Consider the following 57,512-nt stretch of genomic DNA (forward strand, 5'->3'; position numbering starts at 1 on the left):
GGACATGCTTCGCCGGCCACCAGTGCGGGCAGGATGCTGCCGGCCTTGTCCTGGTCGCCGCTGGCGACGATCGTCTGTGCGGCCAGCACCGCCACTGCCCAATACGGTTCAATGCACAGCACGCGGCCGAATTCTTCCATCAGCAGCGCCGTTTCGATCGCGGAACCACCGAGTCCGCCGTATTCTTCCGGCAAGGACATGCCCAGCCAACCCAGTTCGGCAAACGTATTCCAGTGGCCGACATCGAATCCGCCGTTCCCGATCACCGAACCGCGCGCCTCGAATGCGCAATTGTCTTCCAGGAAGCGGCGCGCGCTATCCTTGAGCATCTGCTGCTCTTGCGTCAGTTGAAAATCCATGCTCAGAGCTCCAGGAATGAACGTGCAATGATCGTGCGCTGCACCTCGTTGGCACCGCCGTAGACTGTCGTGGCCCGACGGTACATGTAATCTGCCACCACGCCAGGCGCATAATCGGGGCCAGGCGGCCAGTTCATGTCGCCGGCCGGCGTCGCATGCGGATCGTCATAGAAGTAGGCGCCATAATCGCCCAGCGCCTCGACCTGCATCTCACCGATCTTTTGCAGCAGTTCGGAACCACGCACCTTGAGCAGCGAACCGACCGGCAGCGTGTTGCCGCCCTTGCGCTCGTACAGCGCGCGCAAGGTCAGCCATTCCAGCGCCTGCAGGTCAACGTCCAGCTGCGCCAGTCGAGCGGCAAAGCCAGGTGAATCGATCAGGCGCTCGCCGCCGGCACGGGCGCGGCCGGCCATGGCGCGCAACTGTTCCAGATTGCGTTTGTTGCGCGGCCATTCGGCGCTGAAGGCGCGCTCCAGGTCGAGCAGATGCTTCGCATAGCTCCAGCCCTTGCCTTCTTCCCCGACCAGGTATTTGACCGGCGTGCGCACATCGTCGAAGAACACTTCATTCAGGCTGTAGCCCTCGCCGATATCGATAATCGGGCGGATCGTAATGCCGGGTGCGTTCTTGTCGACCAACAGCATCGAAATGCCGCGCTGCTTCGCTTCCGGATCGGTCTTGACCAGCATGAAAATCACGTCGGCCGATTCGACATAGGAAGTCCAGATCTTGCGGCCGTTGATCACATATTCGTCGCCTTCGCGCACCGCACGCGTGGTCAGCGAACCGAGGTCGGAACCGGCGTTCGGCTCGGAAAAGCCCTGTCCCCAGAACACATCGCCGTTGAGGATGCGCGGCCCGAATTCGCGTTTCATTTCCTCGCTGCCGAAGCTCATGATCACCGGCCCGATCATTTTGAAGCCGGCGGTATCGATCCACGGTGCCCCCGCCATGAAGCATTCATCCTCAAAGATGAACTGACGCACCGGCGACCACCCCGGGCCGCCCCATTCGCTCGGCCAGTTCGGGCCGGACCAGCCCTTGCGATTAAGGATCTTGGTCCACTCGCGCATGTCGTCGCGCAGAAAATGAAAGCCGCGCTTGTTGCGCTCGGCTATGTCGGCCGGCAGGCTCTCCCGCAGGAAGGCTCTCACCTCTTCGCGAAAGGCAACATCCGCCGGATCGATGTCAAAGTTCATGAAACACTCCAGAACACTAATAAGAAATTCTTGGCGCCTTGTACTAGCCCCGGCCGTCAACTCTGGTTGAACGGCAATCCCTTGTCGGGCCGGTAATCCTGAGGCAGGCCGAGAATGCGTTCAGCCAGCGTGTTCACCAGCACCTCGTCAGTCCCGCCCGCGATGCGCAGGATGGGATCCATGTACGACCGGGTGAAGTCGCGGAGCGAGGATGCGTGTTCATCCATGCGCACGCCGTCGGCGCCGAGCAGGTCGACCGCAAGCGCACCGAGGCGCTGGCGGGTGCGCCCAAGCAGCAGCTTGCGGATCGCGCCTTCCGGTCCGGGCATCTTGCCGGCGGCCATTGCCGTGATTGCGCGGCGGTGAATGGAGCGCAATCCTTGCCGTTCGATAAAGGCTTGTGCGATCGCGGCGCGCACTTCACCATCCTGCAGCGCCGGTACGCCATTGATGCGCGTATTGCGCGCCAGGTCGATGAAGGCTTCCAGTGTCGGGCCGTATCCGGATTCGTCAGTCACTGCATAGCGCTCGATCATCAGCGTCTCGACCGCCACCTTGAAGCCTTCGCCGACACCACCCAGGCGCTGTACATCCGGCACAAAGACATTGTCAAAAAACACTTCGTTGAGGTCCGGATCGTTGACGAGACGCCGGATCGGGCGCACGGTGATCCCGGGCGACTTCATGTCAAGGAAAAAATAGGTCAGGCCGGCATGCTTGGGGACAGTCGGATCAGTACGCGCAACCACCACGCCCCAGTCCGCCAATTGCGCCCAGCTGGTCCAGACCTTTTGTCCGTTCAATACCCAGCCGTCTTCCTTGCGCTCCGCCTTCAGACGCAGTGCGGCAAGATCAGAACCTGCGGACGGTTCGGAAAACAATTGACACCAGATCTGCTCGCCGCGGATCGCCGGCGGGGCAAGCCGACGCCGGTATTCCTCCGGCGCGTAACGCAGCATGATCGGCACCGGATTGCCAAGGCTGATCCCGAAGTAGGCCAGCGGCAGGTCATAGCGCATCTCTTCTTCGCAGAAGATGATTTTCTCAAGTTCGCTGCAGCCGGCGCCACCGTATTCCTTGGGCAGCGTGATCGCCGCATAACCGTGCTCGGCCTTGAGCGCCTGCCATTTGCGGCCCAGCGCCACATCCTCCTCGAAGCTCAAGCCCTGGCGCGCTGCTCCCGAATAGCGCGACGCATGCTCGGCGAGCCAGGCCACGGCGCGTGCGCGATACTCCTGCAGCTGCTGGTTGTCCGGTATGTTCATGTTGACTCCTTCAATGAGCAGCACGGTCGCAGCCGATTTCGGCCATCAAACGTTCGCGCCAGGCTGCGGCGCTGCCCAGTTCGACTGCCAATGCGCGCGAGCGGCGGTAGTGGTGATGCGGCAGCGCTTCCCAGGTCACGCCGATGGCGCCGTGGGTCTGGACATTTTCGCGGGCGGCGATCTCGTAGGCGTCGGTTGCGCCGACACGCGCTGCGGCGGCCAGTCCAAACCACTCCGGCTCGCCTCGTTCGAGCGCTCCAAGCGCGTCTAGCGCACAACCACGGGAGATCTCAATGCGCGTATACATATCGGCCAGCTTTGCCTTGATCGACTGAAAGCGTCCGATCGGCTGTCCGAACGCTTTGCGTTCCAATGCATAATCGCGTGCCATGTCAAGACAGGCTTGCGCGCCGCCAAGTTGTTCAAAGGCTGTGACGAGCGCAGCGGCGCTCGAAAGCTGCCGCAACCGCTGCGTGGCATACGTGCCAGTTGCCAGCGAATAGGCTTCGGCGCCGTCGAAGCGCAGGACCGCCCCCGCGCGGCTGTTATCGATGGTCGGCACGATGTCGCGTGTAACGGCTTTCTGTTCCAGCGCGACCAGGACCAGTTGTGTCACGCCCGAAGATTGCGCAGTAACGAGCGCGTAATCGGCGCTGGCGCCAAAAGGCACGACCGCAGTACGGCCATGCAGCTTGCCTCCTTTCATGTCGATCACGCCGGATTGGGGATTGCCCGCTTCGCCATCGGTCACGAGCGCCAGACAGGCGTGCCGCTCTCCGCTGATCAACTGCTTGCCAAGGTCTTGCGCGAATACGGCGCCTCCGGCCGACAGCACGAGATACGCGGCAACGGCCGAAGACATCAAGGGCAACGACACCGTCTTGCGCCCCATTTCCTCAGCCAGCACGCACAGTCCGCTCCATCCAAGGCCGAGGCCGCCGTTTTCCTCGGCATGCAGCGTCGCGGGCCAGCCGAGATCGACCGCACTATTCCAGATTTGCCGGTCGAAGCTGCCAGGGACTTCCAATAGCGCCTTCAAATGCTCGGGCAACGCCACGTCGCCGAGAAAGCGACGCGCCTCATGCCGAATCATCTCCAGATCGTCGTTCTGTTCGTTCATTGCGAATCCATCAATTTGTTATCGGTGTAAACAGCGGAAGGTAGACATCCTCGACCTGCTCGAACACGACGCGCACGCGTTGGCCGATGCGGACCGACTCGGGTGGCACACCGACGATATTCGTAGTCAGGTTCAGCGCCGTTTGCTCATCAAGGTTGACGATCGCAATCGCATAAGGCACCTCGACGCCGGGAAACCAGGGCTGATAGTTGAGCGTTAGTGCAGCGATCGTACCGACGCCGGAAAGCTCTTGCGGCGCTATATTGCGACTCATGCACTCGGGGCAATTCACTCCCGGGGGATGCAGCCAGTGGCCGCAGTCCTGGCAGCGCTGCATGCGCAGCTTGCCGTCTGCGCCGCCGGTCCAGAAAAAACGGTTCAGTTCGTTCAGCTGAGGAAGAGGCCGTGGAGAAGTCATCGCTCGATAATCGCTTATTCGGTGGAAATCATCAGGCCTTGCACCGCATCGAAGCAAAAGCAAGGCACGCCATTTTTGCTAAAAACTGTTAAACCGTCAGTTTTAATCATATCATGGATATCCGGAATTGCAGTTGTTAATGTGCGCCCTTCCCGTGTGTTTTCGCATAGTCGGCCAGATCCGGATTCGCCGGAATATGCGACAGCATGCCGCCGTCGATCACATAAGTCTGGCCATTGATGTAGCGCGCCTCGTTGGAGGCAAGAAAACATACGAGGTTGGCAATATCATCCGGTTCACCGAACTGTTGCGTAAGAATGTACCTTCCCATGACTTCGATCACATCCGCCGCAACGGCGCGCGCCGCCGGCGTCAGCACCAGACCGGGCGCGATCGCATTGCAGCGTATGCCCTGCAAGCCATGCTGCGCTGCAATTTGCCTGGTCAGGCCGATAATGGCGGTTTTCGAGACGTTGTAGGCGATGCGCGAAATATCGCCGGAGAATCCGCCGGCGGATGCGGAATTCACGATAGCGCCCTGCCCACGCTCAATCATGTGCGGCAATGCATACTTGCACGCAGCCAGGTAGGCGCGCAGGTTGACCGCCATCACCAGGTCCCAGGTATCGAAATCGATGTCGATCGCATTGGTGTCGCGCGCGTGCACTTCCGGCGAGCCGATCGCGGCATTGTTGTGCAAGACGTCGAGCCGGCCATGGCGCTCGATGGTGCCGTGAACCAGGCTCCTGATGGAGCCGACGTCGCCCGCGTCGAACTCCACCGCATGGGCCTGCTCGCCCAGTTCCGCGGCGACGCTTGTCGCCAGCGCCATGTTACGGTCGGCGATGATGACGCTTGCGCCTTCGGCGATCAGGCGGCGGCAGGTTGCCGCGCCGATTCCCGACGCACCGCCGGTGACGATCGCTACTTGTCCTTCAAATCGTTTCATTCCATATCTCCTTCTGTACGACGTCAGTGCAAGCTCGAACGCGGAGCCTGCTTTGCGCGGAATGCGCGCAGCGACTCCTGCGTATCATCGGAACCCAGCAGACGTGTTGCGGCATCCATCATCATCGTGCGCAAGGTATCTTCATCCTGGTCAGCGGCGCAACGCGCGATACGCAGGCTTTCGCCGACCGCTGCAGGCGGATTTGCAGCGATGCTATCGGCCAGCCTGAGCGCGCACGCAACCACATCATCGTCGCCCACGACATGGTTGACCATGCCGTGCGCATGCGCGCGCTGCGCCGAGATCGGCAGGCCCGTGGTCAGCATTTCGATGGCAAGCGCCTTGGGCAGACTGCGCACGGCGCGGTACACGCCGCCCGCGGCGGCGATCAACCCATGCCTGACTTCGGGCAAACCAAATGCTGCGCCCTGACCGGCGACAATCATGTCACAGGCCAGTGCGAGTTCCATGCCTCCGCCAAGGGCGTTGCCGCGCACTGCAGCAATCCAGGGCTTGTTGCGGTGCACGAACATCAGGCCACCCATACCGGCATCGCCAATCGCAATTTCATGCCCGCGTCCAGCCGCAATGTCTTCAAGATCCGCCCCGGCGGAAAAGCACTTGCCTCCCGCCCCCGTCAGCACGACGACCCGAACCGAATCGTCCTGCTCGGCACGTTGCACGATATCGGCCAATGCCTGCGAAGCCGCGATGTTGATGGCATTGCGCTTTTCGGGACGATTGAGGATGACAACAAGGATATGCTTGTCGACACGCTGAGTCAGGACCAATTCGTCTTGCATGTCATCCCTTGGACATTACGTTCGACAAGCCTACCAGCGGCACCATGCTGGCGCCGCCGTCGACCAGCAGCGACGACCCTGTGATATAGGACGCTTCCTTGGAAGCCATGAACAGCACGGCTGCGGCAATCTCTTCCGATTCGCCGGGACGCGGCACCGGGAAATTAGCCGAGATCGCGCTCGCCTGGGCATCATTCAACTCCCCCTTCATGCGATCGGAGGCGATCATGCCCGGCTCGATGACATTGACCAGGATATTGAGCGGTCCGAACTCCACCGCGAGACCGCGTGCAAAGGCATTCATATATGCCTTGGTAGCTGCATACGGAATCAGTCCGGGAATAAAGGTGCGGTTGGCCGATCCGGAGGAAATGTAGATCAGACGACCTTTGCCCTCGGCGCGGGAAAGATGCGGTGCTGCATCTTTAGCGATCCAGAACAGCGAGTGGATATTGCTCTTGATCAAATAGTCATAAGCTTCATCTTCCATCTCCGTCACGCGGCCATGTGCATTGTCGGCCGCGCAATGGACGACCACATCGAGTTGCCCGTGCGCCTGGACCGCATCGTCGAACATTGCCTTGACTGCGGCGCGGTCGGATATATCGCCGTTGACCAGACTCGCCTTGCCGCCGCGCTCGCGGATTTGCTGCACTGCGGCTTCACCATAACTTAGCGTTCTGGCGGAAATGACGACAGTGGCCCCTTCAGACGCAAAAGCGTCGGCAATCGCCTTACCCATTCCACGTCCCGCACCGGTAACCAGCACAACTTTGCCGGCATATCGACCTTGCATATCTGTCTCCTTGATTTTGACTCAGGCGCGCTTTTTAGTTGACGGGCGCACCGATTTATATAAAACTGACACTTCGTCATTTATCTTGAGCCTGTTTTCGGATGGTGTCAAGCGGCGGCGCCGTTGGGCCGCGAGAAATATAAAGAAGGAGATCACATGATTTGCAGCACAACGCAGCCCGGCGCCGGAACCCGGCAGGCTCGCACCGTTTAGGACACCTCCGATGCCACAATCCACTTATCCCAATCTGTTCAGCCAATTTCAAATTGGCAAGCTGGCATTACGCAATCGCGTCGTCATGGCGCCGATGTCGACCAACCTAAGCGCCCCCGATGGCTCGGTAACGCCGGCGCAAGTCGCCTTTTATCGCGCCCGCGCCGAGGGCGGCACCGGTATGATCATTGTCGAATTCTGCTGCGTCGACGCCGCGACCGGCCGCTCGGAACACCGCCAGCTGAGCCTGGAAAAACCCACCCACCTCGACGGCCACCAGCGGCTGGTGGAAGCCATTAAGAGCGCGGGCGCCGCCGCCTGTCTGCAACTGCAGCATGGCGGACAGGGGGCGAAGCGCGAACTGGTCACAGGTGGCGTAGCGGTCGCGCCGAGCGATGTCCCGTCACGCAAGGATCCGTCCAAGCTAAGCGCGCGCGCACTCACCGAAGCCGAAATCGAATACCTGATCGAGTGCTTCGGCCGCACCGCGGAACTTGGCGTGAAGGCGGGATACGATGCCTTCGAATTGCACGGCGCCCATGGTTATTTGCTGACTTCCTTCATTTCGCCGATGACCAATCATCGTACCGATGCATGGGGCGGCGACGAAGACAGGCGACTCAATTTTTCGCGGCGCGTGATCCAGCGCGTCAAGCAGGCCATTGGCGACCGTCCGCTGATCTACCGCTTCTCGGCTGATGAATTTCATCCCAAGGGCTTGAGCATCGATGACATGGAACGCATCGCACCGAAGCTTGTAGCCTTTGGCGCCGATGCACTGCACGTCTCCATCGGCACCGGCTGGACCAGTTTCGACAAGGTGGTTGAACCCATGTCGATGCCGGAAGGCTGGCGACTGCCGTACGCACGGCGCATACGCAAGGTGGTCGACGTTCCGGTGATCGGCGTCGGCCAGATCCGCTGGCCGGCTACCGCCGAACGAGCGGTGGCATCCGGCGATGCCGACCTGATCGCACTCGGCCGCACATTGCTGGCCGATCCGGAATGGGCTAACAAGGCGCAGCGTGGCGACGATGCAGGCATACGCCCCTGCACTTCCTGCAACTACTGCGTGACGATCAGTTCCGGCGAACACGGCTACATCGGCTGCGCGGAAAACCCGCGCACCGGCCACGAACTGGACGCCATTCCGGACGCCGGGCGGCTGCGCGGATCGCGCGCAGTAATTATCGGCGGCGGTCCGGGCGGCATGGCAGCTGCGCTTATGCTGGACCAGGCCGGATTCAAACCGGAACTGTACGAGACGCGGGCCACACTTGGCGGCGGCCTCATCGCTTCAGCCGCCCCGCCATTCAAGGAAAAGCTGACCTGGTACCAGCACTATCTCGAAAGCCGGCTCGCCAAGAGCAGCGTCAAGGTAATGCTCAATACCCGTGCCGACATGGATTCGCTGGCCGGAGAAAAACCGTCCATCGTCGTGATGGCCGTCGGCGGCCGCGCCAACCGCTTGCCGATCGAAGGCATCGACGTGCCGATCGTTCATGACGCTTATGAGGTGCTGATGGGCGACAGTTCCTGGCTCCCCCCCGTCAGCGACACGCCGGTTGTTGTTTACGGCGGCGGCGAAACCGGCTGCGAAACGGCCGAATTCCTGAGCGAGCGCGGCTACCCGGTCATTCTGGTGTCGCGTTCGCCGGCCGGTCAGCTTGCCCGCGCGGCAGAGGTCGTATACCGCAGCGTGTTGCGCAAGCGGCTTGCAGAAAACCGGCTCATCCGCATCGTCGACAGCACCAGCATAGTCGCCATCGAAGAAAACGGCGCCGTGCATCTGCAGCACAACGACGGCAGCCGATCCATCGTCAAGGCAAGCCGCGTGCTGGTGGCCCAGGGGCGCAGTCCCGACACGCGCATGACACAGGCCTTGCTCGACGCGGGCATACCGGTGGTTGCCATCGGCGATGCGCGCACCGGCGGACGCATCGGAGACGCGGTGCATCAGGCTTACGCCGCCGTCAATGCAATCTGCGCCACGCAGGCTCCCGTAAAACAACTCGCTTGCTGAAGTTGATGCCATGCGCCTGCAACACCCACTTTGACATTAAGGAAAATTGTTATGAACCTGAAGTACGGTAAAGAGGATGAGGCGTTTCGCGAGGAGGTAAGAGCCTTCTTGCGCGACAAGCTGCCACATGACGTGGCTCGGCGTACGAAAACCGGGATGCATCCTCCCAACGAGGATGACCGGCGCTGGTGGAACCGGGTTCTGTTCGAGAAGGGCTGGTCGGCGCCGCTATGGCCCAAGGAGTATGGCGGTCCGGGCTGGACGCATCTGCAGGCGCATATCTTTGAATACGAATGCCGGATGGCTGGTGCGCCGGAACTGCGCTGGCAGGGTCTGCGCCTGATCGGACCGGTACTCTATACCTTCGGCACGCCGGAACAAAAAGCGCGCTACCTGCCTGCGATCCTGAAGGGCGACGAAATGTGGGCGCAAGGATTTTCCGAGCCCGGAGCCGGATCCGATCTCGCATCGCTGAAAACCAGTGCGGTGCTCGACGGCGATCACTACGTCATCAACGGGCAAAAATTGTGGACCACGGAAGGCCATTATTCCGAACAGGGATTCTTTCTGGTGCGAACCGACAATACAGGAAAGTCACAACGCGGTATTTCCATGATTGTGTTCCCGATGGATACGCCGGGTGTCACCGTACGCCAGATCCCGATGATCAACGGCGAAGGCTCGACCTGCGAGGTCTTTCTCGATAACGTCCGCGTTCCGCGTGAAAACCTGATTGGCGCAGTAAATGCCGGCTGGGATCAGGCCAAGTTTCTGCTCTCGAATGAACGCACATCGAGCGCGGAAATCTACAAGGCCTTCAGCGATCTCGCGCGCATCCGCCATATCGCCGAACACGAACTCAAGAATGGCAGGCCGATCATTCAGGATCCGGTATTCGCACGCAAGCTGGCGGAGCTGGAAATCGATGTCAATGCACTGGAGTGGTCGGTATTGCGCGTGCTGTGCGAGGCGCCGAGCAATTATCCGATCGCCGCCAACGCTTCCGTGCTGAAGGTGCGTGGATCGGAGCTGCAGCAGCGCCTGACCGAACTTGCCGTCGAAGCGCTTGGACAGCGCAGCCTGCGCATGTATCGGCGTGACGAAGCCTATGCGCCGCCTGCCGTCAATCCGCTCTGGCCCGACTATACGCCGGGCGTCGCCACCGACCTCTTGTACTTGCGCGCCTGCACCATCTTTGGCGGCGCGAAGGAAGTACAAAAGAACATTATCGCCAAACTCGCATTCGGACTATAAGCATGGACTTTAATCTTTCAGATGAACAAAGGATGCTGGTCGACGGCGCGCAGCGTTATATCCGCGAACGTTACAGTCTTGACGCAAAACGTGCGGCCGCCAAGACCGAGGAAGGTTTCTCCCGCGAACATTGGGAAAAATTTGCCGAACTCGGCTGGTTGGCCATGGGCATACCCGAAGACTGCGGTGGCATGGGCGGTAGCCCGGTCGATATTGCCTTGCTGATGGAACAACTCGGTGCTGGCCTCGTGGCCGAGCCAGTGCTTGATACTGCCATTCTTGCCGGCACACTGCTTGCTCAGGCAAGCGGGTCGCAGCGCGCCATCGATCTGCTCGGTGATATCGCGGCCGGCGAGAAGATTGTCGTACTCGCGCATATGGAACGGGCGGGTCGCAGCGAATATGACACTCCGGTCAGCGCCCGCGCCAAACGCAGCGGTGAAGGATGGCAGTTGTCCGGCATCAAGCATCGGGTCTGGCATGGTGCATCCGCCGACTGCCTGCTGATCACCGTGCGACTGGGCGAAACCAATGAAATCGGCGTGCTGGCAGTCGACCGCAATGCACCCGGCGTTGACCTGACCGTCTATGAAATGCTGGACGGCACACATGCTGCCGACATCCGCTTCGATGCGGTGGAACTGGATAGCAGCGCACTGATACTGCGTGGACCCGCCGTCGACGACGCCCTTGCCGTCGCTTTTGACCATACCGTACTGGCAATGACTTCATCCGCGATTGGTTCAATGGATGCCGTCATGGCAATGACAGGCGAATACCTGAAAACGCGTGTGCAGTACGGACAGCCTCTGGCGAAGTTCCAGGCCCTGCAGCATCGCATGTCGGAAATGTTTGTCGAGACGGATCAGGCCCGCTCTATTGTCTATCGTGCTCTCGCAGCGCTTGAATCGGGCGATGCGCAGGAGCGTGCGACCGCAGTCTCGTCCGCCAAGTCTCTCGTGGCGCGTGCATGCCGTTTCGTCACCGGACATGGCATCCAATTGCATGGCGCTATCGGCACCACCGAGGAATATGCAGTCGGACATCACTACCGCGCGATGCTGATGTATGACTATCGCTTCGGCGACGCGACGTATCACCTCGAACGCAGCGCCGGCCTGCTTCCCCGCATCGCTTAACTTTTTCGACAGGACATCATGCATTCGTATCTTCCGCTGTCATTTGCCGACGACCTCGAACATAACGCACGCTGGTATGGCAAGCTGCCGGCCTATATACAAGACGACCGCCAGATTACCCACGCCGGCCTGCTGGCGCGTGCCAAATTGCTTGGCTCTGCGCTGTACAAGGCGGGTGCGCGGCGCCAGGACCGCGTCGGTATGCTGTCGATGAATTCCATCGAATACGGCGAAGTCATGGCCGCGACCCAGTGGTCGGGTTTTATTCTATCTACAGTCAACTTCCGCTTGGCCGCGCCGGAGATGGATTTCATCATCAATGATGGCGCACCGCGCATCATGATTTTCGAGGCACAATACTTGTCGCTGATGGAAGAGCTGCGGCCCAGGCTGCGCAGCGTCAGGAAGTATGTCTGCATCGGCGGACAAACGGAATGGGCGCAAAGCTACGATGACTTTATTGCTACCGGCGACGCCGAAGGTCCGCCGCTGCGCGCGCGCGAAGAAGATATTGCCTGCCTGATCTATACCAGCGGCACCACCGGCCGGCCCAAGGGCTGCATCTGGGGACACCGCGAATTGCGTCAGCTGGCGCAAGTCGACAACTGGTTGTCGAACATGGAACAAACCGAACGCGGCCTTATCGTCATGCCCATGTTCCACATCGGCGGGCTGATCATCAGCCTGTCGCTGCACTTCAGAGGGGCAAGCGTTTATCTGCATCGCCAGTTCGATCCGGCGGAAGTACTCAAGGCCATCGAGCGCGACCGCCTTACCTTCCTGCTGCTTGCACCGACCATGGTGCAGATGGTGCTGGACGAACCGGCTGTTGTCACGACGGACACGTCGAGCGTGCGCATGATCATGTATTCCGCCGCGCCCATGCCCTTGCCGGTATTGAAAAAGGCAATCGAGGTGTTCGACTGCCGTTTCGTGAACCTGTATGGTCAGACCGAGATCTGCATGTTCTGCCTGTCGCCGACGCAGCACCTGCCCAACGGCACGGAGAAAGAACGTCAGCGTCTGACCTCGGTCGGAAATCCTTATCCGAACCTGCGCGCCAAGGTTGTGGATGACGACGACAATGAATGCCCGCCTAACGTTTCGGGTGAGATCGTCGCGCAAAGCGGCGCCATGTTTCGCGGCTACTGGAACAATCATGTGGCGACCATCGAGACGTTGCGCAACGGCTGGGTGCATACCGGCGATGTCGGCAAGATCGATGAAGACGGTTTCCTGTTCCTGGTCGACCGCAAGAAGGATATGATCATCTCAGGCGGTGAGAATATTTACTCGCGCGAGGTTGAAGAAGCGGTGCTGCGCCATCCATTCGTTTCTGAATGTGCCGTGATCGGCATCCCCGATCCCAAGTGGGGTGAATCGGTATGTGCCGTCATTACCCTTAAAAATGGGCAGACCGTGACGGAAGCCGAGGTCATCGAACATGCCCGCACACAGATCGCCAGCTACAAGAAGCCCAAAAAAGTGATCGTCGTGGAAGCCTTGCCAAAGCTGGTGACAGGCAAGGTCAACAAAATAGCATTGCGAGAACAGTACGACGTTTCGGCCTGACATGGCTGCCTCACAGGATCGCCGACCTGCTTCTTCACATGAACGGAGCGGCATCCGTAATTTGCATTCATTGCCTTCGGTGTGACCTCGATGCCCGCCGAAGGAATTATCAAACGTCTACAGCGGCAACGCCGCGATGGGAACCGTGCCTCCCGTTTTCGAAACAGACACGCTGCCATAAATGCCTCGTCAGGTTTACGGAAGCAGCGCCTGCCTTTTCGTATACGAATGTCGTACTCGGCTCGATCTACCCAGCAAACTAAAAAGATAAAAATATGAACAAAAACAAGCCCCTGATTCTTTACCGTCACATCCTGCTATGCATTCTGCTCGCCGCCAGTTCGACTGCCATAGCGTCAGCAACCCGCATTGTTGCAGCAGGAAGCGAATATCTGAATATTGTGTTCTCCAGGCTGGGAAACGCCGACTTATCCGTCGTGCTGGAATATACCAACGCACAAACGGACAATGCTTTATCTGCTGTCGAAAAAGGCCATGCTGATTTTGCGGTGATCGATACTGCAATGACCCGGCAAAGCCTGGAGGAAAAGAAATTACTTCAATTCCCGATCATGTCCACCGCTGTCGTGCCCATATTCAACTTGTCGAACCTTCAGACAAATGCTCTCACGCTCAATGCACCAGTGCTTGCCGACATAATGGCCGGTAATATAACAAGCTGGAGTTCACCTGCGATTCGCAAGTTAAATCCGCAGGTGGAGTTGCCCGCGCTTCCGATTACTCGCGTCATCAGAAAAGAGAATTCTGGCACTACCGCAGCAATGTCCGCTTATCTTTCCAATGGATCGGAATCATTCCGAAAAAATCATGGTGTCTTTCACGACGCCCGCTGGGACGGAGCTGCTATACAAGTGCCAGATGCTGTTGCAGTGGCTAGAAAAGTAAGCGCTACGCCGGGCGCCATCTCCTACATTGAGCTGGACATCGGCAACCAGTCCGGAGCCCGTTTTATCCAGTTAAGGCAACCGGGCGGCTCCACCGTCACGGCGGATTACGGCTATCTCAGGGCGGCCGGCTTTAGCATGCGCGGTGAATATACTACCGAGCGGGATAATTCTCTGCTGGTCATGAACCATGAGGAAAGCTGGCCCATCATGGTTCCCATTTATGTCGTGATACGAGATGGCGATGCGAACGCTGACAAAGTAAAGGCGATACAACAGTTCTTTTTGAACTGCTTTAAGAACGATTGGGTTATCGAGCAATACGGCTTTGTTCCTTTGCCGTCGTCGCTTCAGGCCAGAGCAGTCTCGCTTATTCATCGGATGAATAAGCGGAGTCCGAAAGCTCAGCCGATTAACCGTTAAGCGCCCACCTCCTTTCAGGTGTCTCGGCTATCGCAGGTCAGCCGAGTTCTTTCTCGATTGCGGCAAGCAGAACCGGATCGTCGGGCGCGACATCCGGTGCGAAGCGCCCCACCACGTCGCCATTGCGCCCGATCAGGAATTTTTCAAAGTTCCACAATACGTCTGAAGGATTATTCTGTTTGAATCCATAGCTTGCCAGTTTGTTGCGCATTGCACCGGGTCGGGTTTCGGTCGCCGTCGGCTTCGAACTTACCAGCAGTTGGTAGAGCGGGTGCTGCTGTTCGCCCTTTACTGAAATTTTTTCCGTCATTGGAAATTTGACGCCGAAATTAGCCGCGCAAAATTCCACGATCTCGTCATTGGAGCCCGGCTCCTGAGCTCCAAAATCGTTTGCGGGAAAGCCGACTACAACCAGCCCGGCAGCCTGTTTGTCTTCATACAATTTTTCCAGCCCATTGTATTGCGGCGTCAATCCGCACTTGGAGGCGACATTCACCAGCAGCAAGACCTTGCCCCGGTATTCGCCAAGCGTGATCTGCTCGCCGCTGATGCGACGAAACGGAACGTCATAGAGTTCTGTACTCATGTTTATCCTTGGTATTACTGTTTGTCTTCAGCATGCGCTTCATCAGCTTGCCGGCGGCACTGCGGGGTAACTCATCTAAAAACACGACACTGCGCGGACATTTGAAGTGCGCCATGCGCGAGCGGCAATAGTTGATCAATTCATGTGCCAAGCTTTCGTCGGCCTGCACCTCCGCGGCCGGAACCACGTATGCCCTCACCTCTTCGCCATATTCTTCATGCGGCACGCCGACGACCGCAATGTCGAGTACGGCCGGATGCAGCGCGAGCAGGTTTTCGACTTCCTGCGGGTAGATGTTGACGCCCCCGGAGATAATCATGTTCGACTTGCGGTCGGTCAGATACAGGTAGCCGTCCTCATCCAGATAGCCGATATCACCAACGGTGCTGCGGCCCCGAACATCGTAAGCTTCGCGCGTCTTGGCTTCGTCCTTGTGATACGCAAAGCTGCTGCCTGCAGGCTGGAACCAGATCAGGCCAGCCTCATGCGGGCCGAGAACATTACCGGCCTCATCGATCACTTGCACGCTGCCCGGTTGCGGCCGTCCCACCGAGCCTTTGTGGGCAAGCCATTCTTCCGGTCCGATCATCACGAACCCGTTGGCTTCGGTACTGGAGTAGAACTCGTAAATTATTTTCCCCCACCATGCGATCATGCGTTCCTTGACTTCCACCGGACAGGGCGCCGCCGCGTGAACCACGCAGCGCAGGCTCGTGATGGAATGTCGCGAGCGCTCCTGCTCGGGAAGCTTGAGCAATCGGATGAAGTGGGTCGGCACCATGAGCACATGCGTGACCTGGTGGCGTTCAATCAGCTTCAGGCATTGCAGCGGATCATACTTTTCCAGCGTGACGACGGTTGCGCCGATGCGATGCGCACCGCTCATCCATGCCAGCGGCGCAGCGTGATACAACGGCCCGGCGATCAGCAAGACGCTCGATGCATCCATGCCGAATGCATGACGCAACAGGTTTTCGGCGGCGACAAATTCGCCAAACTGTTGCCGTGGATAATTGTACCGAACGCCTTTCGGCCGGCCGGTAGTACCGGATGAATACAGCATCATCCCGCCTTCGATTTCTGCAGGCGGCTCGATGATTGGCTTGGAGCCGGAAAAGATGGCGCCATACTCTTCGAAGCCGGGCATCTCTCCACCGACGGCAATGCGCAATGGTACGCGTGCTGCATTTTCTCCGGCAGCAAGCGTGGCGCACCGCTGCGATGCGATGAGCGCGGCAGCGTCGCTGTTGCCAATGATATAATCCGCTTCGTCGGGATGGAGGTGATGATTGATCAACGTGTAGCGCAAACCGGAACGCTGCGCCGCCCACACGGCTTCAGCCGCTTCGATCTGATTCTCAAGCAGGATTGCGACGGTATCGCCTTCCTTGAGGGAGCGCGATGCAAGGTAGGCGGCTACCGCGCGGCTGCGCGCGCAAAGCTGCTCGAAATTGAGCACGCTTTCTGTGCCGCTGCCTGCCACAATCAGGGCCGGCTTGCCGGCGGCTTGGGGAAGATGGTCATCTGGGCGCATGGGATCGATCCGTTAGAAGACAAGGAAACTGGCACCGAAAATTGTCCCACAAGTGCCGGGTTCCTGCCCGAAGGCACATAGCCCGCCGGCACCGGACTCAGGCGGCGGCATGCCGCGCCAGCCTGTCCCATAGCATCGCCGAACCGGCGTCAAAGGCCTGCCGTCCCAGGTATTGCGCCCATTCATGCTCGCTTCCGGCTTCCGCTCGCCATTGCCACAGGCGACGCGTGAAGTAGTGAAGCTGGTGTTCATCGGTCACACCGATTGCGCCGAATACCTGGTGCGCGATGGCGGTGGCGCGGGTTGCTGCACTACCAAGACGTGTCTTTGCGATCGCAGCACCGAACTCGGCGTCCGCCGGAATACCGGTGGCGATCTGGCGACATGCGTACAGGCCAGCAACCTGTGCCGCAGCGGTATGACCTGCGAGTTCTGCAATCATGTGCTGAATGGCTTGGAACTTGCCGATCGGCTTTCCGAACTGCACCCGGGTATTCCCGTATTCCACGCACAGAGCGAGGATGCGGTCGAGCGCGCCGGCCATCTGTACCGAACGCAGCGTAGCCAGATGCGGCTTGAGGCCGAGCTTGCCGATGTGCGGCGCATCGCCGATCTGGACCGGCACCACATGCTCGATGTTGAGTTTGGCGGCCGGAATCCGCTCATAAGTCTGCAAGGCGATAGCTTGTATATCGGCGATCCGCAGCAGGCAGATATGCTGCTTCCCCGCACTGCGCGCGACGCCCACCACATATTCGAGTTGCGGCGCCCATGCAATCAAGGGATCGATGCCGGACACTCTGCCTTTGACGTCGAGCTGCCATACGGAAGGCGAGATCGCGAGCGGCACCTCCGGGATCTCCAGTCCGGCGTTCGCCAGATTCCATGCGGCGAGCATCGTCTCGCCAAGCGGTACGGGCGCAGCATGACGACCGCACAGGCGCAGCACCGGTTCCACATCGACCCAGGACAGCCCTGCACCGCCGGCCGATTCGCATACCAATGCGGACGTGACGCCCATCGCGGTGATTTCCTGCCACAGCGCAGTTGCGAAGTTGCCGTCTTCCGCAGCTGCCCATACCTTGGCGGTTATTTCGTTTGAGAACAGCCGGTCGATCTGTTCGGTCAGGATATCGCTGATGTTCATATCTTCGCTCATCGCAGTCCAAGTCCTTTGGCAATAATTCCGCGCAGAATTTCGCGCGTGCCGCCCCGCAACGAAAAGGTCGGCACGGTCTGGGTAAGAAAGCCCAGCAGATCGCTCAGCCTGTCGTCGGGATTGATACGAGCAGGCGCATCGATGAGTTCGCGCACCAGCTCCGGCATGCGTTGTTCATACGTATTGCCGAGATCCTTGACCAGCGCGGCTTCCTGGCCCGGCGAGCGGCCGGCCTCAAGCTGACCGAGAATGGACAGCGACATTTCGCGCATTACCACCATTTCCGCGATCGATTCGCCGAGACGGCGTTCCGCCAGCCTGTCGTCCAGGCGCAACTCTTGCAGCTTGTCCATTGCCGGCGGCAACAACGGGAAACAACTCATGTAACGGTCAGGCTGACTGCGTTCGAACGCGAGTTCGGCGCTCGCTTGCGCCCAGCCTTCGCCTTCTCTGCCCACCAGCATGTCGTCGGGCACGAACACGTCGTCAAAGGTCACTTCATTGAAATGCGCTTCGCCGGTAAGGTCGCGGATCGGACGCACGTCGATGCCCGAGGCGCGCATGTCGATCAGGAATTGCGACAAGCCCTTATGCTTTTCGGTCTCCGCAGGTCCGCCGGTACGGAACAAGCCGATCATGACATCGCATAGATGGGCATTCGTGGTCCAGACCTTGCGTCCATTCAAACGCCAGCCGCCGTCGACCCGCGTTGCGCGCGAACGCAATGAGGCCAAGTCGGATCCGGAATCCGGCTCGCTCAAGCCGATGCAAAACGCGGCCTTACCCTGCGCAATCAGCGGTAGGAATCGCTCGCGCTGCGCTTCGGTACCCATGCGCAGCAGCAACGGACCGCTTTGCCGGTCGCCGAACCAGTGCGCGCCGACGGGCGCGCCGACTGCAAGCATTTCTTCCACGACTACGTAACGCTCCAGCCCGGATCGTTCATGGCCGCCGTAGCGCTTCGGCCAAGTCATGCCGATCCAGCCGCGACGCCCGACTTCGAGGCTGAACTCCCGGTTGAAACCGGTCCAGGAATGACCTACATCCCGGCCGGTCCATTCCGACGATGCATCGGCAAGAAAGGCACGCACCTCACGCCGCAGTGTCAACAGTTCCGCGGGCAGTTCTAGTGGTTGGAAATTGAAGGGAGTTGTCACGTCCGTATCCTCAGATGATGTTGCGATCCCGTAAGCGTGCAATGTCGCCCTGCTCCATGCCCAGCCATGCATGAAGCACCTGGTCGGTATGTTCTCCGACCGCCGGCGGCGCGATGCGGTAACTGACCGGGCTGTCCGACATGCGCAGCGGACTGGCCGCGGTCTTGATCGTGCCATTGACCGGATGCTCCATGGTGACCACGGTACGGCGTTCCTGCGCATGCGGGTCGCGTTCCAGATCGGGCATGCCGTTGATCGGCCCGCACGACACGGTGCCTTCGTTCAGCAACTTTTCCCACTGCGCCTTGCTCTTGCCTTTCAGCGCGTCGGTCAGCAATGCGGCCAGGGCCTGACGGTTGGCGACGCGGGCGCCGTTCTTGGCGAAGCGCGGATCTTCGATCCATTCCGGATGGCCGACCAGCTTGGCGAGGCGTCCGAATTCACGGTCATTGAAGGTGGCGATGAGGATGAAGCCGTCGTCGACTGGATACACACCATAGGGCGACGCGCTCGGATGGTCGTTGCCGGTGCGGCCCAGTTCCTTGCCGCTGTTGAAGTAGGACGAAAAGGTGTTCATCAGCGCCGCGACCTGGGAATCAAACAGCGAGATGTCGATATGCTGTCCGCGTCCGGTGCTGTTGCGGTGATTGAGTGCCGCCAGCACGCCGATGGCTGCATACAGTCCGCCGCAGACATCGGCGATCGGCACGCCGACACGCGTTGGTCCCGCGCCCGGTTCGCCGTCGCGCGGACCGGTCACCGACATCACGCCGGCCATTGCCTGCACCAGGTAATCGTAGCCGGAGCGACCGGAGTATGGCCCAGTCTGACCAAAACCGGTGACCGAGCAATAGATCAATCGCGGATTGATCTTCCTGAGTTCTTCGTAGTCCAGACCATACTTGGCCAGCGTGTCGGTGCGGTAATTTTCAAGCAGCACATCCGCTTTTTCCACCAGGTCGCGAATCAGCTGCGCGCCCTCCGGTTGGGCATAGTCGACGGTGACCGACAGCTTGTTGCGATTCACCGATTGCCCATAGGTGGACTCCTCGCTGTCGCGGCCTTCGCGATCCTTCAGCCACGGCGGGCCAAGGCGCCGGATGTCATCGCCCTCGCCCTGCCGTTCAATCTTGATCACTTCGGCGCCCAGATCCCCGAGGATTTGCCCGGCATACGGTCCGGCGATCACGCGCGTCATGTCCACCACGCGGATACCCGTCAGGGCACCTTTGTTCAGGTTCGTCATCGTCATACCGCGATCGTGTAGCCGCCGTTCACGGAGACCACCTGTCCGGTGATGTAGGAAGCGCCCTCCGACAGGAGAAAGCACACCGGCACGCAGACTTCTTCAGGCGATGCGAATCGCCCGAGCGGAACCTGGGCCATATAGGTTTCGAGAAAGCGCTCATCGCTTCGGACTTTTTCCGTCATTGCGGTTTCCACCATGCCGAAGCAGACTGCGTTGGAACGGATGTTGTACTTCGCCCATTCACGCGATGCCGTCATCGCCATACCAAACATGCCGGACTTGGCCGCTGAATAATTGATTTGGCCAAGGCTGCCGCGACGTCCTGCGTCGGAAGAAATGAAGACGATGGAACCAGGACGCTTGTCGCCTTCCTTGGCGCGCGCAATCATCTGGCGTCCCACCGCCTGGGTGAAATAGAAGGAGCCGTTGAGATGTACATCGATGACTTGCTGCCACTGCTGGGCGGTCATCTTTTCGATCATGGCGGGACGGCCGATGCCCGCATTGTTCACAAGTCCATGCACTGCGCCGAATTTCTCCACGGCCTGCGCAACCGCCCTATGTGCAAACTCTTCGTCCGCGACGCTGCCGGCCAGCGGCAGAAAGCGACCACCCAATCCTTCAGCTGCCTGATTGAGCGCATCGGCGTTCATGTCGACGCCGGCAATGGTCGCGCCGAGGTCGATGGCAAGCTTGCTGATCGCCAGGCCGATTCCCTGGCCGGCGCCGGTAATGAGAATGGTCCGGCCTTCGAGTGACATTGGATTCATGACTTTACTTTCTTCAGATAAAAGGAGGCCCGCAGCCTCGCTTCGCACGGCTGCCCGGCATTAATACTTCGATTACGTGGCCCGAGGGCCCAGTGCCTATGCGGTGACTGCAGCCGGTTCGAATACAACGAAGGGCAGATCGTCTTCCGTGGTGATTTTTGCCTGCACCGCCATGCCGATGCGCACGTCCTCCGGCGCGACATCATCGATGCGCGTCATCATGCGCACGCCTTCTTCCAGATCAACCAGCGCAACGTTGTACGATGGCGAGGGCGGCTTGGCGCGCACGACGGTGACCGAGTACACCTGCCCGCGACCGCTTGCCTCCACCCATTCGAGATCGGTGCAGCCGGTACCGGGCTCCGCAACGCGTGGGTAGAAGAAATGGCGACCGCTGGCGCGGCTGCGAAGAAGCATGAACTTGCCTTCCTGGAGGTACTTGCGAAAGTCGACGTCGGGACAGAGATCCATAGTGTTCATATGATGGGTTGCGATCGGCAATGTCTGGCTGCCGTCTTTCTCCGGATAGTCTTTAGCCGCATGTTGGCAAGACCGCTATTTCTCCTTCCCTTGAAGGGAAGGAGTCTTCATTGCTATTTGTGCCTTGCTTACGCGAACAGCTTCATGACTTCGCCATTGGTGACCGGACGGCCATCGCGGTTGGACGGATTGTGCCCGCCCATATTGGCTACCGGACGCGTGTCCACATGCGTAGCCAGCGCCCGCAACGCCCCCACCGTGCACTGCTCGCGCGGCAAATGCTTGAACGGATCGAAGCCGAATTCACGCATCGCGTTCAGGTGCGTGATCTTGTCGATCGTCTCCGTCGGCAAGTGCTTGATCGTCGGCCACAGGTGTTCCGGCGCATCCGGCCACAGCGAATCCGAATGCGGATAGTCGGTTTCCCAGGTGATCTTGTCCACATTCATGAAGTGCGTATTGTGCAAGCCGAACACGTCATCGATGAAGCAAGTGATGAAGTTGCGCTTGAACAGTTCGCTCGGCAACAGGTCGCCAAAGCTGCAATTGGTCCATGCCTTGTGGTGCTTGTAGGTGAAGTCGGCGCGCTCGAGCAGGTACGGAATCCAGCCGATGCCGCCTTCCGACAAGGCCAGATTGAGATTCGGAAACTTCTTGAATACCGGCGAAAACAGCCAGTCCGTGGTCGCATTGGCAATGTACATCGGCATGTTCACGATCCAGGTATCGATCGGCGCATCCAGCGATGAATACGGCACCTGTGCGCCCGAGCCGATATGGATGCTGACCACGATGTTGTTGTCTTCCAGTATCTTCCACAACGGATCCCAGTGATCGCTATGCACGCTGGGCAAGCCCTTGGGTACCGGATTGTCGAGGAAGCTGATGGTGCGGCATCCCTTGGCCGCCACCCGTTTGGCTTCAGCCACGCAGGCATCGATGTCCCACAGCGGCAGGATCGCCAGCGGAATGAAACGCCCCGGCGCCGCACCGCACCACTCGTCGATGTGCCAGTCGTTGTAGGCGCTGATGATCTTTTTGGTGAAGTCCTTGTCGGTGGCTTGCAGGAAGAAGGTGCCGCCAAACGATGGGAAGGTCGGGAAATTGATCGATGCCAGCACGCCGTTGACATTCATGTCATCGATGCGGTCCTGCACCAGGTAGGTGCCCTTGCGAATCTGGCTATACGATGCCGGCTCCATGCCGTACTCTTCGGGCGGGCGGCCGACCACCGCATTCAGGCCGAAGTTGGGTACCCGGCGGCCTTCGTAAATCCACGAATCGGACCCGCTTTTCATGGTGTCCATCTTTGGCGCGCGTTCCAGGTCCGCTGCCGACAGGTGATTCTTGAACAGGTCCGGCGGCTCGATCACGTGATCGTCCACGCTGATCAGAATCATGTCATTCATTTCCATCGCTATCTCCTTATATTGGCAACGTCTGTCCGCGCGGGCAATTTGATCGCCGCAGCAACACGATTAAAACTGTTAATCAGTCAGTTTTTAGAACTTTGAACTGATTTTGAGTGCTCGTCAAGTGCATGCCGTTCAAATCGAAGCACGGTCGGCCATCAGGCATTCTTGCGAGACAGAAGCCAGGAGCGTGAGATTCTGGTCATATACCCTTGCATGGGTCAGCGCGCGTCCCTGTTGCGCGCCAGGGCTTTCGCAGGAAAACAGGAGCCATTCATCGGCACGCGGCAATTGATGAAACCACAATGCGTGGTTCAAGCTCGCAACATACATATGTTCGTGGGCATCCTGGGCCGCGACGTGATGCGTGATCGCGGCGCTGTTAATCCAGTAGTCGCTCAGAAAAGCCAGCGCGGCATAATGCATGCCGTGATCATCCGGCAGACGTTTGCGCAAGCGCATCCAGTACGACATGCATGGCAATTCGGACCGGGCGGCGAGATGCTGCTCCGGATGTACGACTTTCATTTCGAGACAGGTCTTTTCGAATTCGCCCCAACGGCCTCCTGTCGATGGCCTGCTCAACTGATCCGGTATCTGCGCCATCGACAAAACCTCATCCGGCTGGGGAATATCCTGGTACGGCGGCAAGGCATGGCTGGGGCCTTCCGCCGGCACCTGGAAACTGACATGCACATCGATTAGCAACCGTGTACCCTGCCTTGCTTCCACGCGACAGCTGGAATACCGTTTGCCGTTTTGCAAAAAGAACACCCGGTACTCAATCGCGGTGCCAATCAGCGCACCCTGCATGAACAGGACCCTTAGCGCTGTCGGCGTGCGGCCGGGTTCAACCGAAGCACACGCTGCCGCGAGCGACTGTCCAATCAGCTGTCCGCCGAACACCCGACCGTTGCGGTTATCGTCCGTTATCCTGCCTATGCTGATCGCTGCATCGATACGCTCCACACGCAGCAGTGCAGCGATATCAATTCCATCCCACTCAGGCCGGTTGTCGGTATCCGCATTCCCCATCATCTGGCATTCCATAAAAGAGCCGATTAAAAAACTTGTGGCGTAAAAACGAATTGTTGCTTGCCGAAAGACAGTCTACTCCATAAACTGTCAAAGTATCAGTTATTGCTCGAACTATCCGGCACTGATATGCAGCACAACAAACCGACCGCAGAAAAATTGACTGCTTTGACGAGCACCGGAGAGACACAGTGAGATTAAATAATTTGAGAATTGGCCAGCGTCTGGGGGCCAGCTTCGTCATCAGCATCCTGCTAATGATCAGCATTACCGTTATTGGTGCATTCCAGCTGTTTCAAAGCAATCTTCGGATGGGAATCATCGTCAATGAACAATTCCCGCAGATCATGACCGTCAACACCATCAAGTCCGACCTGACCGATGCAGTAGGAAACATGCGTAATATTCTGCTCATCAATGACCCGCGCAGCAGTCAGGCGGAATTGTCGCTGCTTGAACAAAGTCTGCAATTTATCGAGGAAAACAGCAAAAAGCTGGAAGCAAGTATGTCGGCGAAAGAAGAGGGTCGCGAACACCTCTCCGTGCTGAAACAGAAGCGAACCGATTTCAACGCCTCGCAGCAACGCTTCATGGCACTTGTGAAGGAAGAGCAGATGGAGCAGGCAAAGAGCCTGATGTTTTCCGAGATCCGCGCTTTCGCCGAGTCCTACATCGCGGCAGTGGACAGAGTTATTGATTATCAGGGCAAGCAGGCGGAGGCAGCCACCGCCGCGGCGGAGCAATCCACCAGGCAGGCGCTTATGGTAATGGGCGCGCTTGCCCTCGCATCTGCCATTGCCAGCGTGCTGGTTGCCTTTGTCATCACACGCAGCATCACCCGTCCTCTGAACGAAGCGGTCTCCCTTGCCGAGCGAGTGGCCGCAGGAGACCTGACCGGTTCAATCGTCGTCAGCTCGAAAGATGAGGTCGGCAAACTGCTTCAGTCACTGAGAGACATGAATGAAAGCCTGCGCACCATCGTCGGCGAAGTACGCAACGGTACAGAGACGATTGCCACCGCATCGGTTGAAATCGCCGTGGGAACCGCTCAGCTTTCTTCACGGACCGAGCACCAGGCCAATTCGTTGCGCGATACCGCGGTCTCGGTCGGCAACCTGAACACTACCGTGCGACAAAATGAAGCGAACGCGGACCAGGCTAACGATCTAGGCAGTTCGGCAATGGATACCGCAGTCAAGGGCGGCGAAGTGGTGACGCAGGTGATCGATACCATGGGCCTGATCAAGGATTCGTCGCGCAAGATCGGCGATATCATCGGAGTCATCGACGGAATCGCATTCCAGACCAATATCCTTGCGCTGAATGCCGCAGTCGAAGCCGCCCGCGCCGGCAATAACGGCCGCGGCTTTGCGGTTGTCGCGGCGGAAGTACGCAGTCTTGCACAACGCTCGGCGGAAGCCGCGAAGGAAATCAAGCTTTTGATCAATGACTCCGTTGAAAAAGTCGACGCCGGCAATGTACTCGTCGATCGCGCCGGCAAAACCATGGATGAAATAGTCGTTGCAGTGAAGAAGGTCGCATCGATCATGGGCGAAATCACATCCGCCAGCCGCGAGCAGAGCACCGGTATTGCCACGCTGGGAAATGCCATCCAGGAGATGGATGAGATGACGCAGCAGAACGCAGAACTGGTCGAAGAAGCGACTGCATCCACTGCATCGATGAAGGAACAAGCCGCCGCGTTGGCGCGAGCAGTAAGTGTTTTCAAACTGGACGTCGACGCAACTCACGAGGAATTATCTGAGTCAGTGATCGGTTCTCATCAAGCCATGCATCAGTCACTCCCGGCGGCAGAGAATATCCTCGCACTGCCGGTGGCCGGAAGGACGCGGCCCCGGTTGCTACGCTCGGAAAGTGAATGACAGGAATATTCATGTCATAAAGGCAGAAACGGCGGTCCGACATTCGGTATCCGCAGTTTCTGCCTTTATGAAAACGATTGTTGAAATGCCAAAGCGCCGTGCCGCAGCGTAGGAAACACTGAAGGATACTTAGTACTCAACGCTCCCTTCGCGAAATGGGCTTACTCGACCGCAACCCACTCGGACTGATTTTCCTTCTGAAGTTCCATTCTGGCCCGGCTATAGGCGACAAGACGCTCAAATGCCTGCAACCCACGGTTGACTGCATCGGATCTTCGCATGAAGCATGTCTGGCCATAGATTGCATAAATGATGCCGCTCAGTTCGAAAACGAACTGCTCTGGCTCGACCGATGCGGCTAGATCGCCGGCATCAACCGCTCGGCAGACCTCACGAATCAGGGTATCTTGCCAAGCCGAGATCAGCTGCTTCAGCTCAGCAGGCACCGGCCCCGCTCCGCATTCGAATTCAACCGCTGCTTTCAGGTAAAGCTTACCGATTCCGCTGTCAGCCGCACTACATTCAGCCCAGAGGGCGAACATCGCCTGCAGACGGGGCAGGCCCTGACGCTTCTGCAGGCTGGCGACGACGACCTGCTCGGTAAAAATGCGGTGATGCAGACGAAGCACGTCGAGAAGAAGTTCATCGTGCGAGCCGAAACGGGCAAAAACGCCTGACTTGCTCATCCTGGCGCTGTCGGCGAGAGCGCCGATACTCACGCTATTGAAGCCTTCGCGACAGACCATCTGCAACGCGCACTGCACGAGGGCAGCGCGTGTTCTTTCACTTTTACGCATGTTGGGAACACTCCGTTTTTCGGCGCTGCGCATGGCAAGGCAAAACTGATTGCGCCCGGCCTTGCGGACATCGCATCACACCCGTTCAAGGATGGCGGCAATACCCTGGCCGCCGCCAATGCACATCGTGACAAGGCCGTAGCGGCCTCCGGTGCGCTGCAGTTCGTAGACGGTCTTCACGGTAATGATGGCACCAGTAGCGCCAATCGGATGTCCAAGCGAAATGCCTGATCCGTTCACATTGACTTTGGCAGGATCGAAGCCGAGTTCCTTGGCCACGGCGCATGCCTGCGCTGCAAATGCTTCATTAGCCTCGATTACATCGATATCACCTATCTGCAGCCCGGCACGCTCGAGCGCCTTGCGGGTCGCCGGTACCGGCCCGATACCCATATACCTCGGATCAACTCCGGCGTGGGCATAGCTGACGAGCCGCGCGAGCGGTTTGATGCCACGGCTTTTAGCAATGCTTGCATCCATCAATACCAGTGCAGCGGCGCCGTCATTGATGCCTGATGCATTGCCTGCGGTGACGGTGCCTGTCTTCTGGAATGCGGTACGCATCTTGGCGAGTTCTGCCGCGCTGACGTCGCCGCGCACATGTTCGTCGGTGTCGAACACTACCGGCCCCTTGCGGGATTCCGAAGTGATCGGAAGAATCTGTTCCTTGAAATAGCCGTTGGCGATCGCCTGCGCCGCACGGCGATGGGATTCGACGGCGAGAGCATCCTGCTCTTCGCGCGAAATGTTATAGCGCTCCGCGACATTTTCCGCGGTCACGCCCATGTGGATGGCATGGAAGGGATCCTGCAGCGCGCCCAGCAGCATGTCGATCAGCTTGCTGTCACCCATGCGCGTTCCCCAGCGTGCGGCCGGCGCAAGATGCGGCGCGCGACTCATGCTTTCGGCGCCACCGGCAATAGCGACGTCGGCGTCGCCCAGCATGATCGTCTGTGCGGCCGAGACGACCGCCTGCAATCCCGAGCCGCACAGTCGGTTGAGCGTCAATGCCGGTGTATGTGCAGCAACCCCGCCATTGATGGCTGCCACTCGCGAAAGGTACATATCCTTGGGCTCGGTATGTACGACATTGCCGAACACGACATGCCCGACTTCGTCGCCGCCCACGTCGGCGCGACGCAAGGCTTCCGCAACAACACGCGCACCGAGATCGCTGGGCGAAAAATCCTTCAGGCCCCCGCCGAAATCGCCGATGGCGGTACGCACTCCACTGACTATGACTACTTCACGAATCATCGCATTCTCCAAGAATATCGGATGTGAGTCGGTGAACGACGGCATGCGAGTGCTTCGTCACGACCTGAAAAAAGGGCGCCCTCAAGCGCCCGTTCATGCTGCTTACAACTGTTGTACCAACTGGGGAATTTCCTGGAACAGATCTCCCACCAGACCATAGTCGGCCACCTGGAAGATCGGCGCTTCAGGATCCTTGTTGATCGCAACGATCACCTTCGAATCCTTCATGCCGGCCAGATGCTGGATCGCGCCTGAGATGCCGACCGCAAAGTAAACTTGAGGAGCAACCACCTTGCCGGTCTGCCCGACCTGATAATCATTCGGCACAAAGCCGGCATCGACTGCAGCGCGCGATGCGCCGAGGGCGGCGCCGAGCTTGTCGGCCAGCGGCTCCAGCACGGCGCGGTAGTTGTCACCGTTGCCGAGACCGCGGCCACCGGAGACGATGATTTTGGCCGCGCTCAGTTCCGGACGGTCTGACTTGGTGACCTCGCGCGAGACGAAGCGGGAGCCGCCGGCATCACTTACAACGGCAACATTCCGAATTTCAGCGCTGCCGCCGGTTGCCGAGGCAGCGTCGAAGCCGGTTGTACGTACCGTCAGCACCTTGATCTGATCGGTGGACTGCACGGTCGCAATCGCATTGCCGGCATAAATCGGACGTTCAAACGTATCCGGGCTGACCACTTTCGTGATTTCAGATACCTGCGAGGCGTCGAGCTGCGCTGCCACACGTGGCATCACGCCTTTACCGACAGCGGTTGCCGGCGCTGCGATGCAGCTATAGGCTTGGGCCAGTGCCAGAACCTGCGCCGACAGATTCTCAGGCAAGGCATCCTTAAAATGCGGCGCATCCGCGACCAGTACTTTCGACACGCCAGCGATCGTTGCGGCCTGTGCCGCGACGGCGCCGCAATCGCAACCGGCGACGAGAACGTGCACGTCCTTGTCGCAGGCCAATGCGGCGGTGACGGTATTGAGCGTTGCCGCTGCAAGCGACAGATTGTTGTGTTCAGCAATAACAAGTGCAGCCATGGTCAGATTACCTTTGCTTCGTTCTTGAGTTTCTGGAGCAAGCTTTCGACATCCTTGACGATCTCGCCGGACTTGCGGGCCTGGGGTTCGGATACCTTCAGAGTTTTGAGCCTCGGTGTGACGTCGACGCCCAAGTCTTCCGGCGCATGCACGTCCAGCGTCTTCTTCTTCGCTTTCATGATGCTGGGCAGAGTGACATAGCGGGGCGTATTCAGACGCAGGTCGGTCGTCACGACTGCCGGCAGCGCGAGCGTGACCGTTTCCAGCCCGCCGTCGACTTCGCGAACGACCGTCGCTTCATTCGTGCTCAGTTCAAGTTTGGATGCAAAAGTCGCCTGCGGCCAGGCGGTCAAGGACGCCAACATCTGCCCAACCTGGTTGGCGTCATCGTCGATGGCCTGCTTGCCGAGAATGACCAGTTGCGGCTGTTCACGGTCGCAGACCGCTTTTAGCAATTTCGCCACTGCGAGTGGTTGCAACTCGACATCCGTCTGGACAAGGATGGCACGGTCCGCGCCCATGGCAAGTGCCGTGCGCAGGGTTTCCTGGCATGCGGCAGGGCCTGCGGAAACGACCACCACTTCGCTGACCAGGCCCGCTTCTTTCTGCCGGATCGCTTCTTCCACGGCGATTTCGTCAAACGGGTTCATCGACATCTTCACGTTCGCGATATCGACGCCAGTGCCGTCGGACTTGACGCGCACCTTGACGTTGTAATCGACCACACGTTTTACTGCTACCAAGGTTTTCATACCCGTGCTCTCCTGGCGGTTAAATATCTTTAGTTTCTTAAGGCGTACCCTGCATTACGTCAGGATTACGTTGCAATGTTTCCTTCTGCAATCGGGAAATAGCACAGTGCACCTTAGCCAAGCAATGCACTGCTCGGCCCAAGCCTCGACAAGAACTGATGATATATCAGTTATTTGATTTTCTCAAGCAAGGGTAGTGATTCCGGATTTTTCCTTTGCGGTACGACTGCTTACGAAGCAAAGTGATAGTTTTATTGGCCGATCAAGCCATTTTGAATAAATTACAAAATATCAGTTTATGACTGCGAGCTCGACTATCGTTAAGCCGTTGTGCCCTCCGTCACGCGCGTGAGACACTCTTGCTTCAATCATTTCCATGCAACAGCCCTTAATGAGCAATCAAAAAAACAAGACGCGGCCACTCGACGAACTCGATGAAGCAATTTTGTCTTTACTGCGGATCGAACCGTTGGAGTCGAATAAAACGCTGGCCCAAAAACTCACCGTCAGCGAAGCGGCCATTGCAGCTCGCTTGCGCGCGCTCGAGCGCGACGGCATCATGAAAGTAATGGCCCAGTGCGATTACCGGGCAATGGGTTACGACCTTGTCGCCAGCGTTGAAATTGCGGTCGTCGGTCGCAAGAGCGACGCTGTAGATGAGTTTTCTTACCTGTACTTGAATGGCGCAGGCTCCGAGGCTGAATTCCGGCTTTGAATCTGTTCTTGTTCTGTCGCATACATCAAGATTCAACGCAACATCAGGACGATCTTGACAGTGCTATCGGCCTGCGCCAGATCGATGTAGCCCACCGCATAAGGATTCGAAGCCACCCACCGTTTCACTGCATTGGCGTCAGGGAGCTCTCGAGGCGGCTCTCCCTTGCCAGTGAATACACGGCGGGCCCAGTAAGCTCTGAGCTGAGTCGCATTCTTGCGAGCGACCTTTTCATAGAATTCGTTACGAATGCCGGATCCTTCCATTTGATCGACCGGCACCAATGTACGACCTGACGGCAATTCGGCGCTACTCCTGAGGAAAATTTCCGTCACTTCCGAAGGCGTCAGGTTCGCCAGGGAGCTGTTGCTGGAAACGACCACCGCCACCTCAGCACGAACCGATTTCATGGTCAGCCCTGCGACTGCCACGACGCAATGACATATCAGGAAGAACTTGGAGCCGACGGCACGCATCTGTGACTAAAACGTGAAATCGATCACGGCACTCACCACTGTGGCGCCGCTGCCGGAAACGAAGTCCGGCCGCGTATTGATGAAAAAGCCATTTCCCCCTGCTCCGCCTCTTATACTGACGCGGTCAAGCTGCAGCTTGACGGATGCCTGCCTTGAAAAGTCCCAGCGCACTCCCGCAGAGTAGCTACGCTGGTCATTGGGCAGCAGAGCAACCTGAGAATCGGAACTGGCCACAGAAGAATAGATAAGATAGGGAGTGAGACTTCCCTGTCTCAGGCCTAGTGTGACATAACGGGCTGTGCTTGGGCGGACGGCGCCAGGGAAAAGCAGTCTGCTTAGTTCTGCCTGCACGAACCAGTTCCCGACATCATAGCCGACGCCCAGATTGAAAAATTTCAGCCGGCTGTCCAGGCTTGGCGCATGGGCCTTACCCGTTATGGCTGCCGCCCGCCACGTCCAGTTACCAATTTCATACGTATCGTTGATCGCCACGATATCGCGGAATCTGGCGCGTAGAATTTCGGTTCCTCTCGGCGTTACATCGACGGCTTCGGCATCCAGGTTTCCGTAAATAAGCTGGATAGTATTGCGTCCAGAGCCAAGCTGCGATTGATACGACACATCCACGCCATCGGAGTTACTGAAGGGCGACAGATTATAAGATTCAATCGGTGGTCTGGCCCAATGATTGGCGTACCCGACCAGGCGCGATTCGGACACCATGAATGCCGGCAGTATTACCCGTCCCGCTCGCAGCAAAAAGTCCGGAGCAATTTCATATTTCAAATAGGCCCATTCCACCTGAGGCCGATAGCCCACATCGGAACGCTGCTGGCTGACAACCTGAACCACACCATCCAGCCGGTCTGTAAGTCTGGCATCGAGCTGCAGCCCCAGCTTGCTGTCCACGCCGAACGCCCATTTGTGGGTGGCGCCGGCACCACTATCCTGCAACGGGCTGCCGACAAAGTCGGCTTGCTTCAGCGAGGAATGGGCTGCGCCTATTGTTCCAAAGCCTCGCAGCTTGACGGCGGCATCCGTCTCATCCGCTGCCGATGCCGAATGAATGGAAAAGCTGAGGACAAGCAGGCAGACGGCGCTTCGCCGCGTACCGCTCTTCATGCTACGGACCTCAGGAAATATCTGGGCAGTATCGGCTGCCGTTCCGATGGCGGCAGCGGACGGGATATATAAAATCCCTGAATTTCATCGCAGGCAAGAGATTTCAGTATCCTGAGCTGCTCCTCGTTTTCCACGCCTTCGGCCACTACCGTCATACCAAGCGCATGCGCCATCGTAATGATCGCCTTGACGAAGACATTCCCTTCATTGGTCCTGTCGATCTGGCAGGTAAATGAACGATCCACCTTAAGGACGTCGAAATCCATCCGCTGCAATTGCGAAAGGGAGGAATAACCGGTACCGAAATCATCCACCAGCAGCTTGATGCCCATTGCCTGCAATCGCGACAGGGTTTGCAGCACGCGCTCGTCGTCTCCCATCATCGACGATTCGGTTACTTCGATCTCCACCAGGTCGGGATTGATGTCGTATTTTTCGATTGCGGTTCTGAACAGCGCAACGACATCACTGTCGGTGAACTGCCTGGGCGATACGTTGATCGAGACCGGCACGACAGGCTGGCCGCCCTTCTTCCATTCACCAATCTGACGGCAGACCTTGTCAATGATCAGCGAACCCATGCCAACCACCAGCCCGGTTTCTTCAGCGAGCGGCACAAATTCCGTGGGATTGACCAGGCCTCTTTTCGGGTGCGTCCAACGCACCAGCGACTCCATGCTAGACGTCGTCCCGGTCTCGATATTTACCCGCGGCTGATAGTACATGACAAATTCATCATGCTCGATGGCACGGCGGAGATCCTTTTCTGTTTCAAAGCGCATCCGCATTGCCTCATAAAAATGCGGATCATAGAAACGGTAGGTGCCCTTGCCACCCTTCTTCGCGGAAAACATTGCGATATCGGCATACGCCAGCAAGTTATCCGCATCAGCCGCATCCTGCGGAAATATGCTGATACCGATCGAGACTCCGATTCGATGGTATCCCTGAGAAAGGCCAAATCCGTCCTTGAATGCGGCGACCGCTCGTTCTGCAACCATTGCGGCCTCCCGGCTATCTGGCAGTCCTCTGAGTAGAATGAGAAACTCATCGCTCGTGGCGCGGATGACATTGTCCTGTGGCCGTACGACTGCACATAGCCTGTCGGCAGCTGCGCGTAAAAGCTCGTCGCCACAGGCATGCCCCATTGCGTCGTTAATCGCCTTGAAGCCATCCAGATCAAGATGAAGCACAGCGAGCATGTCATTGCTCGATTTTGCTTTCTCCAGAACTTCAGGAAGGTAAGTGCGTACCCAGTGACGATTGAACAGACCCGTTAGGCTATCCACATGCTCACGTCGCTCCAGTTCCTTGATGTGCGCCTTGGTGCTGCTCATATCATAAAGAGTGATGGCGATCTCTTCGTCCACGCGCACCGCCTTGACATGAAGCCACGTCGGACCAAGGTCGAGAAATTCCGGGACCTCGACTTCGGCCTGTGACGCCCCGCTCTCGAAGGCTTCCCATAACATGGTTTGACGTTCCTTCAGCACCATCCCGAACCGCGAACGCGAGATCCGCCTCCCGACCAATTCATCATGCCGCAACTTGAAGAACGCTGCGCCGCGTTGATTGCAGTCGATGATATCGAAATCCAGAATTGCCCCTATCTCGTCTTTGACCGGACGCGCAATGTAGAACCCTTCATTGCCATCTTCTGTAGCCATACGATAAGCAGTTCGTACGGTTTCGAATTCTTCCTTGCGCCACGCAAGGCGCAGCGAAGACAAGGTTGCAATAATAGTGATCAGGCCGAGAAGCGATGTCAGGGCTGAGGCAGCGATGATTGCACGGCGGCGGTAGGCTTCATGCGGTGCATAGACTTGCTTTTCATCGAGACCTGTAATTGCAAAGATCGGATAGCCCTTGACTGGCTCCCACGCAACATAACGGCTGCGCTTGTCGGAGAACCATTGTTCTCCATTCAGTAGTTCTGTGCCCTTCTCGCTGAGGAACGGAGGTGTATTGGAAAATGCAGGAACCGCCGCGGTATGTACCGTCTCTCCGATGCGCGTTACTCTCACTGCGTGGTCATTCCCGACGATGCCAAGAAATCCGTTGGTGCCAAGCGCATTCATGTCATAGCTTGACGTTAAATATTTTGGGGCGACGGCTGCCAATACCACTCCCTGGAAATTGCCGTCATTGTCGACAACGCGACGTGAAAACTGCAGTACGTTTGCACCCACGGTATGGGTGACCGTTGGTGGCGCAAAATAAAGCTTGTCGGTAGTACTTTTGGTGTGCGCCGTAAAATAAGATTTATCGGAAACATTAAGGCGCTCGCTGTCACCAATCGTACTAGTCAGCACATCGCCATGCCTATCGATCACCGCCACAAAAAACAACGACGCCGGTGGAAAAAGACCTTCGTCCGGAATCATATCGAGCCGAAGTTTCCCGGAAGTCAAATTCCATTCATAACGGACGTGGAGGATGGTCTGATCCACGGCTTCCAGCATCCGCGCGAGCTGCTCGGCATAGCCCCGGGACATTGCGGCGACATGCACACGAGTTGCTACGTCGATATCGGCAATCTGTTTATTTAATGTGTGGAAAAGCAGAATCCAGCCTAAAACTCCTATGACAGCAGCCCCGCCCATCCAAGCAAAGATAACCTTCGACTGCTTTCGTAAAAAACGCCATCGTTTTTGCGTCACATTAAAATCATTGCCCGCATGCACTTTGTCGGTGTCTGTCATCATAGGCTTCATTCAAGAACACCAAATAAAAAATAGTAACCAAATGTCCAGCGTTATTCTTATGATGAATGAACGATTCTGTTAGTTGGTGAAAAATTTTAGTGCTATTTCCGTCCTATGACCATGATTTCTTGGGAGAAATCCATTCGGCAATTAACGAATTCAAATTCACGATTTCTTGCACAATGGAACTTAACTACCAATCATCAACCTGATTCCAAGCTGGAATGAGTAATTTCCAACGGCGATATATTTGGTTATAGGGTCTATAGCTACGATAACTTATTGGCGACAGCACTATTCACTAAGTATTTACGCAAAATTTATTGTGAATGCTTTTCCGTAATTTTCCATGATGGAATGAACTTCATTGCGTAAGCCGTCGCCCGCCAAGTAAAGGAATCGGCGCCAGAAGTATTTGGCCTGTTTCCATAGGATTTCGATCCGGTTCAATTCCGGGCTGTACGGCGGCAGGTAAGACAAGTACAGGCCCTGTTGCTCCTATTGCCGGCGCTTTTTCTCCATCGCTTCGGCCTGGGCCTGCATCTTTGGGTTGTCAGTAAGATATCGTCGTCGCTCGATGTTACCTTGCGATGCGCACGATGGTCCTTCCTTTCACGCGGCCGGCAATGAAGTCGCCGAAGCAGCTTGGCAGTTCGTCAAAATCAACGATGCGCGTTACTGCATCGAGATGACTCGGCTTTAGGTCGGCTGCCAGGCGTTCCCATACGCGTTGCCGGGTCGGAAAGCCCATATAGCCCGAATCAATGCCGAGCAGACTTACACCTCGCAGGATAAACGGGAACACGGTCGTTTCGATCCTGGCGCTTGCGGCATTTCCGATGCTCGCAACAGTACCGGCCTGCTTCATCGTCGCCAAAATCCAATGCAGGATCGGCCCACCGACGTTGTCGATAGCGCCGGCCCAGAGTCCTGCCTCGAGGGAACGGACCTTGTTGAAATCGATCGACGAAGTCGGTTTGATCTCAGCTGCGCCAAGCATGTGTAGATAGTCCGCCTCGGTCTCCTTGCTCGTCAGCGCGACGACGTGATATCCGAGCTGCGCCAGCATATCGATCGCGAGTCCGCCGACGCCCCCCGTGGCTCCACTAACGACAACTGGACCGTTGGAAGGAGCAAGGCCGTTATCTTCCATACGAACGATACCGAGCGCAGCGGTAAAGCCAGCAGTGCCGAGCGCCATCGATTCCTTGAGATCAAGGCCGTCTGGCAATGGAACGACCCACTTCGCTGGCACGCGTGCGTATTCGGCGTAGCCGCCATGATGCGAAACGCCAATGTCGAAACTCGTCGCAATCACTTTCTGGCCTGGCGCGAAACGCGGATCGGCGCTCTCCGTGACCTCCCCTGCCATGTCGATGCCGCCCACGCAAGGGAAGCGCCGGATGATCTTGCCTTGACCGGTTGCCGCGAGTGCATCCTTGTAGTTGATGCTCGAGTAGTGAACGCGAATCGTCACTTCGCCGGGATCCAGTCCCTCGGATGGGAGCGTGGACAGGTGTCCGCTGACTTGGCCGTCAACCGACTGCTCGATAAGGTAGGCTTTAAAACGAGGCATACATATCTCCTGAGTAAATACGCGCGCAGCCCGGGATCGCAGGATCGGAGCGCCAACTGCCCGCCGACGTTGAATATCATGTTGGCTTGCATGGGAGCTGGAACCTGTCTAGTTTATCGCTTCTTCTCGACACGCGTTGCGTACGGATCCGCAGATAACGACCGAAAGGCATGTATTTCTTCTGGTAGACGCCTTGACACAGTTCTGCCGCTAGGTCGCGGCAAATGTGCGCTCAACCTAAGGCGTTTGTTGACTACAAGCACACGCCGTAGAAGGAACCGGCGGAGGCGGAGCTGCCGTCCTCTAGGATGAACGACGCTGCAAATATGCCCACACACTGCTCGCATACCAGCGCCCGCCATAGCCACCGCTGAACCCCTGCTTGTTTAGTGCTGCGGCAATGGAAGCAAACGACTCGCCCCTGGCCCGCTGTGCATTGATGCTTTCCAATAGGCCCGCGGATGCAACAGGCGTATCATTCTCCCTCCGTTTCATCCCGGCTCGGTCTTCGTTTTGTCGCCAATGGCGGTCAGGCGCGCTGCGGGCAGCAGAATCGTTGAGCAGTTGCTGAAGCATGAAGTGCCCCTTGCAGGCGAAAGAATCGGCTTTCATCATTATTGAATGAGAAGGAGTTCGTACAGCAATCGACGCTCGGATCATGCAGCCGGGGCGGACGGAGATGCCCCGGGGTAGGTCTACACCTTTAAATGCGCTCGATCACGAGGGCGACGCCCTGACCCACGCCGATGCACATTGTGCACAATGCATAGCGTCCGTTGATGCGCTCAAGCTGGTTCAGGGCAGTGGTCACGAGCCGTGCCCCCGACGCGCCTAGGGGGTGCCCGATTGCAATTGCGCCCCCGTTGGGATTCACATGGGGAGCGTCATCGGGCAGCCCAAGGTCGCGTGTCACAGCGAGTGCTTGGGCAGCAAACGCCTCGTTGAGCTCGATCACATCCATCTGCTCCATACGCAAGTTGGTCAAGGCCAGCACCTTGCGCGTGGCCGGGGAGGGACCAAAGCCCATGATACGGGGGGCCAGGGCCGCCGTCGCCATACCGAGGATGCGTGCGCGCGGCGTGAGTCCGTGCTTGACAGCGGCCGCCTCAGAGGAAATGAGCAGTGCGCAGGCACCGTCATTCACGCCGGAAGCATTGCCGGCGGTAACGGAGCCATCCGGCCTGACAACGCCCTTGAGCTTGACCAGCGCCTCCAACGTCGTTTCGGCGCGCGGATGTTCGTCGGTATCGAACAGTTTCGGATCTCCCTTCTTTTGCGGGATGGAGACCGGAATCACCTCGCGCGTGAAAAACCCTGCGGCATGCGCTGCTGCCCATCGTTGCTGGCTCCGCCAGGCAAAGGCATCCTGGTCGGCCCGTGCGATGCCGAATTCAACCGCAACGTTTTCTGCCGTCTCCGGCATGGAATCGACTCCGTACTTTGCTTTCATCTGTGCATTGATGAAGCGCCAGCCAATGGTCGTGTCCTCAATCTTCATGCTGCGCGAGAAGGCGGCATCCGCCTTCCCCATCACAAAAGGAGCGCGGCTCATGCTTTCCACGCCGCCTGCAATGATTAACTCCACCTCGCCGGAACGCACGGCGCGTCCCGCTGTCCCGATCGCGTCGAGACTTGAACCGCAAAGTCGGTTAATCGTATTCGCCGGCACATCTACCGGCAAGCCGGCCAACAGTGCCGACATCCGGCCGACATTGCGGTTGTCCTCTCCGGCCTGGTTCGCGCAGCCGTAGTACACATCATCGACAGCCTGCCAGTCGACGGCGCCGTTCCGTTCCATCAATGCCTTGATCGGCAACGCACCAAGATCATCGGCGCGTATCTGGGACAGGGTGCCGCCGTAGCGGCCGAAAGGGGTACGTACGGCGTCGCAAATGAACGCAAAGTTCATACTGGTTCCTTTTATGTTGGATGTTGGGGATTTATTGGTGGAAGCGCTTGCCGCTCCACACATTTTTCTGGATGAGCGGCGAGACACGATAGCGGTCTTCGCCATACACCTGTGCAAGATTGCCCAGCACGCGCATCACCGTGTTCAGTCCGATGCGGTCCGCCCAGGCTAACGGTCCGCACGGATAGTTCACCCCCTTCTGCATGGCGATGTCTGCACCGGCCGCGTCGCACACGCCCTGGTTCACCGCATCGGCGGCCTCGTTGGCCAGCATTGCTACCGTTCGCATCACGGCCATGCCGGGCACGTCGTCAAGTCGCGACACCGCATAGCCGGCGGCCTGCAGGAATCCGACCACCGCGCGATAGGCCTGCGGATCGCACTGCACGGCCGCCGCCACCGCCAGTCGCGTGGCCTTGCCATAGTCGAGGGCAAGATCGAGCAGCACGAGATTAGGCGTCTCCTGCTCGACGGCGCGTTGCGTTGCACTGCGGCCATCGGTAATACAGAGGATGGCGTCGTCACATTGAATCAGTGCATCATCGCTCGTGCTTGCTGAGTGCATAACCGCCACACCCGCTGTCGTGGCGCGCGAGACGATGGCATCGATCAAGGGATTGTGGCCTGATGCCGTCACGCGCCCCGGTTGCGCGCTCGGACTCTCGCTCTCGGGCTCCGGCTTGCTGCCGTCGTCATAACGATAAAAACCGCGTCCGCTCTTGCGTCCAAGGAAGCCGGCATTGACCAGTTCCTGTTGCGCCAGCGACGGCGTGAAGCGCGGGTCATTGAAGTAGGCATTGAAGACCGATTGGGTAACGGTGAAGTTCACATCGTGCCCGATCAGATCCATCAATTCAAACGGTCCCATGCGAAACCCGCCCGCTTCGCGCATGACGGCATCGATCGTGGCTGGGGCGGCTGCCTGCTCGTTCAACAAGCGCAGCGCCTCGGCATAGTAGGGGCGCGCAACGCGGTTGACGATAAAACCGGGCGTCGACTTCGCATGCACTGGCGTCTTGCCCCAGGCAATAGCGGTGTCGAAGATGCGGGCGGCGACTTGCGCGTCAGTCGCGAGGCCGCTGATCACTTCCACTAGCGCCATCAGCGGCACCGGATTAAAGAAATGCATGCCCACGAAGCGACCCGGCAACGCCAGCTTGGCTGCCAATGCCGTGACGGAAATCGAGGAGGTATTAGTAGCGAGTAGACAGTCCTCGGCGACCACCTTTTCCAGATCCGCAAACAGTTGGCGTTTGACATCGAGATTCTCGACGATGGCCTCGATCACCAGCTTCGCGTCGGACAAGTCACCGAGCGTGCTAGCCGCCTGCAATCGGCCACCTGCTGCATCAGCGTCCTCTGGCGTCATGCGTCCCTTTTCCTTGAGCATGCCGAAGGTCTTGCGGATGCCGGCAATTGCCTTTTCCACCGCTTCGGGACGGGTGTCGTACAGCTTCACCGTATGGCCAGCTGCCGCAGCGATTTGAGCGATCCCCGCCCCCATCGCACCACTGCCAACGACGGCAACGATGGAAGACGTAGTTAACGCGTTACTCATGACTTTCTCCTCAGGATTTGTTGTTGTCAGTCGTCAGGACGACCTTGCCGTTCACCTTGCCGTTCGCGACCAGGGAAAGCGCTTCGGCGAACTGATCCATCGGGAAGGCCCGCATCACGGTGGGCTTGAGCTTGCCGGCACTGTAGAGTCCAAAAATCTCGTCTTGTACGCGCCGCATCCACGCAGGATCGCGTTCGCGGTAATCGCTCCACTGCAAACCGGAGACGGAAATGTTTTTCAGTAGCAGATAGTTGGCCTTGATGGTCGGAATACGGCCGGCAGCGAAACCAATCACGACCATGCGGCCGCGCCATGCCAGGGCGCGCAGACTGCCGTCGAAAACGTCGCCGCCGATCGGATCCAGTACCACGTCGGCTCCGCGACCGTTCGTTGCCGCATGTACCTGGCGGCGGATTTCCACACGCAGGTTTTCCGCGCCAAGGTCGATGATGTGGTCCGCCCCGCCCCCCCGCGCAAGCCGCGCATGCGTCTCTCCGCGCACGCCGGCGAGCACGGTTGCGCCCAATGCCTTGGCGATCTGGACGGCGGCCAGCCCGACGCCACCACCGGCGCCGTTGACCAGTACTGTCTCTCCGTTGCGGAACTGGCCGCGTTCGACCAGCGCAAAATGCGCTGTCTGGTAGACGAGTCCCATGGCGGCGGCATCGGTGAAGGGCATAGTCTCAGGCATCACGAAGCAATTCGGGCCGGTCGCCGACAGTTGCTCCGCATAGGCTCCGTACTCGACTTGCGCCACCACGCGGTCGCCAGGTTTGCAGGAAGTGACACGGTTCCCTATCGCCGCCACGACGCCGGCCACCTCCTTGCCAGGGACGAATGGGCGCGGAGGCAGGGTTTGGTATTGACCACGGATAACCAGCAAATCGGGATAGTTGATCCCAATGGCGTGGACGTCGATCAACACCTCGTTATCGCCGACGGCGGGTGTGGGGATATCGTCAATCTTGAGCGACTCGGGTTCGCCGTGTTCTCGGATAAGAATGGCACGCATGATTCTTTCTTCGTATATTTAAGCAGGCGGCATTGCCGCCTGCGTTTCAGGCCACTAGTAATACTTCAGTCAAGGCCGAAGTCCTTGTTGGCTTCGCCGAGCTTTGGGTAAGTCGCGCTCTTGGCATCGGCGCGGAAATCTCCTGCCACCGGCGTCGGGAGTGCGGTGGTGCGGTGGCCATTGCTCTCCAGCTCCCTGGAAAACACGCCGCGCGCGCGGAAGTGCTCGTCCTGCATCGCTTCCTGCATGGTGGCGACGATGACACTGCAGACATCCTTGCCTTCAAAGCAGGACTTCCAGTGGGCGGCCGGCCTGGCCGCGATGATGGCGGCAACCGCGGCGCGAACACCGGCCGGGTCTTCGCTGTCTTCCAGCAGTTCCCGCGGCGCCCCGATGGCATCGACGAAATTGACCCAGAACTTGTCTTCCAGTGGGCCGGCGGCAATGAACTTGCCGTCACTGGTGCGATAGATCTGGTAGCGCGGCGAGCCGCCGGTGACGAGTTCGCCGCCCGGCACTGGCCACTTTCCTTCCGACTCACCGTTACCGATGGCCCAGTACAGGAAGGTGAACAGATTTTCGGCCATCGCGATGTCGAGCTTGCACCCCTTGCCGGTGCGGTCGCGCTGGCGCAGGGCAAGCAGGATGTTGACCACGGCGGGATAAGTTCCGCCCGCGATATCGGCGATCAGCGCAGGTGGCAGGACGGGCGCGCCGTCGCTCCCGGCCGACAGGCCGAGCATTCCCGCGTCGGCGACATAGTTCAGGTCATGTGCAGCCACGTCAGCCTTCGGGCCGGTCTGACCATAGCCCGTGATCGCGCAGTAGATGATCCTTGGATTGATTTTCGACAGCGCCTCATAGCCGAGCCCCAGCCTATCCATCACGCCGGGTCGGAACTGTTCTACTACGATATCAGCGCTTTCGATCAGACCGCGCAGGCGATCCACCACCCCTGCATCCTTGAGGTCGATGGCGATGCTGCGCTTGCCGCGGTTAAGCAGCGCGAAGTTCACGCTGTCGTCGTCGAACTTCGGTGTGTAGCTGCGCATTTCGTCACCCCGCCCGGGACGTTCGATCTTGATGACTTCGGCCCCTGCTTCGGCGAGGATGAGCGTTGCCAATGGTCCAGGCAGAAGCGTACTGAAGTCGAGTACGCGCACGCCTTCCAGTGGTCGCATCATTTCAGCCTGCCTTCTTCTGCGCGCGTGCCTTGGCCACGCGGGCACGGCGCGCAGGGGCGTAAGGCGATTCGCCATAAGCGTCGAACATAGCCTGCGTCACGTCGAAATGATGCGCAAGACCAGTGCGCTCCAGCAAGGCGATCGGCCCTTCCGGATATCCCAGGCCGAGCTTGAGCGTCAGGTCCATGTCGTCGGCGGTAGCCAAGCCTTCGTCGAGGCGGCGCAGCGCGGCGTTGTAGTAGGGGCGCACGAGGCGGTCGATGATGCGGCCCGCAAAATCGAAGCAGACGGCAACCTTCAGGCCTGCGCCTTCCAGAATAGCCTTGGCGGCATTGATCGCCGACTCGGGCGTATTCGGTTGCCTGACCAGCTCCACGAGATTGGACGGATCACCATCGCCGAGGCGAAAACGCGCGAACCCGAGGATATTGGAACCTTCCCCGGCGCGGCTTTCCCCGGTGTGCTCACCCAGGCATTCGCTGCCGAGTTCGATCAGGATGGCCGCCTTGTGGTCGGCATTGACGACCTTGGCCAGCGCTTCACCAGCCTTCTCGCCGATGAGGAGGATGACATCGCCTTCGCCGGACGCGCCTTCCAGCAGCGGATGGGTCGTCGGAAAAGAGCGGCTGTTGCCGGTATCGATAATGGAATAAGTCATGTGTCAGCTCCCGAACATCGCGTTGCCTTCATAGGTATAGAATCCGCGTCCAGACTTGCGGCCCAGATGGCCGGCGGCGATCATGCGCTTGACCAGCGGCGGGCAGGCGGCGCGCGGCTCGTTGGTGATGCCGTACATGGCTTCGCACAGCAACAGTTGGGTATCGAGCCCGATCAGGTCGAGTAGCTCCAGCGGTCCCATCGGATAGCCCAGACCCTCCTTGATCGCGCGGTCAATATCGGCAGGCGCGGCCACGCCTGCTTCGACGAGGCGGATCGCATCGTTGTTATAGGGGATGAGGAAGTAGTTAAGGATGAAGCCGGGGTTGTCCTTGGTTTTGACCGGACGTTGTCCCATTGCCTCGCACGCCGCCCACGCCTTGGTGAACGTCTCCTCGGTCGTGTTCAGGCCGGGCGACATCTCCACCAGCTTCATCAGCTGTGCCGGCAGACAAAAGTGCATCCCGACGAAACGGTCGTCACGCCCGGAGCCGGCGGCAATCTCCGTGATCGACAGGGTGGAAGTGTTTGAAGCAAAGATGGTATGCGACGGACAAACCTTGTCGAGCCTGGTGAACAGGTCGTGCTTCACCTTCAGGTCTTCGAACACCGCATCGATGACAAGGTCACATTCGCCCATGCCATCCAGCGACGTGGTCACGACGAGCTTGTCGACCGCCGCAGCCATCTTTTCCTCGGTCATCTTGCCACGCTGGACCGACTTCGCGAAAAAGTCCCTTGTCTGCTGCAACGATTTGTCGAGCGCCTCCTGGCGCGTGTCATACACGACAGTGCGGAAGCCGGCGCGAGCGGCAACGATCGCAATGCCCGCCCCCATCGTTCCGCAACCGGCAACGCCGATAGTCTTGATCTCACTCATTGAATTCCTCTCATTTGGTCAGGAAACTGCGGCCGATCAGCTGGCGATGCACCTGGTTGGTGCCCTCCCAGATCTGCGTAATCTTGGCGTCACGCATCAGGCGCTCGACGCGGAAATCCTGGCAATAGCCATAGCCGCCGAAGAGCTGCACCACGTCGGTAGTGATGCGCATGGCAATGTCGGAGGCGCGCATCTTCAGCATCGATGCGTCAATGCTGAAGTCCGTGCCTCCGCTGTCCACAAGCTTGGCAAGTCGCCATAGCCAGGATTCACACATTGCGAGGTCAGTCGCCATGTCGGCCAGCATGAACTGTATGCCCTGAAATTCGATGATCTTGCGGCCCGACTGCTTGCGCTCGTTGATGTAGGCGACGCCGTCCTCGAAGGCAGCGCGCGCTATTCCCAAGGCATGTGCGGCCACGCTGGGGCGCGACTTGTTGAGCGACGAGAACAGGATATTCAGCCCGTCTCCCGGGTTGCACAGCAGGTTGGTCCGTGGGACGCGGCAACCGTCAAAGGAAATCGTCGCGGTGCTGGACGCACGGTGCCCCATCTTTTGCTCGGTGCGCACCACGGACAGGCCGGGCGTATCCTGCTCCAGAATTACGACCGAAATGGCTTTCTTGGGATCGTCAATCTCGCTCCATTTGCCGAAGAGTACATAGACATCGGCCACGTCGCCATTGGTAATGAAGGTCTTTCCGCCATCGATGACGATATGGTCTCCGTCCGGCGTAAATCGCGTGCGCATGCCCGTCGCATCCGATCCGGCATCCGGTTCCGTGATCGCCAGGGCGGCAAGGCCGCCTTCCGCGATACGAGGCAGCAGGCGCTGCTTCTGCTCTTCGGAGCCGAAGTCGATCAGCGGCTTGATGGCATGGAAGTTTGTTGCCCAGATGATGCCTGTCGAGGCGCACGCCTTGGTGATCTCGCGCACGCACTCCAGGTAGGCTGTGTACGAGAGCTTCGCACCACCGTACTCCTCCGGAATGAACATCGCGTTCAGGCCGAGGTTGTTGATGGCATTGACGTTTTCCCAGGGGAACTCTCCGGTCTTGTCGTAATGCTCTGCGCGTACCATCAGCTCGGTGCGCGCCAGCGTGCGCACGCTATCCAGCAGCTGCTTTTCGTCGTCCGAAAGTTCGATGCTCGCATCGAGCCGTTCAAAAATGTTCACGTCAGTCCTTTATGCACGTTAATGCGCGACGCCCTGCGCGCCGTCGATGTAGATGGTTTCGCCCGACAGGAACAGAGCATCTGTTAGGAACAGCGCCTTGACCAGTTTCGCCACATCTTCCGAGGTACCGGGTATGCGGCCCGGAATGCGCTTCTCAAGATACTCACGCAAGGGACCTGCCGACATCGCTTCCTTGTTCAGATCGGTGGTGATGTAACCCGGCGCAACATCGATCACGCGGATACCCTTGCCGGCCCACTCCACTGCCAGGCAGCGGGTGATGGCACCGACCGCCGCCTTCGACGCGCAGTAAGCAAGGTTGCGCTTTACACCCAGCTTGTCGAAGAAAGACCCGATGTTGATGATCAATCCGCCACCCGACGCCACCAGGTGCGGATAGATGTGCTGGCAGCTCATGAATACCGAAGTGGTGTTGGTGGCAAATACCGTCTCGTAGTCCTCGCGCGAGAAGCTGGTGCTCGGGCCTTCGAGATGGACGCCGGCATTGTTCACCAGCCCGACGATCGGCCCGCCCAGTTTTGCCGCTTCCGCAAAGGCGTCGCGCAGACTGTCGCCGCTCGTGACATCGCAGGTAAAGCCGTGGCAGCGCGCAAGTGCTTCTGCACTCGCTCCCTGGACGGCCGGCAGTTCGCCGCGGCGTGACAGGCACGCGACGGTATGGCCAAGTTCAGCCAGCGCAATGGCGATGGCGGCGCCGATCCCGCGGCTCCCGCCGGTAACGATAATGGTTCCTTTTTCAGCCATGGTCAGCAGTCCTTGAATTGGGGCTTGCGCTTCTCGAGAAAGGCAGCCATGCCTTCACTGGCATCTTTCGTCTGGTAGGCAAGCGTGGATAGATCGGCCTCGACCTTGAGGCCTTCGGTCAGAGAGGTTTGCAGCGCGCGTTGTACTGCCCCGCGTGCCAGGCGCAGCGCCACCATGCCGTGGCCGCTGAATTCGCGGGCAAAGGCCATGCCGGCTTCAATCGCATCACCTTCCACCAGCCGGTTCACGAGGCCAATGCGCACCGCCTCGTCCGCGGCGACGGTACGGCCAGTCATGATCATTTCCAGCGCCCGGGCTTCGCCGACGATCCGGGGCAATCGTTGGGTGCCGCCATATCCCGGTATCAGGCCGAGCTTGATTTCCGGCAGGCCAACCTTAGCATTGGGCATCGCAAGGCGGAACGTGCAGGCCAGTGCCAGTTCCAGGCCCCCGCCAAAGGCATAGCCGTTGAGGATGGCTATCGATGGCATGGGCAAAGTGTCGAGCCGCGCGAATACCTGCTGGCCAAACTCTGCGCCGCGCTTATGCGCCTCCAGGTCACGGTCGGTCAGCTCGGCGATATCCGCTCCGGCACAAAACGCCTTCGGTCCGGCACCGGTAACAAGGAGTGCGCGTGCTGTCGACTTTTCCACTTCATCGAAGCAGCGATCGATATCGCCAATCAGCGAGAAGCTCAGCGCATTGAGCGCCTCCTGACGGTCGATGGTGATGATCGCAAATTCGTCGCGATACGATAATGTTATTGGCATGGCTAGTTCGCCTTCTCGGGTGTCTTGTTGTCATCGCCGGTCCAACGCACCGGCATCGGATTCAGTCGGCCCTGTTTGACCCATTCCACCAGCTCGCGCTTCAGGATCTTTCCACTGGCAGTCTGAGGAAATTCATCGAGCGCAAGGTAGTATTCCGGCATGTCGAACTTCGACAGTCCGGCGTCGCGCAAGTGCTTCAGGATTTCATCGCCGGTGGGCGGTACCGCGCCTTCGGTGCAAGTTACCGACAGGCAGACTTTTTCGCCAAGCCGGTCGTCTGCCACCGGGAAGGCGGCCGCCTTGAGTACCGCCGGATGCGTGATCGCGAGGTCTTCTATGGTTGACGGATGGATGTTGTGGCCGCCGCGGATGATCAGGTCCTTTTTCCGCCCCATGATGATCAGGCAGCCGTTGTCATCGAACATGCCAAGGTCACCGCTCAAGAACCAGCCATGCGCGTTGAATGATTTCTCCGTCGCCGACTGGTTGTTGAAGTAGCCCAGCATCAGGCTGCCGCCGCGGCCGCCGATCTCGCCGATTTCTCCTGGTTTGACCCCGATGTCGGGGTTGTCCTGGTTCCAGAGCGTGACTTCATAGGCAGCACAGGCCCGCCCGCAGGTACCGACGATGGTGTCGGCGTTGTCGCTGGGCAGCGTGTACTGGTGTGAGCCGTTTTCGGTCATGCCGTAGACGTTCTGCGGCAGGATGCCCCGGTTGAGGAAGCCTTGGGCGATCTCGCGCGGAATGGCGGCGCCGGCCATGTAAAACACCTTGACCTTGCCGAGCTTCTCGAGACCACGGCGCCTGGCTTCGGCCAGGATGTCCATCGCGTGCGTCGGCACGCCCATGACGTAGGTCGCACCGGTTTCAAGAATCCAGTCGATGGGTTTCATTCCATCCGGCAGATCATTGACTACCAGTTCCAGGCCGGCCACCAGCATCTGTTCGATGGATACCGTCGCGATGTGGTGGCTGACCGGGCTCAGGCTGAGAAGAATCGTGCTGGCGTCGTGCCCCCAGTCTTTCACCATGGCCCGGCCGTTGGCCAGCAGCGTGTTATCGCTATGCATGACGGCCTTGGGCAGGCCGGTGGTACCAGAGGTGAAGGCCAGGTAAACCACCTTGTCGGGATTCGTGTCGGGATCGGACACCGGGCGCGCGCCGCTGGCACGCGGAAATCCGTCGGAGCTTGTGCGTGAAGGTTCCAGCCAATAAGTACGGCGCAGGCTCTTCACCGCGCCGATCTCGTCGGTCGCACCTTCCCGTTTTGCATCGGCCCCGTAGCCTTTTTGCCCAAAGAATGCCTCGCAATCGATGCGTTCGATCAGGCGCACGATCTCGGCCACCGTGTAGTTCTGGTGCAGCGACGGGTTGCAGATGTAGCCGTTGCGCGAGCAGGCAAGGAAGATGATGACCGATTCCACCCGGCTGGGCAGCCATACCGATACGCGCGAGCCCTTGCGCAAGCCGGCCGCGGCGAGATCGGCGGCAACTGCATCCGTCCATTCCAGGAGCTGTGCCCACGTCAGGCGGCGAGCGCTGTCACGCAGCGCACAGGCATCAGGGCGTGCTTGCGCATGCGACTGCAACAGCATGTACAGCGTCTTGTCCTGCCAGACGCCGGCTGCATAGTAAGCGCGGGCCTGCTGCGGATCGTGGAGGGTAAGGACCGTGTTCATGGCACCGCTCTCGCTCATTGGCCGAACTTGGAGGTGTCGGGGGCGCGCTTCTCGCTGAAGGACTTTGACAGTTCCTTCGCCTCATCGGTGTCCAGATTCAGGCGCAGCAGCAAGTCATGCGTCACGCGCGACAAACCGCCCACACCGCCATGGCGTGCGCCGAAGGCCGCCTTGATCGACGCCAGTGCGAAGGCGCCGCGGTCGGCGATCTCGAGCGCCATCTCGCGCGTGGCCGCGGCCAGCTGGTCGTCGGGTACGACCTTGTTGATGAGCCCCATCTCCAATGCTTCCTTGGCACTGATTTTCGGATTGCGGAACCAGATTTCCTTAGCCTTCTTCTTTCCAACCAGGTCTTCCAGGTACCAGGTGCCAAAACCCGCGTCAAAACTTCCCATCATCGGTCCCACCTGGCGGAACACCGCGCTTTCCTTGGCAATCGTGATGTCGCACATCACCTGCAGCACGTTACCACCGCCGACAGCGAATCCGTTCACTGCGGCGATAACCGGTTTTTGCAGGCGATCAATGGCCTCGTACATGTCGAGCACAGGCAGCACGCCAGGGTAGAGGTGGGTGTCGGGCATGCCGGTTTTCTCGCCACCGATGCAGAAAAAACGATCGCCGGCGCCGGTGATGACAATGACGCGGGTACGAGTCTCACGGCGGATGTCGTTAATGCAGTCGCGGATTTCGTGGCACATCGTTTCGTTGAACATGTTGCCGTTGTCGGGGCGGTTCAGCGTAATGGCGCCGATAGGGCCGCCTTCGGTATAGAGGATGGTCTCGAACTGGCGTGTCATGGTGTCGTTCTCCTGGGGTGTATGTGTGGTGTGCGTTTTGCCGCTCAAAGCAGTCCTGCGTTGTCCAGCTTCTGAATCATGTCGTCGTCCCAGCCCAGCCATGAAGTGAAGGCTTGGCGGGTGTCTTCGCCGAGGCGGGGCGGATCCTTGCGGTAGGTGTTGAAATTGCCATCGAATCGGATACCGAGACCGACCTGAGGTACGGCGACACCGTTGCGGCGTATCGCGTAGAACAGGCCACGTTCGGTCAGTGTAGGATCGGTAACCACCTGGTCAAGACGATTGATCGGTCCCGACGGGATGCGCGCGTTGGCGAAGAGGTCGAGCCAGTGTGCACGCGGCTTCGTGAGCAGCATGGTCTGAATCTCGCGCACGATCTCCGTGCGGCAGGTGCGGCGGCCGGCATTGTCGGCAAAACGCTGCTCCTTGGCCATGTCCGTACGGCCGATTGCTTCGCAGAAACGATTCCAGATTGCATCGTTTCCGAGGCCGAGCGTAATCGGATGATCTGCCGTGTGAAAGGTCTGATAGATGGCGATTACGCTGTCGGTACCGCCGCTGCGTCGCGGCAGGTCACCCGAACCGAGATAGGGAATGATCCTCGGCGTCATGAATCGGGTCATGCTCTCGACCATCGCGATATCGATCTCATGGCCTTGTCCGGTACGATTCCGGTCGATCAGGGCGGCCAGCGCTGCCATTGCCGCGTCGGTGCCCGATAGCAGGTCGGCCGCCGGTGTACCCACCTTTTGCGGATTGCGCTCAGGGGACTCCCCCGTCAGGTCCATCACCCCGCTGTAACCTTCGGCAATCAGGTCATAGCAAGGCTGGTCGCTTTTCGCTCCGGCAAGACCGAAACCGGTGATCGACACATGTACCAGGCGTGGATTGATCTCTTTCAGGCGCGCGTAGTCGATGCCGAGCTTCTTCTGGCTTCGTCCAACCTGGTTGATGAGGATGACGTCGGCAACTTTCACCAGTGCATGGAGCGCATCGAGTCCAGCCGATTGTGCATAGTCGAGGGTCACGCTATGCTTGTTGCGGTTTACGCTCAGGAACCACAGGGATTCACCGTCAAGGAAGGGTGGTCCCCACGCACGCGCGTCGTCACCCCGTCCCGGGCGCTCGATCTTCAGCACTTCCGCACCGAAGTCAGCCAGCAGCAGCGATGCATAGGGTCCAGCGATAGAGGTAGTAAGGTCGAGGACGCGGATGCCTTCGAGCAGGCTCAGCGGCGTGGAGTTCGGGGCTGGTGATAATTGTTCTGCAGGTAACATGAGTTGGTGATGTCGATGGTGTTCACCTTTGCTTTGCAACCTCCATGCCACCGGAAATCGCCCTACCTGCCGGTGGCATGAAAACTGCCTCTTTTCCCATTAAAAACGCGGACTTGCGCTTCGCGGCGAGGGTGCCACCAGAGCGATTCCTTCCTGTAAAGCCACTGTCCATCCGCATAAAATGTCTTTTTGGGAGACAATCATCGCGACACACTCTGTATTCAAGGCAGACACTCTGAGAGACATGAACACGAACCGCAACGACCCACTCGCCTTTGGCGTGCTGGTTCTGGACACCAAAGGCGAAGTGATATGTGCAACCGACCTTGCACGCGACGACGCCGTCCAGAAACGCATCCTCGAACGCTATCGCAATGAAGATCGACGGAGGGGCATGCTTGCGCTGGAGGGTGAACCGAAGCTGATTGCGACCTTCCGTGCAGGCGACGACGCCACCATGTTCTTCATCCAGAACGCAGCCAGCAAATCCACCTTGTTCGATTTCGTCGCCAATGTCGACTTCGCGCACGCAGTCTTCGACTACTTTCTCAACAACCCCTACGAGTCGGTGGTGGTGGTCGATGACCAGGCGCGCGTGCGATACATTCCGCCGGTGCATGAACGGTTTTTCGGCATCGAGCATGGCGAGGCCATCGGCAAGAAGGTGACCGATGTCATCGAGAACACCAACCTGCATGAAGTAGTGCGTACCGGTAAGGCCGAGATCGGCAAGCTGCAAGAGATGGGTGGCGTCACGCGTGTGGTGGCGCGCATCCCATTGATTGAAAACGGCAAGACCCTGGGAGCGCTGGGACGCGTGATGTTCAAGGGTCCCGAGACAGTGGTCGAACTCAGCAAGGAAGTGGTCAAGCTGCGCTCGGAAGTCGAGTTCTACCGCAAGGAACTATCCGGCCTCAAGCGCCGCACCTTTGGCCTGGACAACATGGTGGGCAATAGCGACGCGATACGCCAACTCAAGGCCGACATCGCCAAGGTCGCACCGCTGTCGGTGCCGGTGCTGATCATCGGCGAGAGCGGCACCGGCAAGGAGTTGGCCGCGCACGCCATTCATGCGTTGAGCAAGCGCAGCGAAAATCCCATGGTCTTCGTCAATGCCGCCGCCCTGCCCGCCTCGCTGGTGGAGAGCGAGCTGTTCGGCTATGAAGGCGGTGCCTTTACCGGCGCCGAGCGCAAGGGCCGCAAGGGCAAGTTCGAACTGGCCGACCAGAGCTCGCTGTTCTTCGACGAAATCGGCGACATGCCGGCGGAGGTGCAGGTCAAGCTGCTGCGAGTACTGCAGGATGACATCTTCGAGCGCGTCGGCGGCGACCGCCCGCGCCACTCGGACTTCCGGCTCATCAGCGCGACCAATCGCAACTTCCAGGAAATGATCGCCCACGGCGAATTCCGCCTTGACCTGTACTACCGCATCAGCGGCGTCACCATCCGGATGCCTAGCCTGCGTGAGCGGCCGGAAGACATTCCCGAGCTCGTGCAGAGCTTCCTTGTCGCCTTTGCCGAGCGCCATCGCACACCGGTCAAAGGTGTCGATTCACGCGTGTATAGCTATCTCAAGGAACTTTCGTGGCCGGGAAATGTGCGCCAGTTACTGCATGAGGTGGAGAAGGCGGCCATCTTCTGCGACGGTCCTGAGATTGCACTCGACAACTTCCGTCTGATGCCGCAAGAACTGGGCGAACGTCCCATCCCGGCGTCGCCCGTCGAAGCCGGCGCGCGAGCATCCGCATCCGGCAAGATCCAGGACGCGATCGAGGAAATGGAAAAATCGATGATTCGAGATGCAATGGTCAAATACAAGGGAAACAAGAAGAAGGTCGCGGAGGAACTTGGGATCTCTCGTGCCTACCTTTACAAGAAACTTTCAGAGGAAGGCCCTGCGCTTACCTGATCTGTTCAAGCGGTGCGAGCCGCGCCACGGCACGTGTTAAAGATCAGTAACTGGTGAAACAACTCAACAACTGACGAGACAAATCAGTTTGCGTCCGTCCCCAGTATGTCTTGCGGACTTCTTGGCTGCGCGGAGATGTTTGCCTGTGTTCTTTAACGACAACATCAGATATTATTCCAGAAATTCCATCTTAAAGATTCTGTTTTACAGAATCTTTGGCGCAGACTATACTTTTACCAAGATGATTCGAACATTCGCATGCCGTGACACCGAAATGCTGTTCAACAGCTATGCGGTGAAACGCATTAAGAACATCGAGCGCGTTGCGCGTCGCAAGCTGCTGATGATCCATGCAGCGACGGTGCTGGATACATTGAAAGTCCCTCCGGGGAACCGATTGGAGCCGCTGTATGGAGATCGCAAGGGACAGTACAGCATCCGAATCAACGACCAGTGGCGTGTTTGCTTTCGATGGGCCGCCGATGGCGTGTATGACGTGGAAATTGTGGATTACCACTAGGAGTAAATGATGACAAAGAAACTGGATGAGATTCACCCCGGCGAGATTCTGGTGGAGGAATTCATCAAGCCGATGGACTTAACCAATGCGCGAGTGGCGTCCGATATCGACGTGCCGACCTCGCGCATCAGCGAAATCGCAAACGGTAAGCGCCCCATTACGGTTGATACTGCTGTTCGCCTCGGCGTGTATTTCAACATGGAGCCGCGCTTTTGGCTGAACCTGCAATCCGAGTATGACGTTCGGATAGCCGAGCGGGATTTACTGCCTGAAATCAAAGGCCGGATTCGTCCGCTGCTTCAGCACATATAAGAGGAAAACACCAATAACACTGCCTTCAAATCTAGTAAGTTTGAAACACGATAACTGGCAGAAAGCTAGCTAATGTCTCGCCTTGGATATGATCGAAATTCAGGTTTTGTTTATGAGGGCAGGCAGGATCCAACATATCCAGTTTGGCCCAATCCGGTGCTTTCACAAGCGACGGTGATCACTGGACCACTGGACTTTGCAAAAGTCCCGCTGTCTTTTGACTCCTCCCCGTGGGGGTTAATGTTTCGTGAAGATTCCTACGATCCTGTCAGCCGTATTCGACGTGGCAGGCTATTCGAAAAGCACGGTAACTCCGGGTGGGAACCGGTAACTGTAGATCCTCATCCAGCGATCGGTTCCGATCAACATTTCGCCCAAAAGGGACAGTTTCGCCTTTCAAAGGATCTGTCTGTATTCATAGAGTTCACTGCACTGTTGCAGCAACCGAACCGTGGCGAGGGGCTAAGCTTGGCTATTGGCGACCAGAGTGCCTATTCCCTTTGGCGAATCCTCCAGACAGAGGTAACTGCTGGCAAAGATGTACTCGTTACACTCAGGGCAGAATCGGCGTTTGGCATTCTTCCAGAACTTGATGAGTCACGCATTCTGCCGGATAGCCTTTCGGCAGTACAGACTGCGTTGTCGCGCGTGCTCGATGCTGCATATAAAGAACTTCCAACTTCTGTCGTTGACCAGTGCCGAAACGCCGCAACAGTGATCGTATCTCGTTGGATGCGTCAGGAGACAAACGGTAACACTCAGGACGAGAAAGACCTCGGGGAGTGGATCAAAACCGTCAAGGCTCATTTCTCGAAACGGCCTATGGCACTGATTTCAGCACTCGAAGTTATCAGAATTCTTCACCCGCGCGGCAAAGACAATGAGGCAGCTCGATTAAGATTACGTCCGCTCTCCGATACTGATGCTGAATTAGCTGTACATGCGATCGGATTCATCCTTCGTGAAGTCGGATGGACCAGATAGGGCGCCAATAAACCATTGGCTTGCAAACATCACGGAATGCGTGGGGTCAGCGGGCCCTGATAACCAAAGGAAAAGCATCAAACGAGCCATTTTGTCTCATGACATACTGGCCATTCACAGCACGATACGTAGACCGGGTACGTTATGGGCACGACGATGTCACCGGCATTGCTACTTCGATAAAACCCCGGCCGCATGACGTTCGTAGATCATCTGGTAGCGCATCCACGAGCCCAGCAACAGACCGGTGCGTGCCCCCTCCCCTGCCAGCACATGCGTATGCAGTGCCAGTGCGACTTGGCCAAGATCCGTGCTTTCAATGAACAGCACCCAGTCGGCAACCGTATCCTTTCCTGGTCGCAAGTCGCGTTCCATGCTTGCCACATTGGTCACGGCAGTATCGGTTTCCCATAGGGCGATGCGGACGATGCAGGCGTTTTGCATCAAGCGTGGCGCGAGTTCCTCGTGGATGAAACGACGGGCGTCTTCTTCCCTTCCGTGAATCGGCTTGCAGTGGGTAACGATCGCTGCGCCACCCGTGCCCTCGCCGGCGGACCAGGTTTCGCTGCAGGCGGAGCGCTCCATATTGAGAAAATGCGACATGATTTTCTGCGTCCACGCCGTGGGATGGGCAAGCTGCTGAACGTAAGGCGTCGACGCCAGTGTCTCGACCGTGTCGCAGTCGTAGACGACCATGTAGTTGGGCTGGCCGTCCACAGAACGATAGCGTCGGGCTCGCACGAAGCCTGGCAGTGCGAGGCGCTCGGTCAGGTGCTCCTGGTGATACCAGCGGGTGAATTCCTCATCCATCCCTTTCGGAACATCATTCATGGCCAGCAGTACGCCCGGTCGGCGCAGGGAAGTTGCTTTGGCCTGCGGCTTGTCAGTTTTTGCTTTGACCGTGTCCATGCATCCCCTCCTTTGACGTACGTTCTGCCAGCGCGCCCCATCCGAGTTCACGCCGGATCTGTTCCGGTTCCGGTAACGGTCCTGCCGCCAGCCTGCGCCGGCATAACCAGTTCCTGACCTGTTCCTTGCTCGGCGATGATGCCGTTTCTTTTGTGCTCATACGATGGTCCGTTGAAAATGAATGAGGCGGAGACATCTTGTGGCTCCGCCACACTGCTTACTTCTTGACCAACGGACAGGTGCTCTCCGACAACGGTTGGAAGGCCTCATCGCGCGGAATGACGCGCTTGATCTTCATGATGTCCCACTCTTCCTTCGATTCGCTGGGCTTCTTGGCTTCGGCCAGGTACATATCGTGGATCATGCGCCCGTCTTCCCGGATACGGCCGCCCTTTGCGAAGAAATCATTGATCTCGGTCTCTTTCATCTTCTTCATCACGGTGTCGCTGTTGTCGGAACCGGTCGCCTGGATGGACTTCAGGTAGTGCATGGTGGCGGAGTACATGCCGGCCTGGATCATCGTGGGCATCGCCTTATGCACGTCATAGAAGCGGCGCGACCACTTGCGGGTCTCGTCGTTGTAATCCCAATAGAAGCCGGTGGTAAACAGCAGGCCCTGCGCGCTCTTCAGGCCGAGACCCTTGATGTCGGTATCGAATACCAGCAGCGTTGCCAGCTTCTGTCCACCTCTGACAATGCCGAACTCGGCCGCCTGGCGCACTGCGTTCTGCGTATCCTTGCCGGCATTGGCCAGGCCGATCACCTTGGCCTTGGAAGCCTGTGCCTGCAGCAGGAATGAGGAGAAATCAGGCGCCGACAGAGGATGCTTGATCGTGCCCAGCACCTTGCCGTTCATTTGCTGGATCACCCGCGTTGTGTCCTTTTCCAGCGAGGAGCCAAAGGCGTAATCCGCGGTGATGAAATACCAGGAGTCACCGCCGTCCTGCATGACAGCGCGGCCGGTACCGGTGGCCAGGGCATAGGTGTCATAGACATAGTGAATGCCGTAGGGCGAACACTCCTTGTTGGTCAACGCCGTGGTGGCCGAACCGGCGAAGATCATCAAGCGCTTCTTTTCCGCGCCCAGCTTTTGCATCGCGATGGAAGCAGCCGAGTCGGTGGACTCAATGATCATGTCCATCTTGTCGACATCGAGCCACTCGCGGGCCTTGGACAGGGCGATGTCGACCTTGTTCTGGTAGTCGGCAGAGACCACCTCGATCTTCTTGCCGTTGACCGTGCCGCCAAAGTCCTTGACCGCCAATTCGACGGCCCGGACGGCACCCGGACCGCCGTTGGCGGAATAAACACCGGTCTTGTCGACGATGACGCCGATCTTCACGACATCATCGGAAATTTGCGCTGCAGCCTGCCCCGATACAAGGGCGGCGGCTCCAGCGGCCATTGCGGTCAGTGCAATACGTACGGCCTGCTTCATGAGTTTCTCTCCGTGTTCTAGTTAATAAGTGTTTGGCCTGCACGGGAGGTGCAGCATGCCTGCGCTTCCTCGTGCGAACCACTCCCGGGCTTGCGGTGCCTCGTACGTGACGTCTCCTGCGACCCCTTGGGAAGTGCGACGTCGCCATGACGGTGGCGCGCCTGCACCAGTGATACGCAAATATCGTTCCACGGGCCCAAATCGCGTTAACAGGAGCTTTCCAGACGTCAGCGGGCGTTCCAGTGTTTTTAGTGGATACACATTCGGCCTCGACGTGTGTCCACGTGGGCGACACTTCTATCCCCTTCCCACTGTCCGCCATGTGAACGCGACACGACACGGAATGCCAGGTAATGCCTAGCACAATGCCGGCTCAACCATGCATAACAAGTTCGCTCGCGTGCGCTTGGCATGCTTGTTGCTGACATGGCATCACGACTATTACTAAAAGCAATAGATATGAGAAGAGAGACAGGAGAAATGACGGTAGAAGACATCATCTTGGAGACAAGGAATCTCACCAAGGAATTCAAGGGCTTCACAGCGGTGAATGATGTGAACCTGCGAGTGCGGCGTGGCGACATCCACGCGCTGATCGGACCCAACGGGGCAGGCAAGACAACCTGTTTCAACTTGCTGACGCGGTTTCTGACCACCACGCATGGGCAGATCCTGTTTAATGCGGAGGACATCACCGACGTCCCGGCAGCAAAGATCGCCCGACGCGGCATCATCCGGTCATTCCAGATCTCGGCGGTGTTCCCGCACCTGACCGTGCTGGAGAATGTCCGGGTCGGGCTGCAGCGCACGCTGGGCACTTCCTTTCACTTCTGGAAGAGTGAACACACCCTGTCGCAACTGAACGACCGCGCCATGCAATTGCTGAGCGAGGTTGACCTCGAACATTTTGCAGACACACTAACGGTGGACCTGCCCTACGGCCGCAAGCGCGCGCTGGAAATCGCCACCACCCTATCGATGGAGCCGGAATTGATGCTGTTGGATGAGCCGACCCAAGGCATGGGACATGAAGATGTGCATCGGGTTACCGAATTGATCAAGAAAGTGTCGGCCGGGCGCACCATCCTGATGGTGGAACACAACATGGCGGTCGTGTCGGGCATATGCGACCGCATCACTGTGCTGCAGCGCGGCGCGGTGCTAGCCGAAGGCAGCTATGCCGAGGTTTCGGGGAATGCACAAGTCATGGAAGCCTACATGGGAACCGCCACCGGCGTACTGGAAGGAGCACACTGATGAATACCGTCATTGAAGCTTTTTCCGCCGGGCGCACCAACAGCGCAATCAAGACCCTGGAAATTAACAACCTCAAAGCCTGGTATGGGGAATCCCACATCCTGCACGACGTGAACCTTACTGTGCAGCAGGGCGAGGTCGTCACTCTCCTCGGGCGGAACGGGGCGGGCCGCACGACGACCCTGCGGGCGATCATGGGCTTGACCGGGCGTCGTACCGGTTCCATCAAAGTGAATGGCGTCGAGTCCATCGCCCTGCCTACGTTCCAGGTGGCCCACCTTGGGGTGGGCTATTGCCCGGAGGAGCGCGGTATCTTTTCCTCGCTCTCGACCGAAGAAAACCTGATGCTCCCGCCGATGGTGTCCAACACCGACAAG

General features: G+C 58.5%; 55 protein-coding genes (2 of these 55 cut by a window edge). 13 read left to right on the forward strand and 42 right to left on the reverse strand.

Going from position 1 to position 57,512, the window contains the following annotated elements; genetic code table 11:
* The 8 genes from D3871_RS23775 to D3871_RS23810 all read right to left on the reverse strand — a co-directional run.
* Positions 1–359, reverse strand: the 5' portion of a protein-coding gene (locus D3871_RS23775; protein WP_119771610.1) for an acyl-CoA dehydrogenase family protein. The gene continues 787 nt to the left of window position 1, outside the view; 359 of the gene's 1,146 nt are visible here — the first part of the coding sequence; its start codon is at positions 357–359; its stop codon lies beyond the left edge, outside the window.
* Between the two features lie 2 nt (positions 360–361).
* Positions 362–1,558 (reverse strand): acyl-CoA dehydrogenase family protein, encoded by a 1,197-nt coding sequence (locus D3871_RS23780; protein WP_119771611.1) that lies wholly within the window; start codon positions 1,556–1,558, stop codon positions 362–364.
* 56 nt (positions 1,559–1,614) lie between these two features.
* Positions 1,615–2,823, reverse strand: a complete 1,209-nt coding sequence (locus tag D3871_RS23785; RefSeq protein WP_119771612.1) for an acyl-CoA dehydrogenase family protein — start codon at positions 2,821–2,823, stop codon at positions 1,615–1,617.
* 10 nt (positions 2,824–2,833) lie between these two features.
* Positions 2,834–3,943, reverse strand: coding sequence for an acyl-CoA dehydrogenase family protein (locus D3871_RS23790; RefSeq protein ID WP_119771613.1), 1,110 nt, complete (start codon positions 3,941–3,943; stop codon positions 2,834–2,836).
* Positions 3,944–3,953: 10 nt separating this feature from the next.
* Positions 3,954–4,361 carry a Zn-ribbon domain-containing OB-fold protein gene (locus D3871_RS23795; protein WP_119771614.1) on the reverse strand — a complete coding sequence of 136 codons (408 nt, stop codon included), beginning with the start codon at positions 4,359–4,361 and terminating at the stop codon, positions 3,954–3,956.
* Positions 4,362–4,497: 136 nt separating this feature from the next.
* Complete coding sequence (locus D3871_RS23800) at positions 4,498–5,310, reverse strand: SDR family NAD(P)-dependent oxidoreductase (RefSeq protein ID WP_119771615.1); 813 nt, start codon at positions 5,308–5,310, stop codon at positions 4,498–4,500.
* A 23-nt stretch (positions 5,311–5,333) separates the two neighbouring features.
* Positions 5,334–6,113 (reverse strand): enoyl-CoA hydratase/isomerase family protein, encoded by a 780-nt coding sequence (locus D3871_RS23805; protein WP_119771616.1) that lies wholly within the window; start codon positions 6,111–6,113, stop codon positions 5,334–5,336.
* A gap of 1 nt (position 6,114) precedes the next feature.
* Complete coding sequence (locus D3871_RS23810; protein WP_119771617.1) at positions 6,115–6,909, reverse strand: SDR family NAD(P)-dependent oxidoreductase; 795 nt, start codon at positions 6,907–6,909, stop codon at positions 6,115–6,117.
* A 223-nt stretch (positions 6,910–7,132) separates the two neighbouring features.
* Between D3871_RS23810 and D3871_RS23815 the strand changes: the two genes are divergently transcribed.
* The 5 genes from D3871_RS23815 to D3871_RS23835 all read left to right on the forward strand — a co-directional run bounded on the left by D3871_RS23815 (position 7,133) and on the right by D3871_RS23835 (position 14,438).
* Positions 7,133–9,145 (forward strand): oxidoreductase, encoded by a 2,013-nt coding sequence (locus tag D3871_RS23815; RefSeq protein ID WP_119771618.1) that lies wholly within the window; start codon positions 7,133–7,135, stop codon positions 9,143–9,145.
* Positions 9,146–9,196: 51 nt separating this feature from the next.
* On the forward strand, positions 9,197–10,399 hold the full coding sequence (locus tag D3871_RS23820; RefSeq protein ID WP_119771619.1) for an acyl-CoA dehydrogenase family protein: 1,203 nt from the start codon (positions 9,197–9,199) through the stop codon (positions 10,397–10,399).
* A 2-nt stretch (positions 10,400–10,401) separates the two neighbouring features.
* Positions 10,402–11,538, forward strand: a complete 1,137-nt coding sequence (locus tag D3871_RS23825) for an acyl-CoA dehydrogenase family protein (protein WP_119771620.1) — start codon at positions 10,402–10,404, stop codon at positions 11,536–11,538.
* A gap of 18 nt (positions 11,539–11,556) precedes the next feature.
* Positions 11,557–13,110, forward strand: coding sequence for a long-chain-fatty-acid--CoA ligase (locus tag D3871_RS23830; RefSeq protein ID WP_119771621.1), 1,554 nt, complete (start codon positions 11,557–11,559; stop codon positions 13,108–13,110).
* Positions 13,111–13,385: 275 nt separating this feature from the next.
* Positions 13,386–14,438 carry a substrate-binding domain-containing protein gene (locus D3871_RS23835; RefSeq protein WP_119771622.1) on the forward strand — a complete coding sequence of 351 codons (1,053 nt, stop codon included), beginning with the start codon at positions 13,386–13,388 and terminating at the stop codon, positions 14,436–14,438.
* A 37-nt stretch (positions 14,439–14,475) separates the two neighbouring features.
* Here the strand turns inward: D3871_RS23835 and D3871_RS23840 are convergent, their stop codons facing one another.
* The 9 genes from D3871_RS23840 to D3871_RS23880 form a co-directional block, all read right to left on the reverse strand.
* A complete protein-coding gene (locus D3871_RS23840) occupies positions 14,476–15,024 on the reverse strand; it encodes a glutathione peroxidase (RefSeq protein ID WP_119771623.1) in 549 nt (182 codons plus the stop codon).
* Positions 15,005–16,558, reverse strand: a complete 1,554-nt coding sequence (locus tag D3871_RS23845) for an AMP-binding protein (RefSeq protein WP_119771624.1) — start codon at positions 16,556–16,558, stop codon at positions 15,005–15,007. The genes D3871_RS23840 and D3871_RS23845 overlap by 20 nt, the downstream gene beginning before the upstream one ends.
* 97 nt (positions 16,559–16,655) lie before the next feature.
* A complete protein-coding gene (locus D3871_RS23850) occupies positions 16,656–17,717 on the reverse strand; it encodes an acyl-CoA dehydrogenase family protein (protein ID WP_119771625.1) in 1,062 nt (353 codons plus the stop codon).
* Positions 17,714–18,874, reverse strand: a complete 1,161-nt coding sequence (locus D3871_RS23855) for an acyl-CoA dehydrogenase family protein (RefSeq protein ID WP_119771626.1) — start codon at positions 18,872–18,874, stop codon at positions 17,714–17,716. Before D3871_RS23855 ends, D3871_RS23850 begins: the two co-directional genes overlap by 4 nt.
* Before the next feature lie 10 nt (positions 18,875–18,884).
* Complete coding sequence (locus D3871_RS23860; protein WP_119771627.1) at positions 18,885–20,126, reverse strand: CaiB/BaiF CoA transferase family protein; 1,242 nt, start codon at positions 20,124–20,126, stop codon at positions 18,885–18,887.
* Positions 20,123–20,893 (reverse strand): SDR family NAD(P)-dependent oxidoreductase, encoded by a 771-nt coding sequence (locus tag D3871_RS23865; RefSeq protein ID WP_119771628.1) that lies wholly within the window; start codon positions 20,891–20,893, stop codon positions 20,123–20,125. The genes D3871_RS23860 and D3871_RS23865 overlap by 4 nt, the downstream gene beginning before the upstream one ends.
* Positions 20,894–20,989: 96 nt before the next feature.
* Positions 20,990–21,373, reverse strand: coding sequence for a Zn-ribbon domain-containing OB-fold protein (locus tag D3871_RS23870; protein WP_420799681.1), 384 nt, complete (start codon positions 21,371–21,373; stop codon positions 20,990–20,992).
* Between the two features lie 128 nt (positions 21,374–21,501).
* Positions 21,502–22,788: an amidohydrolase family protein gene (locus tag D3871_RS23875; RefSeq protein WP_119771630.1), complete on the reverse strand. Its 1,287-nt coding sequence runs from the start codon at positions 22,786–22,788 to the stop codon at positions 21,502–21,504.
* Positions 22,789–22,920: 132 nt separating this feature from the next.
* The gene (locus D3871_RS23880) at positions 22,921–23,823 is read right to left on the reverse strand and encodes an acyl-CoA thioesterase (RefSeq protein ID WP_158598035.1); all 903 of its coding nucleotides are present in this window, start codon (positions 23,821–23,823) and stop codon (positions 22,921–22,923) included.
* 188 nt (positions 23,824–24,011) lie between these two features.
* Here D3871_RS23880 and D3871_RS23885 point away from each other — a divergent pair, with 188 nt between their 5' ends.
* Complete coding sequence (locus D3871_RS23885; protein ID WP_119771632.1) at positions 24,012–25,703, forward strand: methyl-accepting chemotaxis protein; 1,692 nt, start codon at positions 24,012–24,014, stop codon at positions 25,701–25,703.
* A gap of 161 nt (positions 25,704–25,864) precedes the next feature.
* Here the strand turns inward: D3871_RS23885 and D3871_RS23890 are convergent, their stop codons facing one another.
* The 4 genes from D3871_RS23890 to D3871_RS23905 all read right to left on the reverse strand — a co-directional run bounded on the left by D3871_RS23890 (position 25,865) and on the right by D3871_RS23905 (position 29,544).
* Positions 25,865–26,533 (reverse strand): TetR/AcrR family transcriptional regulator, encoded by a 669-nt coding sequence (locus D3871_RS23890; protein ID WP_119771633.1) that lies wholly within the window; start codon positions 26,531–26,533, stop codon positions 25,865–25,867.
* Positions 26,534–26,575: 42 nt separating this feature from the next.
* Entirely contained in the window at positions 26,576–27,757 is a 1,182-nt protein-coding gene (gene bktB, locus D3871_RS23895) for a beta-ketothiolase BktB (protein ID WP_119771634.1), read from the reverse strand.
* A 102-nt stretch (positions 27,758–27,859) separates the two neighbouring features.
* Complete coding sequence (locus D3871_RS23900) at positions 27,860–28,792, reverse strand: electron transfer flavoprotein subunit alpha/FixB family protein (protein ID WP_119771635.1); 933 nt, start codon at positions 28,790–28,792, stop codon at positions 27,860–27,862.
* Positions 28,793–28,794: 2 nt separating this feature from the next.
* Positions 28,795–29,544, reverse strand: coding sequence for an electron transfer flavoprotein subunit beta/FixA family protein (locus D3871_RS23905; protein WP_119771636.1), 750 nt, complete (start codon positions 29,542–29,544; stop codon positions 28,795–28,797).
* Positions 29,545–29,935: 391 nt separating this feature from the next.
* On the opposite strand from D3871_RS23905, the gene D3871_RS23910 reads away from it, so the two are divergent.
* On the forward strand, positions 29,936–30,259 hold the full coding sequence (locus D3871_RS23910) for an Lrp/AsnC family transcriptional regulator (RefSeq protein ID WP_158598036.1): 324 nt from the start codon (positions 29,936–29,938) through the stop codon (positions 30,257–30,259).
* Between the two features lie 32 nt (positions 30,260–30,291).
* On the opposite strand, the gene D3871_RS23915 is transcribed toward D3871_RS23910, so the two are convergent.
* The 18 genes from D3871_RS23915 to D3871_RS24000 all read right to left on the reverse strand — a co-directional run bounded on the left by D3871_RS23915 (position 30,292) and on the right by D3871_RS24000 (position 49,806).
* Complete coding sequence (locus tag D3871_RS23915) at positions 30,292–30,669, reverse strand: type 2 periplasmic-binding domain-containing protein (RefSeq protein WP_147376886.1); 378 nt, start codon at positions 30,667–30,669, stop codon at positions 30,292–30,294.
* Between the two features lie 72 nt (positions 30,670–30,741).
* Positions 30,742–31,857 (reverse strand): hypothetical protein, encoded by a 1,116-nt coding sequence (locus D3871_RS23920; protein WP_119771639.1) that lies wholly within the window; start codon positions 31,855–31,857, stop codon positions 30,742–30,744.
* On the reverse strand, positions 31,854–34,562 hold the full coding sequence (locus D3871_RS23925; protein ID WP_158598037.1) for a bifunctional diguanylate cyclase/phosphodiesterase: 2,709 nt from the start codon (positions 34,560–34,562) through the stop codon (positions 31,854–31,856). The genes D3871_RS23920 and D3871_RS23925 overlap by 4 nt, the downstream gene beginning before the upstream one ends.
* A 309-nt stretch (positions 34,563–34,871) precedes the next feature.
* On the reverse strand, positions 34,872–35,048 hold the full coding sequence (locus tag D3871_RS31775) for a transposase (protein ID WP_420799690.1): 177 nt from the start codon (positions 35,046–35,048) through the stop codon (positions 34,872–34,874).
* Between the two features lie 94 nt (positions 35,049–35,142).
* Entirely contained in the window at positions 35,143–36,138 is a 996-nt protein-coding gene (locus D3871_RS23935) for an oxidoreductase (protein ID WP_119771641.1), read from the reverse strand.
* Between the two features lie 303 nt (positions 36,139–36,441).
* Entirely contained in the window at positions 36,442–36,714 is a 273-nt protein-coding gene (locus D3871_RS23940; protein ID WP_147376887.1) for a recombinase family protein, read from the reverse strand.
* Positions 36,715–36,841: 127 nt separating this feature from the next.
* Positions 36,842–38,047 carry a 3-oxoadipyl-CoA thiolase gene (gene pcaF, locus D3871_RS23945; RefSeq protein ID WP_119771643.1) on the reverse strand — a complete coding sequence of 402 codons (1,206 nt, stop codon included), beginning with the start codon at positions 38,045–38,047 and terminating at the stop codon, positions 36,842–36,844.
* A 31-nt stretch (positions 38,048–38,078) separates the two neighbouring features.
* Positions 38,079–39,605, reverse strand: coding sequence for a 3-hydroxyacyl-CoA dehydrogenase PaaH (paaH, locus tag D3871_RS23950; RefSeq protein ID WP_119771644.1), 1,527 nt, complete (start codon positions 39,603–39,605; stop codon positions 38,079–38,081).
* Between the two features lie 10 nt (positions 39,606–39,615).
* A complete protein-coding gene (locus D3871_RS23955) occupies positions 39,616–40,617 on the reverse strand; it encodes an NADPH:quinone oxidoreductase family protein (RefSeq protein ID WP_119771645.1) in 1,002 nt (333 codons plus the stop codon).
* 65 nt (positions 40,618–40,682) lie between these two features.
* Positions 40,683–41,801 (reverse strand): CaiB/BaiF CoA transferase family protein, encoded by a 1,119-nt coding sequence (locus D3871_RS23960; RefSeq protein ID WP_119771646.1) that lies wholly within the window; start codon positions 41,799–41,801, stop codon positions 40,683–40,685.
* Position 41,802: 1 nt separating this feature from the next.
* Entirely contained in the window at positions 41,803–42,459 is a 657-nt protein-coding gene (locus D3871_RS23965) for a 3-hydroxyacyl-CoA dehydrogenase family protein (RefSeq protein WP_119771647.1), read from the reverse strand.
* A 3-nt stretch (positions 42,460–42,462) separates the two neighbouring features.
* Complete coding sequence (locus tag D3871_RS23970) at positions 42,463–43,338, reverse strand: 3-hydroxyacyl-CoA dehydrogenase family protein (protein WP_119771648.1); 876 nt, start codon at positions 43,336–43,338, stop codon at positions 42,463–42,465.
* 10 nt (positions 43,339–43,348) lie between these two features.
* Positions 43,349–44,515 carry an acyl-CoA dehydrogenase family protein gene (locus D3871_RS23975; RefSeq protein ID WP_119771649.1) on the reverse strand — a complete coding sequence of 389 codons (1,167 nt, stop codon included), beginning with the start codon at positions 44,513–44,515 and terminating at the stop codon, positions 43,349–43,351.
* An 18-nt stretch (positions 44,516–44,533) separates the two neighbouring features.
* Positions 44,534–45,280: an SDR family NAD(P)-dependent oxidoreductase gene (locus tag D3871_RS23980; RefSeq protein ID WP_119771650.1), complete on the reverse strand. Its 747-nt coding sequence runs from the start codon at positions 45,278–45,280 to the stop codon at positions 44,534–44,536.
* A 2-nt stretch (positions 45,281–45,282) separates the two neighbouring features.
* On the reverse strand, positions 45,283–46,050 hold the full coding sequence (locus D3871_RS23985; RefSeq protein WP_119771651.1) for an enoyl-CoA hydratase/isomerase family protein: 768 nt from the start codon (positions 46,048–46,050) through the stop codon (positions 45,283–45,285).
* Between the two features lie 2 nt (positions 46,051–46,052).
* Positions 46,053–47,729, reverse strand: coding sequence for a class I adenylate-forming enzyme family protein (locus D3871_RS23990; RefSeq protein ID WP_119771652.1), 1,677 nt, complete (start codon positions 47,727–47,729; stop codon positions 46,053–46,055).
* Between the two features lie 14 nt (positions 47,730–47,743).
* Positions 47,744–48,529, reverse strand: coding sequence for an enoyl-CoA hydratase-related protein (locus tag D3871_RS23995; protein WP_119771653.1), 786 nt, complete (start codon positions 48,527–48,529; stop codon positions 47,744–47,746).
* Positions 48,530–48,573: 44 nt separating this feature from the next.
* Positions 48,574–49,806, reverse strand: coding sequence for a CaiB/BaiF CoA transferase family protein (locus tag D3871_RS24000; RefSeq protein WP_119771654.1), 1,233 nt, complete (start codon positions 49,804–49,806; stop codon positions 48,574–48,576).
* 244 nt (positions 49,807–50,050) lie between these two features.
* On the opposite strand from D3871_RS24000, the gene D3871_RS24005 reads away from it, so the two are divergent.
* The 4 genes from D3871_RS24005 to D3871_RS24020 all read left to right on the forward strand — a co-directional run bounded on the left by D3871_RS24005 (position 50,051) and on the right by D3871_RS24020 (position 53,531).
* Complete coding sequence (locus D3871_RS24005) at positions 50,051–51,715, forward strand: sigma-54 interaction domain-containing protein (protein ID WP_119771655.1); 1,665 nt, start codon at positions 50,051–50,053, stop codon at positions 51,713–51,715.
* Positions 51,716–51,956: 241 nt separating this feature from the next.
* The gene (locus tag D3871_RS24010; protein ID WP_119772741.1) at positions 51,957–52,235 is read left to right on the forward strand and encodes a type II toxin-antitoxin system RelE/ParE family toxin; all 279 of its coding nucleotides are present in this window, start codon (positions 51,957–51,959) and stop codon (positions 52,233–52,235) included.
* Between the two features lie 6 nt (positions 52,236–52,241).
* On the forward strand, positions 52,242–52,547 hold the full coding sequence (locus D3871_RS24015; protein ID WP_338016867.1) for a HigA family addiction module antitoxin: 306 nt from the start codon (positions 52,242–52,244) through the stop codon (positions 52,545–52,547).
* Between the two features lie 72 nt (positions 52,548–52,619).
* On the forward strand, positions 52,620–53,531 hold the full coding sequence (locus D3871_RS24020; RefSeq protein WP_119771656.1) for a hypothetical protein: 912 nt from the start codon (positions 52,620–52,622) through the stop codon (positions 53,529–53,531).
* A gap of 171 nt (positions 53,532–53,702) precedes the next feature.
* Here the strand turns inward: D3871_RS24020 and D3871_RS24025 are convergent, their stop codons facing one another.
* The 3 genes from D3871_RS24025 to D3871_RS24035 are packed head-to-tail and all read right to left on the reverse strand — an operon-like array spanning position 53,703 to position 55,878.
* Positions 53,703–54,440, reverse strand: coding sequence for a DUF4286 family protein (locus D3871_RS24025; RefSeq protein WP_119771657.1), 738 nt, complete (start codon positions 54,438–54,440; stop codon positions 53,703–53,705).
* Positions 54,415–54,600: a hypothetical protein gene (locus D3871_RS24030; RefSeq protein ID WP_119771658.1), complete on the reverse strand. Its 186-nt coding sequence runs from the start codon at positions 54,598–54,600 to the stop codon at positions 54,415–54,417. Before D3871_RS24030 ends, D3871_RS24025 begins: the two co-directional genes overlap by 26 nt.
* Before the next feature lie 57 nt (positions 54,601–54,657).
* Positions 54,658–55,878, reverse strand: a complete 1,221-nt coding sequence (locus tag D3871_RS24035; RefSeq protein ID WP_119771659.1) for an ABC transporter substrate-binding protein — start codon at positions 55,876–55,878, stop codon at positions 54,658–54,660.
* 480 nt (positions 55,879–56,358) lie between these two features.
* Between D3871_RS24035 and D3871_RS24040 the strand changes: the two genes are divergently transcribed.
* Together D3871_RS24040 and D3871_RS24045 are read left to right on the forward strand one after the other, a co-directional pair.
* A complete protein-coding gene (locus D3871_RS24040; RefSeq protein WP_119771660.1) occupies positions 56,359–57,135 on the forward strand; it encodes an ABC transporter ATP-binding protein in 777 nt (258 codons plus the stop codon).
* A protein-coding gene (locus D3871_RS24045; protein ID WP_119771661.1) for an ABC transporter ATP-binding protein crosses the window boundary here: on the forward strand, positions 57,135–57,512 show its 5' portion. Its footprint extends 375 nt past the window's final position; 378 of the gene's 753 nt are visible here — the first part of the coding sequence; it begins with the start codon at positions 57,135–57,137; the stop codon falls past the right edge of the window. The genes D3871_RS24040 and D3871_RS24045 overlap by 1 nt, the downstream gene beginning before the upstream one ends.

The sequence above is a fragment of the Noviherbaspirillum saxi genome (assembly GCF_003591035.1).
Classification (GTDB): domain Bacteria; phylum Pseudomonadota; class Gammaproteobacteria; order Burkholderiales; family Burkholderiaceae_D; genus Noviherbaspirillum; species Noviherbaspirillum saxi.

Bases quoted from the DNA above. Each gene is read 5' to 3' on its own strand.
- D3871_RS23780 (WP_119771611.1), bottom strand. From the start codon at position 1,558: ATGAACTTTGACATCGATCCGGCGGATGTTGCCTTTCGCGAAGAGGTG.
- D3871_RS23785 (WP_119771612.1), bottom strand. From the start codon at position 2,823: ATGAACATACCGGACAACCAGCAGCTGCAGGAGTATCGCGCACGCGCC.
- D3871_RS23790 (WP_119771613.1), bottom strand. From the start codon at position 3,943: ATGAACGAACAGAACGACGATCTGGAGATGATTCGGCATGAGGCGCGT.
- D3871_RS23795 (WP_119771614.1), bottom strand. From the start codon at position 4,361: ATGACTTCTCCACGGCCTCTTCCTCAGCTGAACGAACTGAACCGTTTT.
- D3871_RS23800 (WP_119771615.1), bottom strand. From the start codon at position 5,310: ATGAAACGATTTGAAGGACAAGTAGCGATCGTCACCGGCGGTGCGTCG.
- D3871_RS23805 (WP_119771616.1), bottom strand. From the start codon at position 6,113: ATGCAAGACGAATTGGTCCTGACTCAGCGTGTCGACAAGCATATCCTT.
- D3871_RS23810 (WP_119771617.1), bottom strand. From the start codon at position 6,909: ATGCAAGGTCGATATGCCGGCAAAGTTGTGCTGGTTACCGGTGCGGGA.
- D3871_RS23815 (WP_119771618.1), top strand. From the start codon at position 7,133: ATGCCACAATCCACTTATCCCAATCTGTTCAGCCAATTTCAAATTGGC.
- D3871_RS23820 (WP_119771619.1), top strand. From the start codon at position 9,197: ATGAACCTGAAGTACGGTAAAGAGGATGAGGCGTTTCGCGAGGAGGTA.
- D3871_RS23825 (WP_119771620.1), top strand. From the start codon at position 10,402: ATGGACTTTAATCTTTCAGATGAACAAAGGATGCTGGTCGACGGCGCG.
- D3871_RS23830 (WP_119771621.1), top strand. From the start codon at position 11,557: ATGCATTCGTATCTTCCGCTGTCATTTGCCGACGACCTCGAACATAAC.
- D3871_RS23835 (WP_119771622.1), top strand. From the start codon at position 13,386: ATGAACAAAAACAAGCCCCTGATTCTTTACCGTCACATCCTGCTATGC.
- D3871_RS23840 (WP_119771623.1), bottom strand. From the start codon at position 15,024: ATGAGTACAGAACTCTATGACGTTCCGTTTCGTCGCATCAGCGGCGAG.
- D3871_RS23845 (WP_119771624.1), bottom strand. From the start codon at position 16,558: ATGCGCCCAGATGACCATCTTCCCCAAGCCGCCGGCAAGCCGGCCCTG.
- D3871_RS23850 (WP_119771625.1), bottom strand. From the start codon at position 17,717: ATGAGCGAAGATATGAACATCAGCGATATCCTGACCGAACAGATCGAC.
- D3871_RS23860 (WP_119771627.1), bottom strand. From the start codon at position 20,126: ATGACGATGACGAACCTGAACAAAGGTGCCCTGACGGGTATCCGCGTG.
- D3871_RS23865 (WP_119771628.1), bottom strand. From the start codon at position 20,893: ATGAATCCAATGTCACTCGAAGGCCGGACCATTCTCATTACCGGCGCC.
- D3871_RS23870 (WP_420799681.1), bottom strand. From the start codon at position 21,373: ATGAACACTATGGATCTCTGTCCCGACGTCGACTTTCGCAAGTACCTC.
- D3871_RS23875 (WP_119771630.1), bottom strand. From the start codon at position 22,788: ATGGAAATGAATGACATGATTCTGATCAGCGTGGACGATCACGTGATC.
- D3871_RS23880 (WP_158598035.1), bottom strand. From the start codon at position 23,823: ATGATGGGGAATGCGGATACCGACAACCGGCCTGAGTGGGATGGAATT.
- D3871_RS23890 (WP_119771633.1), bottom strand. From the start codon at position 26,533: ATGCGCAGCGCCGAAAAACGGAGTGTTCCCAACATGCGTAAAAGTGAA.
- bktB (WP_119771634.1), bottom strand. From the start codon at position 27,757: ATGATTCGTGAAGTAGTCATAGTCAGTGGAGTGCGTACCGCCATCGGC.
- D3871_RS23900 (WP_119771635.1), bottom strand. From the start codon at position 28,792: ATGGCTGCACTTGTTATTGCTGAACACAACAATCTGTCGCTTGCAGCG.
- D3871_RS23905 (WP_119771636.1), bottom strand. From the start codon at position 29,544: ATGAAAACCTTGGTAGCAGTAAAACGTGTGGTCGATTACAACGTCAAG.
- D3871_RS23910 (WP_158598036.1), top strand. From the start codon at position 29,936: ATGAGCAATCAAAAAAACAAGACGCGGCCACTCGACGAACTCGATGAA.
- D3871_RS23915 (WP_147376886.1), bottom strand. From the start codon at position 30,669: ATGAAATCGGTTCGTGCTGAGGTGGCGGTGGTCGTTTCCAGCAACAGC.
- D3871_RS23920 (WP_119771639.1), bottom strand. From the start codon at position 31,857: ATGAAGAGCGGTACGCGGCGAAGCGCCGTCTGCCTGCTTGTCCTCAGC.
- D3871_RS23925 (WP_158598037.1), bottom strand. From the start codon at position 34,562: ATGATGACAGACACCGACAAAGTGCATGCGGGCAATGATTTTAATGTG.
- D3871_RS23935 (WP_119771641.1), bottom strand. From the start codon at position 36,138: ATGCCTCGTTTTAAAGCCTACCTTATCGAGCAGTCGGTTGACGGCCAA.
- D3871_RS23940 (WP_147376887.1), bottom strand. From the start codon at position 36,714: ATGCTTCAGCAACTGCTCAACGATTCTGCTGCCCGCAGCGCGCCTGAC.
- pcaF (WP_119771643.1), bottom strand. From the start codon at position 38,047: ATGAACTTTGCGTTCATTTGCGACGCCGTACGTACCCCTTTCGGCCGC.
- paaH (WP_119771644.1), bottom strand. From the start codon at position 39,605: ATGAGTAACGCGTTAACTACGTCTTCCATCGTTGCCGTCGTTGGCAGT.
- D3871_RS23955 (WP_119771645.1), bottom strand. From the start codon at position 40,617: ATGCGTGCCATTCTTATCCGAGAACACGGCGAACCCGAGTCGCTCAAG.
- D3871_RS23960 (WP_119771646.1), bottom strand. From the start codon at position 41,801: ATGATGCGACCACTGGAAGGCGTGCGCGTACTCGACTTCAGTACGCTT.
- D3871_RS23965 (WP_119771647.1), bottom strand. From the start codon at position 42,459: ATGACTTATTCCATTATCGATACCGGCAACAGCCGCTCTTTTCCGACG.
- D3871_RS23970 (WP_119771648.1), bottom strand. From the start codon at position 43,338: ATGAGTGAGATCAAGACTATCGGCGTTGCCGGTTGCGGAACGATGGGG.
- D3871_RS23980 (WP_119771650.1), bottom strand. From the start codon at position 45,280: ATGGCTGAAAAAGGAACCATTATCGTTACCGGCGGGAGCCGCGGGATC.
- D3871_RS23985 (WP_119771651.1), bottom strand. From the start codon at position 46,050: ATGCCAATAACATTATCGTATCGCGACGAATTTGCGATCATCACCATC.
- D3871_RS23990 (WP_119771652.1), bottom strand. From the start codon at position 47,729: ATGAACACGGTCCTTACCCTCCACGATCCGCAGCAGGCCCGCGCTTAC.
- D3871_RS23995 (WP_119771653.1), bottom strand. From the start codon at position 48,529: ATGACACGCCAGTTCGAGACCATCCTCTATACCGAAGGCGGCCCTATC.
- D3871_RS24000 (WP_119771654.1), bottom strand. From the start codon at position 49,806: ATGTTACCTGCAGAACAATTATCACCAGCCCCGAACTCCACGCCGCTG.
- D3871_RS24005 (WP_119771655.1), top strand. From the start codon at position 50,051: ATGAACACGAACCGCAACGACCCACTCGCCTTTGGCGTGCTGGTTCTG.
- D3871_RS24010 (WP_119772741.1), top strand. From the start codon at position 51,957: ATGATTCGAACATTCGCATGCCGTGACACCGAAATGCTGTTCAACAGC.
- D3871_RS24015 (WP_338016867.1), top strand. From the start codon at position 52,242: ATGATGACAAAGAAACTGGATGAGATTCACCCCGGCGAGATTCTGGTG.
- D3871_RS24020 (WP_119771656.1), top strand. From the start codon at position 52,620: ATGTCTCGCCTTGGATATGATCGAAATTCAGGTTTTGTTTATGAGGGC.
- D3871_RS24025 (WP_119771657.1), bottom strand. From the start codon at position 54,440: ATGGACACGGTCAAAGCAAAAACTGACAAGCCGCAGGCCAAAGCAACT.
- D3871_RS24030 (WP_119771658.1), bottom strand. From the start codon at position 54,600: ATGAGCACAAAAGAAACGGCATCATCGCCGAGCAAGGAACAGGTCAGG.
- D3871_RS24035 (WP_119771659.1), bottom strand. From the start codon at position 55,878: ATGAAGCAGGCCGTACGTATTGCACTGACCGCAATGGCCGCTGGAGCC.
- D3871_RS24040 (WP_119771660.1), top strand. From the start codon at position 56,359: ATGACGGTAGAAGACATCATCTTGGAGACAAGGAATCTCACCAAGGAA.